55 protein-coding genes (1 of these 55 cut by a window edge) are annotated in these 55,669 nt (G+C 72.6%); 24 read left to right on the top strand and 31 right to left on the bottom strand.

All coding sequences use genetic code 11. The annotated features are described in order from the left end of the window. Together F0L68_RS31710 and F0L68_RS31705 are read left to right on the top strand one after the other, a co-directional pair. A protein-coding gene (locus tag F0L68_RS31710) for a sensor histidine kinase (RefSeq protein ID WP_223199306.1) crosses the window boundary here: on the top strand, positions 1-739 show its 3' portion. Its footprint begins 419 nt before the window's first position; 739 of the gene's 1,158 nt are visible here — the last part of the coding sequence; the start codon falls outside the window, past its left edge; it ends in the stop codon at positions 737-739. After that, entirely contained in the window at positions 736-1,383 is a 648-nt protein-coding gene (locus F0L68_RS31705; RefSeq protein ID WP_149853541.1) for a response regulator, read from the top strand. The genes F0L68_RS31710 and F0L68_RS31705 overlap by 4 nt, the downstream gene beginning before the upstream one ends. Positions 1,384-1,391: 8 nt before the next feature. Here F0L68_RS31705 and F0L68_RS31700 read toward each other — a convergent pair whose 3' ends face one another. Beyond that, positions 1,392-1,853 (bottom strand): VOC family protein, encoded by a 462-nt coding sequence (locus tag F0L68_RS31700; protein WP_149853540.1) that lies wholly within the window; start codon positions 1,851-1,853, stop codon positions 1,392-1,394. Then, positions 1,850-2,437 (bottom strand): DinB family protein, encoded by a 588-nt coding sequence (locus F0L68_RS31695; protein WP_149853539.1) that lies wholly within the window; start codon positions 2,435-2,437, stop codon positions 1,850-1,852. Before F0L68_RS31695 ends, F0L68_RS31700 begins: the two co-directional genes overlap by 4 nt. A gap of 62 nt (positions 2,438-2,499) precedes the next feature. On the opposite strand from F0L68_RS31695, the gene F0L68_RS31690 reads away from it, so the two are divergent. Further along, positions 2,500-3,498: a helix-turn-helix transcriptional regulator gene (locus F0L68_RS31690; RefSeq protein WP_149853538.1), complete on the top strand. Its 999-nt coding sequence runs from the start codon at positions 2,500-2,502 to the stop codon at positions 3,496-3,498. 7 nt (positions 3,499-3,505) lie between these two features. Here the strand turns inward: F0L68_RS31690 and F0L68_RS31685 are convergent, their stop codons facing one another. Continuing rightward, positions 3,506-4,603 (bottom strand): amidohydrolase family protein, encoded by a 1,098-nt coding sequence (locus tag F0L68_RS31685; RefSeq protein WP_149853537.1) that lies wholly within the window; start codon positions 4,601-4,603, stop codon positions 3,506-3,508. 145 nt (positions 4,604-4,748) lie between these two features. On the opposite strand from F0L68_RS31685, the gene F0L68_RS31680 reads away from it, so the two are divergent. Continuing rightward, positions 4,749-5,675, top strand: a complete 927-nt coding sequence (locus F0L68_RS31680) for a VOC family protein (protein WP_149853536.1) — start codon at positions 4,749-4,751, stop codon at positions 5,673-5,675. Here F0L68_RS31680 and F0L68_RS31675 read toward each other — a convergent pair. Then, complete coding sequence (locus F0L68_RS31675) at positions 5,672-6,406, bottom strand: CTP synthase C-terminal region-related (seleno)protein (RefSeq protein ID WP_223199305.1); 735 nt, start codon at positions 6,404-6,406, stop codon at positions 5,672-5,674. The two genes, F0L68_RS31680 and F0L68_RS31675, sit on opposite strands and share 4 nt — an antisense overlap. A 76-nt stretch (positions 6,407-6,482) precedes the next feature. Between F0L68_RS31675 and F0L68_RS31670 the strand changes: the two genes are divergently transcribed. Then, positions 6,483-7,370: a LysR family transcriptional regulator gene (locus tag F0L68_RS31670; protein ID WP_149853535.1), complete on the top strand. Its 888-nt coding sequence runs from the start codon at positions 6,483-6,485 to the stop codon at positions 7,368-7,370. A gap of 105 nt (positions 7,371-7,475) precedes the next feature. Here F0L68_RS31670 and F0L68_RS31665 read toward each other — a convergent pair whose 3' ends face one another. The 6 genes from F0L68_RS31665 to F0L68_RS31640 form a co-directional block, all read right to left on the bottom strand. After that, complete coding sequence (locus F0L68_RS31665; protein WP_223199322.1) at positions 7,476-9,398, bottom strand: ABC transporter ATP-binding protein; 1,923 nt, start codon at positions 9,396-9,398, stop codon at positions 7,476-7,478. A gap of 74 nt (positions 9,399-9,472) precedes the next feature. Further along, positions 9,473-11,206, bottom strand: a complete 1,734-nt coding sequence (locus F0L68_RS31660) for an ABC transporter ATP-binding protein (protein WP_149853534.1) — start codon at positions 11,204-11,206, stop codon at positions 9,473-9,475. Positions 11,207-11,363: 157 nt separating this feature from the next. After that, on the bottom strand, positions 11,364-12,914 hold the full coding sequence (locus F0L68_RS31655) for an FAD-dependent monooxygenase (protein WP_149853533.1): 1,551 nt from the start codon (positions 12,912-12,914) through the stop codon (positions 11,364-11,366). 112 nt (positions 12,915-13,026) lie between these two features. Beyond that, positions 13,027-13,641, bottom strand: coding sequence for an acyl-CoA-like ligand-binding transcription factor (locus F0L68_RS31650; RefSeq protein WP_149853532.1), 615 nt, complete (start codon positions 13,639-13,641; stop codon positions 13,027-13,029). Positions 13,642-13,714: 73 nt separating this feature from the next. Beyond that, the gene (locus F0L68_RS31645) at positions 13,715-14,269 is read right to left on the bottom strand and encodes a GNAT family N-acetyltransferase (protein ID WP_223199304.1); all 555 of its coding nucleotides are present in this window, start codon (positions 14,267-14,269) and stop codon (positions 13,715-13,717) included. After that, positions 14,266-15,159: a helix-turn-helix domain-containing protein gene (locus tag F0L68_RS31640; protein ID WP_149853531.1), complete on the bottom strand. Its 894-nt coding sequence runs from the start codon at positions 15,157-15,159 to the stop codon at positions 14,266-14,268. Before F0L68_RS31640 ends, F0L68_RS31645 begins: the two co-directional genes overlap by 4 nt. A gap of 147 nt (positions 15,160-15,306) precedes the next feature. On the opposite strand from F0L68_RS31640, the gene F0L68_RS31635 reads away from it, so the two are divergent. The 4 genes from F0L68_RS31635 (at position 15,307) to F0L68_RS31620 (ending at position 19,859) form a co-directional block, all read left to right on the top strand. Continuing rightward, entirely contained in the window at positions 15,307-16,728 is a 1,422-nt protein-coding gene (locus tag F0L68_RS31635) for an MFS transporter (protein ID WP_223199303.1), read from the top strand. Positions 16,729-16,801: 73 nt separating this feature from the next. Then, positions 16,802-17,788: an adenosine deaminase gene (gene add / locus F0L68_RS31630; RefSeq protein WP_149853530.1), complete on the top strand. Its 987-nt coding sequence runs from the start codon at positions 16,802-16,804 to the stop codon at positions 17,786-17,788. Positions 17,789-17,831: 43 nt separating this feature from the next. After that, on the top strand, positions 17,832-18,335 hold the full coding sequence (locus F0L68_RS31625; RefSeq protein ID WP_149853529.1) for a MarR family winged helix-turn-helix transcriptional regulator: 504 nt from the start codon (positions 17,832-17,834) through the stop codon (positions 18,333-18,335). Between the two features lie 75 nt (positions 18,336-18,410). Further along, on the top strand, positions 18,411-19,859 hold the full coding sequence (locus tag F0L68_RS31620; RefSeq protein ID WP_223199302.1) for a DHA2 family efflux MFS transporter permease subunit: 1,449 nt from the start codon (positions 18,411-18,413) through the stop codon (positions 19,857-19,859). An 88-nt stretch (positions 19,860-19,947) separates the two neighbouring features. On the opposite strand, the gene F0L68_RS31615 is transcribed toward F0L68_RS31620, so the two are convergent. The 5 genes from F0L68_RS31615 to F0L68_RS31595 all read right to left on the bottom strand — a co-directional run bounded on the left by F0L68_RS31615 (position 19,948) and on the right by F0L68_RS31595 (position 24,896). Further along, positions 19,948-20,808: a helix-turn-helix domain-containing protein gene (locus F0L68_RS31615; RefSeq protein WP_149853528.1), complete on the bottom strand. Its 861-nt coding sequence runs from the start codon at positions 20,806-20,808 to the stop codon at positions 19,948-19,950. A gap of 76 nt (positions 20,809-20,884) precedes the next feature. Then, a complete protein-coding gene (locus tag F0L68_RS31610) occupies positions 20,885-21,829 on the bottom strand; it encodes an alpha/beta hydrolase (protein WP_149853527.1) in 945 nt (314 codons plus the stop codon). A gap of 27 nt (positions 21,830-21,856) precedes the next feature. Further along, complete coding sequence (locus F0L68_RS31605) at positions 21,857-22,336, bottom strand: hypothetical protein (protein ID WP_149853526.1); 480 nt, start codon at positions 22,334-22,336, stop codon at positions 21,857-21,859. A gap of 161 nt (positions 22,337-22,497) precedes the next feature. Continuing rightward, positions 22,498-23,625 (bottom strand): uroporphyrinogen decarboxylase, encoded by a 1,128-nt coding sequence (gene hemE / locus F0L68_RS31600; protein ID WP_223199301.1) that lies wholly within the window; start codon positions 23,623-23,625, stop codon positions 22,498-22,500. A 176-nt stretch (positions 23,626-23,801) separates the two neighbouring features. Further along, positions 23,802-24,896 (bottom strand): coiled-coil domain-containing protein, encoded by a 1,095-nt coding sequence (locus tag F0L68_RS31595; RefSeq protein ID WP_149853525.1) that lies wholly within the window; start codon positions 24,894-24,896, stop codon positions 23,802-23,804. A 147-nt stretch (positions 24,897-25,043) separates the two neighbouring features. Between F0L68_RS31595 and F0L68_RS31590 the strand changes: the two genes are divergently transcribed. After that, positions 25,044-26,285 (top strand): tyrosine-type recombinase/integrase, encoded by a 1,242-nt coding sequence (locus tag F0L68_RS31590; protein ID WP_223199300.1) that lies wholly within the window; start codon positions 25,044-25,046, stop codon positions 26,283-26,285. Between the two features lie 34 nt (positions 26,286-26,319). Here the strand turns inward: F0L68_RS31590 and F0L68_RS31585 are convergent, their stop codons facing one another. Continuing rightward, positions 26,320-26,766, bottom strand: coding sequence for a MarR family winged helix-turn-helix transcriptional regulator (locus F0L68_RS31585; protein ID WP_149853524.1), 447 nt, complete (start codon positions 26,764-26,766; stop codon positions 26,320-26,322). A gap of 126 nt (positions 26,767-26,892) precedes the next feature. Here F0L68_RS31585 and F0L68_RS31580 point away from each other — a divergent pair, with 126 nt between their 5' ends. The 3 genes from F0L68_RS31580 to F0L68_RS31570 all read left to right on the top strand — a co-directional run bounded on the left by F0L68_RS31580 (position 26,893) and on the right by F0L68_RS31570 (position 29,238). Continuing rightward, positions 26,893-27,651 carry an SDR family oxidoreductase gene (locus F0L68_RS31580; protein ID WP_149853523.1) on the top strand — a complete coding sequence of 253 codons (759 nt, stop codon included), beginning with the start codon at positions 26,893-26,895 and terminating at the stop codon, positions 27,649-27,651. A 92-nt stretch (positions 27,652-27,743) separates the two neighbouring features. Continuing rightward, a complete protein-coding gene (locus tag F0L68_RS31575; protein ID WP_149853522.1) occupies positions 27,744-28,733 on the top strand; it encodes a phosphotransferase family protein in 990 nt (329 codons plus the stop codon). Positions 28,734-28,857: 124 nt separating this feature from the next. Next, positions 28,858-29,238 carry an SMI1/KNR4 family protein gene (locus tag F0L68_RS31570; protein WP_223199299.1) on the top strand — a complete coding sequence of 127 codons (381 nt, stop codon included), beginning with the start codon at positions 28,858-28,860 and terminating at the stop codon, positions 29,236-29,238. Positions 29,239-29,246: 8 nt separating this feature from the next. Here F0L68_RS31570 and F0L68_RS31565 read toward each other — a convergent pair whose 3' ends face one another. Then, positions 29,247-30,080, bottom strand: a complete 834-nt coding sequence (locus tag F0L68_RS31565) for an NmrA family NAD(P)-binding protein (RefSeq protein ID WP_149853521.1) — start codon at positions 30,078-30,080, stop codon at positions 29,247-29,249. Positions 30,081-30,191: 111 nt separating this feature from the next. Between F0L68_RS31565 and F0L68_RS31560 the strand changes: the two genes are divergently transcribed. Both F0L68_RS31560 and F0L68_RS31555 read left to right on the top strand, forming a co-directional pair. Beyond that, positions 30,192-31,262, top strand: coding sequence for an ArsR/SmtB family transcription factor (locus tag F0L68_RS31560; protein ID WP_149853520.1), 1,071 nt, complete (start codon positions 30,192-30,194; stop codon positions 31,260-31,262). A gap of 23 nt (positions 31,263-31,285) precedes the next feature. Next, positions 31,286-31,981, top strand: coding sequence for a YoaK family protein (locus F0L68_RS31555; RefSeq protein ID WP_149853519.1), 696 nt, complete (start codon positions 31,286-31,288; stop codon positions 31,979-31,981). A gap of 37 nt (positions 31,982-32,018) precedes the next feature. Here F0L68_RS31555 and F0L68_RS31550 read toward each other — a convergent pair whose 3' ends face one another. After that, the gene (locus tag F0L68_RS31550; protein WP_149853518.1) at positions 32,019-32,891 is read right to left on the bottom strand and encodes a sigma-70 family RNA polymerase sigma factor; all 873 of its coding nucleotides are present in this window, start codon (positions 32,889-32,891) and stop codon (positions 32,019-32,021) included. A gap of 185 nt (positions 32,892-33,076) precedes the next feature. Then, positions 33,077-33,595 carry an anthrone oxygenase family protein gene (locus tag F0L68_RS31545; RefSeq protein ID WP_149853517.1) on the bottom strand — a complete coding sequence of 173 codons (519 nt, stop codon included), beginning with the start codon at positions 33,593-33,595 and terminating at the stop codon, positions 33,077-33,079. 117 nt (positions 33,596-33,712) lie between these two features. Between F0L68_RS31545 and F0L68_RS31540 the strand changes: the two genes are divergently transcribed. Beyond that, positions 33,713-34,648, top strand: a complete 936-nt coding sequence (locus F0L68_RS31540; protein ID WP_149853516.1) for an AraC family transcriptional regulator — start codon at positions 33,713-33,715, stop codon at positions 34,646-34,648. Positions 34,649-34,751: 103 nt separating this feature from the next. Further along, positions 34,752-36,125: an AlkA N-terminal domain-containing protein gene (locus F0L68_RS31535; protein WP_149853515.1), complete on the top strand. Its 1,374-nt coding sequence runs from the start codon at positions 34,752-34,754 to the stop codon at positions 36,123-36,125. A 33-nt stretch (positions 36,126-36,158) separates the two neighbouring features. Here F0L68_RS31535 and F0L68_RS31530 read toward each other — a convergent pair whose 3' ends face one another. Beyond that, positions 36,159-36,455 carry a putative quinol monooxygenase gene (locus F0L68_RS31530; RefSeq protein WP_223199298.1) on the bottom strand — a complete coding sequence of 99 codons (297 nt, stop codon included), beginning with the start codon at positions 36,453-36,455 and terminating at the stop codon, positions 36,159-36,161. Positions 36,456-36,600: 145 nt separating this feature from the next. Further along, entirely contained in the window at positions 36,601-37,383 is a 783-nt protein-coding gene (locus tag F0L68_RS31525) for a TetR/AcrR family transcriptional regulator (RefSeq protein ID WP_223199297.1), read from the bottom strand. Between the two features lie 92 nt (positions 37,384-37,475). Here F0L68_RS31525 and F0L68_RS31520 point away from each other — a divergent pair, with 92 nt between their 5' ends. Further along, positions 37,476-37,862: a VOC family protein gene (locus F0L68_RS31520; protein ID WP_149853513.1), complete on the top strand. Its 387-nt coding sequence runs from the start codon at positions 37,476-37,478 to the stop codon at positions 37,860-37,862. Between the two features lie 81 nt (positions 37,863-37,943). On the opposite strand, the gene F0L68_RS31515 is transcribed toward F0L68_RS31520, so the two are convergent. Then, positions 37,944-38,894 carry an alpha/beta hydrolase gene (locus tag F0L68_RS31515; protein WP_149853512.1) on the bottom strand — a complete coding sequence of 317 codons (951 nt, stop codon included), beginning with the start codon at positions 38,892-38,894 and terminating at the stop codon, positions 37,944-37,946. Between the two features lie 76 nt (positions 38,895-38,970). On the opposite strand from F0L68_RS31515, the gene F0L68_RS31510 reads away from it, so the two are divergent. Beyond that, positions 38,971-39,531 (top strand): TetR/AcrR family transcriptional regulator, encoded by a 561-nt coding sequence (locus F0L68_RS31510; RefSeq protein ID WP_149853511.1) that lies wholly within the window; start codon positions 38,971-38,973, stop codon positions 39,529-39,531. 40 nt (positions 39,532-39,571) lie between these two features. On the opposite strand, the gene F0L68_RS31505 is transcribed toward F0L68_RS31510, so the two are convergent. Then, positions 39,572-40,516, bottom strand: a complete 945-nt coding sequence (locus F0L68_RS31505; protein ID WP_149853510.1) for an aldo/keto reductase — start codon at positions 40,514-40,516, stop codon at positions 39,572-39,574. 87 nt (positions 40,517-40,603) lie between these two features. Between F0L68_RS31505 and F0L68_RS31500 the strand changes: the two genes are divergently transcribed. After that, the gene (locus F0L68_RS31500) at positions 40,604-41,206 is read left to right on the top strand and encodes a TetR/AcrR family transcriptional regulator (protein ID WP_188316932.1); all 603 of its coding nucleotides are present in this window, start codon (positions 40,604-40,606) and stop codon (positions 41,204-41,206) included. Positions 41,207-41,282: 76 nt separating this feature from the next. Here F0L68_RS31500 and F0L68_RS31495 read toward each other — a convergent pair whose 3' ends face one another. Both F0L68_RS31495 and F0L68_RS31490 read right to left on the bottom strand, forming a co-directional pair. Next, positions 41,283-42,566, bottom strand: coding sequence for an APC family permease (locus F0L68_RS31495; protein ID WP_149853508.1), 1,284 nt, complete (start codon positions 42,564-42,566; stop codon positions 41,283-41,285). A 176-nt stretch (positions 42,567-42,742) separates the two neighbouring features. Next, a complete protein-coding gene (locus tag F0L68_RS31490; protein ID WP_149853507.1) occupies positions 42,743-43,393 on the bottom strand; it encodes an NADPH-dependent F420 reductase in 651 nt (216 codons plus the stop codon). Between the two features lie 214 nt (positions 43,394-43,607). On the opposite strand from F0L68_RS31490, the gene F0L68_RS31485 reads away from it, so the two are divergent. Next, positions 43,608-44,696 (top strand): NAD(P)/FAD-dependent oxidoreductase, encoded by a 1,089-nt coding sequence (locus F0L68_RS31485; protein WP_149853506.1) that lies wholly within the window; start codon positions 43,608-43,610, stop codon positions 44,694-44,696. 37 nt (positions 44,697-44,733) lie between these two features. Here the strand turns inward: F0L68_RS31485 and F0L68_RS31480 are convergent, their stop codons facing one another. Continuing rightward, positions 44,734-45,207, bottom strand: coding sequence for a MarR family winged helix-turn-helix transcriptional regulator (locus F0L68_RS31480; RefSeq protein WP_149853505.1), 474 nt, complete (start codon positions 45,205-45,207; stop codon positions 44,734-44,736). A 49-nt stretch (positions 45,208-45,256) separates the two neighbouring features. Here F0L68_RS31480 and F0L68_RS31475 point away from each other — a divergent pair, with 49 nt between their 5' ends. After that, on the top strand, positions 45,257-46,165 hold the full coding sequence (locus F0L68_RS31475) for an LLM class flavin-dependent oxidoreductase (RefSeq protein WP_149853504.1): 909 nt from the start codon (positions 45,257-45,259) through the stop codon (positions 46,163-46,165). Positions 46,166-46,282: 117 nt separating this feature from the next. Further along, positions 46,283-46,597: a winged helix-turn-helix transcriptional regulator gene (locus tag F0L68_RS31470; protein ID WP_149853647.1), complete on the top strand. Its 315-nt coding sequence runs from the start codon at positions 46,283-46,285 to the stop codon at positions 46,595-46,597. Between the two features lie 37 nt (positions 46,598-46,634). Here F0L68_RS31470 and F0L68_RS31465 read toward each other — a convergent pair whose 3' ends face one another. From F0L68_RS31465 to F0L68_RS31445, 5 genes are all read right to left on the bottom strand, one after another. Continuing rightward, entirely contained in the window at positions 46,635-47,495 is an 861-nt protein-coding gene (locus tag F0L68_RS31465; RefSeq protein WP_149853503.1) for an MOSC domain-containing protein, read from the bottom strand. A 111-nt stretch (positions 47,496-47,606) separates the two neighbouring features. Further along, entirely contained in the window at positions 47,607-48,836 is a 1,230-nt protein-coding gene (locus F0L68_RS31460) for an SWIM zinc finger family protein (RefSeq protein ID WP_149853502.1), read from the bottom strand. Further along, entirely contained in the window at positions 48,833-51,655 is a 2,823-nt protein-coding gene (locus F0L68_RS31455; RefSeq protein ID WP_188316931.1) for an SCO1167/SCO6262 family helicase, read from the bottom strand. The genes F0L68_RS31460 and F0L68_RS31455 overlap by 4 nt, the downstream gene beginning before the upstream one ends. A gap of 94 nt (positions 51,656-51,749) precedes the next feature. Further along, positions 51,750-52,634: an NAD(P)-dependent oxidoreductase gene (locus F0L68_RS31450; protein WP_223199296.1), complete on the bottom strand. Its 885-nt coding sequence runs from the start codon at positions 52,632-52,634 to the stop codon at positions 51,750-51,752. A 137-nt stretch (positions 52,635-52,771) separates the two neighbouring features. Next, entirely contained in the window at positions 52,772-54,067 is a 1,296-nt protein-coding gene (locus tag F0L68_RS31445; protein WP_149853501.1) for an MFS transporter, read from the bottom strand. Positions 54,068-54,166: 99 nt separating this feature from the next. Between F0L68_RS31445 and F0L68_RS31440 the strand changes: the two genes are divergently transcribed. Further along, complete coding sequence (locus F0L68_RS31440; protein WP_149853500.1) at positions 54,167-55,252, top strand: DUF5937 family protein; 1,086 nt, start codon at positions 54,167-54,169, stop codon at positions 55,250-55,252. The last annotated feature ends 417 nt before the right edge of the window (positions 55,253-55,669 follow it).

Here is a 55,669-nt window from a genome sequence, read left to right as displayed (position 1 = left end):
CGCGCCGGTGCTGGTCGGCGCCTACCTGAACTCGCAGGCGCAACTGGTCCGCCAGGCCCAGGAACGCGCGGCGGAGGCCAAACGGCAGGCACGGCTGGCCGAGCGGACCTCCATCGCGCGGGAGATCCACGACCTGGTCGCCCACCACGTCGCGTCGATGGTCCTGCGCGTCGGCGTCGCCCAACACGTGCTGCCCGACCTCGAGCCCGAGGTGGCGCGGGTGTTGCAGGACGTGCACACCAGCGGCACGGCCGCGCTGGCCGACCTGCGGCGCCTGATCGGGGTGCTACGCAACCCGTCGGTGGCCCAGGACGACCTCGGGTCGCTGCTGGTGGAGCCCGCGACGCTGCCGGCGTCGCTGCGGGCCGTCGTCGAGCGGGGCCGCGGCGCCGGCGTCGAGGTCGTCGACTCGATCGACCCCGCGGTCGCCGGGCTCGACGCGGTGCGCGGCCTCGCGGTGCTGCGGCTGGTGCAGGAGGGCCTGACCAACGTCGGCAAGCACGCCGGTCCCAGCGCGCGGGCGCGGCTGGTGGTGCGGTTGGGCGAGGACGGCGCGGCCAGCGTGGAGATCCGCGACGAGGGCGGCGCCGAACGCGCGCCAGCGGGCGACCGCGTCGGCCACGGCCTGGTCGGCATGCGGGAGCGGGTGGAGCTGGTCGGCGGCCGGTTCGAGGCGGGCCCGGACGGGTCGGGCTGGCGGCTGGCCGCGACGCTGCCCGCCGTCGCGGGCCGACCGTGATCCGGGTGCTGCTGGTGGACGACCAGCAGCTGGTGCGGGCGGGCCTGCGGATGCTGTGCGACTCGGCGGCGGATCTTGAGGTGGTGGGGGAGGCCGCGAACGGCGTTGACGCGGTCCGGTTGGCCGAGCGGCTGCGCCCCGACGTGGTGCTGATGGACCTGCGGATGCCGGGCATGGACGGGATGACCGCCACCCAGCGGATCATGGCGGCCCGGCCCACGACGCGGGTCGTGGTGCTGACGACCTTCGACGACGACGACCACGTGTACCCGGCGCTGGCCGCGGGCGCGTGCGGGTTCCTGGCCAAGGACATGGCCCCGGCGGAGCTGCTGCGCGCGGTGCGCGGCGTCGTGGACGGGGAGAGCCCGTTCGCGCCTGCGGTGCTGCGGCGCCTGGTGGACCGCGCGGTCGCCGCGCGCGTCGAGCCCGCCGCCGCGACACCGGTGCCCGCCGAGCTGACGGGCCGGGAACGCGAGGTGCTGGCGCTGATCGGCGACGGGCTGTCCAACACCGAGATCGCCGACCGCCTGCACCTGGGGGTGACGACGGTGAAGACGCACGTGTCGAACCTGATGGCCAAGACCGCGAGCCCGAACCGGGTGCGGCTGGCGGTCCTGGCCGTCCGCGCCGGCCTGTGTGGCTAGAGCTAGGTTCAGTCCAGGCAGAACTCGTTGCCCTCGGGGTCGGCCATCACGATGGTGCCGGCGTCCAGCGGGGGAGCGGGCTCGACGCGACGCAGCCGCATCGCCCCCAGCGCGACGAGTCGGTCGCACTCGGCGTCCAGCGCCGCCATCCGCTCCTCGCCCCGCAGCCCGGGCGCCGCGCGGACGTCGAGGTGGACGCGGTTCTTGGCGACCTTGCCCTCCGGCACCTGCTGGAAGAACAGCCGAGGGCCGTGCCCGTCCGGGTCCTCGATGGCGGACCTCGTGTTGCGCTGCTCCGGTGGCACGCCGATCTGGGCGAGGAAGTCGTCCCACGCGGCCAGCGGATCGGCGCCGGCGGGCAGGTCTACCCCTGGCGGGCCGGGGTGGACGTAGCCCAGCACGTCGCGCCAGAAGTACGACAGCGCCCTCGGGTCGTGGGCGTCGAAGGTGACCTGGAGGTGGCGACTCATCGGGTTGCTCCGTTCGTTGCGGGTCTCGTGTGCCGGTAGAGGTCGCGCAGCAGGCAGACCTCGGACAGGTGGTGGATCAGCTCGCGGTGGATGTGCAGCACCAGGTCGGCCATCGGTGCCTCGGGGAAGGGTTCCCGGTCGCCGAGCGGGACCAGGAGCCCGGCCTCGCCGAGGCCGCGCACCCCAGCCAGCCACCTGCCGAGCTGGGTCTCGAGCTGGTCGAGCGCGGTGGCCGCGCAGTCCGCGTACGCCCAGGTCTCGTACGCCGCCGCGGGCGCGCCGAAGTGCGCCGCGTTGCGCGCGGCGAGCACGCCGACGATGACGTGACCGAGCCGCCACGCGATCGTGGTGAACGCAGGCGGGACGGGCGCGGGGACGGCGTGGTCGATCGCGAAGTCCCCCGCACCCAGCTGTGTGGGCGCCGTCGAGTCGCCGCGCGGCCGCACGCTCCAGGCGTCGGGCACCGGCGACCAGAAGTACTCGTCGTCGGTGAGGCCGTCGAGCCGGGCTCGGAGCTGGTGGTTCCAGTGGACCTCCCACTGCTCGCGCAGCGTCCGGTTCCAGTCGAGTGCGTCTGCGTCCATGAACCCACCCTGACGTGACTGGCGGACAGGATCGGTCCGCTATCTCTGGCAGGGTAGGTCACATGGGCGCGGCACGCGGCGACGAGCGGGGTACTACGGAGCGGGTGCTCACCCTGCTCGGGCTGCTCCAGCAACGCCCCGTGTGGACCGGCCCCGAGCTGGCCGACCGGCTCGGGGTCACCTCGCGCACGGTGCGGCGCGACGTCGAGCGGCTGCGCGCGCTCGGCTATCCGGTGCTGGCCGGCCACGGCGTCGGCGGCGGCTACCAGCTCGGCGCCGGGCAGGACCTGCCGCCGCTGCTCCTGGACGACGAGGAGGCCATCGTCACCGCCGTGTCGCTGTTGGTCGGCGCGGGCGGCGCGGTCGCCGGCGCAGGCGACGCGGCGCTCCGGGCCCTGGCCAAGCTCGACCGGGTGCTGCCAGCCAGGTTGCGGCACGAGGTGCGCGCGCTGTCCGGTTCCGTGGAGTCCTTCGACGGGGGCCGCACGCCGGTCGACCCCGAGGTCCTGATGACGCTGGCCAGGGCCTGCCGAGACGAGGTCCAGGCCGGCTTCGACTACCCGTCCGGGGGCGAGGTGCGGCGGCGGCACGTCGAGCCCTACCGCCTGGTCACCTCCGACCGGCGTTGGTACCTGCTCGCCTACGACCTCGACCGCGACGACTGGCGGACCTTCCGCGTCGACCGGATGACCGACGTGTCCGCCCGCACCTGGCGTTTCTCCCCGCGCGCGGCGCCCGACGCGGCGACCTACGTGCAGGAGGGCGTGGCGAGCCGCGTCTACCCGCACCAGGCGCGGTTCCTCGTGCACGCCCCGGCCGACACCGTGCGCGCGCAGCTTCCGGCGTCGGCGGCCGTCGTCCGGCCGAGGGGCGGCGACCGCTGCGAGGTGCTCAGCGGCGCCGACCGCAGCCTCGACGCCGTGGTCATGCACGTGCTCCTGCTGGGACACGACTTCGAGGCACTCGACCCGCCGGAGCTCGGGAGCCGCTGTCGCGCGCTGGCGGAGCGACTGCTGGCGGCCGGCGCGGCGATCCCGGCCGCCGATCCGCCGTCGGGGTGAGACCGGGTCAGGTGGGGGAGTGTTCGACGCCGCCGCACCACACGGTGCGAACGGCGCGGGTGGCGCGGATGTCGGCCAGCGGGTCGCCGTCGACCAGGACCAGGTCGGCGCGCAGGCCCGGCTCGATCGCGCCCCGGTCGTCGAGGCCGAAGTGGCGGGCCGGCAGCACGGTGGCCGCGCGCAGCGCGTCGAGAGTGCTCAGCCCGGCGGCCACCAACAGCTCCAGCTCGTGGTGCAGGCTCTCGCCGTGCGCGACCTGGAAGGGCACCCCTGGCTGCGAGTTGGCGTCGGTGCCGGCCAGGATCGGCACGCCGGCCCGGTGCAGCGCGGCGACACTGCCCGTCGCGGCGGCGAAGGACCGGCCGGTGGCCGCGGCGACACCCTCCATCATGGTCAGGGTGGGGATCACGACGCGTCCCTCCGCCGCGACGGCCGCCGCCTCCTCCGCCGAGAGGGGCCGGTCCAGCGGCGCGTGGGTGATCAGGTCGGCTCCCGCGGCGCGCGCCATCGAGTAGGCGTCCGTGTTGGTGGCGTGCACGACGACCTTCCTGCCGTGCGCGTGCGCGGCGGCGGTCAGGGCGTCCAGCACGGACTGGTCCGGTCCGCCCTGGCCGGGCGCCTCCGCGACGATCTTGAGGTAGTCGGAGCCCTCGGCGACCCTGGTGTCGACGAACCGCCGCGCCTGCTCGGGATCGAGCACGATGGCGTCCGCCGGCACGCCGGGGAACTTCGCGTGCTGGCCGCCGGGGCCGAGCGCCGCCGTGCCCGCGCTGCGGATGTCGGTCAGGCCGGGAATCCCGCGCAGCGACGCCAGCAGCTCGAGGGACCAGGTCGCCATGTCCAGGCCGGTGGTGACGCCGTGGTCGCGCAGCCGGCGCAGCGAGTCGCGGTCGTAGAGGTGGATGTGGGCGTCGATCAGGCCGGGCAGCAGCACCGCGCCGCCCGCCTCGACCACGCGCGCGCCCGAGGCGTCCGTGCCGATGACACCGCCGTCGATCACCACGGTTCGCGGTGGGGACAACTCGCGCCCGTCGAAGACGCGGACGTCGCGCAGCGCGGTCCTACCGGCCTCGGCATCGGACTGCGCGTGGGGTGTGATCGCCATGTGCCCATCCTGCCTGGAATCGCTGCGAGCACACATACTCTCCGCCGGTTGGCCCCCGCGTCGCGACGCCGCGGTGGAGGACACTGGCGTGGTCGGCCGCGACGCGAAGGACCCCGCCGACACGCCACCGAGGTGAGGCACGGACATGGCACTGCACGGACTGGGCAAGGTCACCATCGGCGTCCCCGACGTTGCCGAGAACATCGCCTACTACGCCGAATTCGGCCTGACCCATCTCGGCGGCGGCGCGTTCGCCACCAGCGACGGCGGCGAGCAGCTCGCGATCGTGCACGCCCCGACCCGCCGGCTGGTGGAGCTGTCGGTGGCCGCCGACGACCGGGACGACATCGCGGCCATCGCGCGCCGCCTGCGCCATCGCGAGCTAACCGTCGAGCAGGACGGCGACCGGCTGCGCGTCGTCGAGCCCGTCACCGGCACGGTCGTGCGGGTCGCGGTCCGGCCCCGCATCGTGTTCGCCCCCACCCCAGCCACCCCCTACAACGGGCCTGGCCGGATCGACCGGTGGGGCCGCGCGCCCTTCACGACCCGCACCGAACCGGTCCGTCCCCGCAGGCTCGGCCACGCCGTGTTCGGCAGCACCGACCTGGCGACCAGCATGGCGTTCTTCACCGAGGGCCTTGGTTTCAAGGTCAGCGACCACATCGGTGACCAGGCCGCGTTCCTGCGCTGCTCGACCGACCACCACAACGTGCTGCTGATGGCCGCGCCGGTGAACTTCCTGCACCACACCAGCTGGCAGGTCAACGACATCGACGACATCGGCCGGGCCGCGCAGTCGATGCTCGAGGACCACCCGGAGCGGCACGTCTGGGGCCTCGGCCGGCACTACGCCGGCGCGAACTTCTTCTGGTACCTCAGGGATCCCGCCGGGAACTTCTCCGAGTACTACTCCGACATGGACACCGTGCCCGAGGACGACCTGTGGAGCCCGGAGGTCCTGCACGGCCTGCGGGGCCTGTGCGCGTGGGGACCGCCGCCCCCGCCGTCGTTCCTGGAACCCGAGGATCTCGCGGCGCTGATGGTCGGCGCACACTCAGCGAAGGCCCGCTAACCTGCCACCGCCCCGGTGGCGGGTGACGCGTGCGCGGCCGCCGCCGTTGCGAACGCCCGGATGATGGGGTGCGCGCGGGTCCCGTCGCCGGCCAGCTCCGGCTGGAACAGGGTGGCCAGGTAGAACGGGTGGCCGGGCAGCTCGGCGATGCGGACGTCCCCGTCGTCGTCGGCGCCGGTGAACCGCATCCCGTTGGCGCGCAACGTGTCCAGGTGTCGGGGGTCGGCGCCGTAGGAGCAGCTGTAGCGCTCCACCGTGCGGTCCGTACCCAGCGCCGCCTCGGCCAGCGACCCCGACGCGAGGCGCACCGCGCCCTCGTGACCGCTGAGCGAACAGGCCAACGGCACGATCAGCGGATCCGCGCCGTCGGGGTCGTTCTCGGCGTGCGCGGCGCCGGCCAGGCCGCACACGTTCCTCGCGTACTCCAGCAGCGCGTGCTGGAAACCCGCGCAGGTGCCGAGGAACGGGATGCTGCGCTCCCTGGCGGCGCGCACCGCCGCGACCGCGCCGGCCTCGCTCGCGTAGGGGCTGCCGGGCAGCAGCCACACGCCGTCGAACCCGTCGAGCGCGCCGGGGTCGACGGCGTCGCCGGTCGGGACCCAGTACGCGTCCACGTCGAGGTGATCCCGCGCGCGCAGCGCGTCGAGTAGGACGGGGACGCGCGTGTGCGAGCGGACCTGCGGGGAACGGTCACCGACGAGGGCGACCCTGGCGGCGGGGAAGGTGGTCATGCCGACCATCGTCACCCGCGCCGAGCGTTCAGCGCCAACGATGGTTCCTGCATCCGCGATAAGCAACACTGATGTGGTGGATCCACATCTGCTGCGCACGTTCGTCGCCGTCACCCGTCTCGGCTCGTTCTCCGCCGCCGCGCGGGAACTGGGCTACACGCAGTCCGCGGTGTCCCAGCACATCGCGGCGCTGGAGGCCGACCTGCGCGCCCCGCTGCTGCACCGGCGGCCGGTCGGCCCGACCGAGGCCGGCGCGCGGCTGCTCGACCACGCCGCCCCGATCCTGCTGCGCCTGGACGCGGCCCGCGCCGACGTCGCCAGGGTCCTCGGCGAGCCGCCGGGCCGGCTCACGGTCGGCGCCTCGCCGCTGGCCGCGCCGGACCGGTTGGCCACCGCGCTGGCCCGGCTTCGACGGTCGCTGCCCGGCCTGGAGGTGACGCTGCGGGTCGCCGGCCGTGCCGCGACCGTCGCCGCCGTCGCGGCGGGCGACCTGACGCTGGGGCTGGTCGACGGGGTAGCCGCGCCGAGCGACCCGCTGCGGCTGGCCGACCCTGGCCCGCTGACCACGGTCGCCGTCGCCGAGGAAACCCTCGTGGTGCTGCTGCCGCCCGGCCACCCGCTCGGCGGCCGCGCCGGGCTGCGGCTGGGTGACCTGGTGAGCGCGCGGTGGATCGACGCCCCCGAGACCGCCGCGCCGCTGGCCGACCTGCGCGCGGCCACCGAGTCCGACGGCGTCCGCGCCGGCATCCGGTACGAGGGCACGGACACCGCGACGCTGCTCGCGCTGGTGGCGGGCGGCCACGGCCTTGCGGTGCTGCCCGCGTCGGCGGCGCGCGAGTCCGCCGGGGTCGTAGCCGTCGCCGTGCTCGCGCCGCGCCTGGTGCACCGCACCGAACTCGTGCACGGCCACCTCGCCGGCCCGGCCGCGACGGCACTGGCCGACGCCCTGCGCCACGGGACCTGAACCCCGCGACCGCCGATCCGGCGCCACGGGACCTGAACCCGCCGGGAAAACGACGGTGGGGTGGTCCGTCCACACGGGACGAACCACCCCACCGGCACACGGAGGTCAGTCGACCTCGGCCACCGCCTGCGCGAACTGCGCCGCGTACAGCCGCGCGTACGCGCCTTCGGCGGCCAACAGCTCGTCGTGCGTGCCCTGCTCCACGATCCGGCCCGACTCCATCACCAGGATCAGGTCCGCGTCGCGGATCGTGGACAGCCGGTGCGCGATCACGAAGCTCGTCCTGCCCTGCCGCAACGAGTTCATCGCCCGCTGGATCAACACCTCGGTGCGGGTGTCCACCGAGCTGGTGGCCTCGTCCAGGATCAGGATCGCCGGCTCGGCCAGGAACGCGCGGGCGATCGTGATCAGCTGCTTCTCGCCCGCGCTGACCCCGGCGCCCTCGTCGTCGAGGACCGTGTCGTACCCGTCGGGCAGCGTCCGCACCAACCGGTCAACGTGCGTGGCGCGCGCCGCCTGCACGATCCGGTCCTGGTCGGCGTCGGCCGCGCCGTAGGCGATGTTCTCCGCGATCGTGCCGCCGAACAGCCACACGTCCTGCAACACCATGCCGGTCATCGACCGCAGGTCCTCGCGGGTCATCGACGCGATGTCCACGCCGTCGACGGTGATCCGACCCGAGGTCACCTCGTAGAACCGCATCAACAGGTTGACCAGCGTCGTCTTGCCCGCACCCGTCGGTCCGACGATCGCGACCGTCTGACCGGGCTGCACGCTCAGCGACAGGTCCTCGATCAACGGCGTGTCCGGCAGGTACCGGAACGACACGTCCTCGAACTCCACCCGGCCCTTCACCTCGGCGGGTCGCGCCGGGGTGCCGGGCTCGGCCGACTGCTCCTCCGCGTCGAGCAGCGCGAACACCCGCTCCGCGGAGGCGACCCCGGACTGGAGCAGGTTGGCCATGCTCGCCACCTGCGTCAGCGGCTGGCTGAACTGCCGCGAGTACTGGATGAACGCCTGCACGTCGCCGAGTGTCAGCGACCCCGACGCGACTCGCAGCGCGCCGACCACCGCGACCAGCACGTAGTTGAGGTTGCCGATGAACATCATCGCTGGCTGGATCATCCCGGAGATGAACTGCGCCCGGAAGCTCGCCTGGTACAGGGTGTCGTTGTGCTCGGCGAAGGTCCGCTCCGCCTCGTCGCGCCGCCCGAAGACCTTCACCAGCGAGTGCCCGGTGTACATCTCCTCGATGTGGCCGTTGAGGCGACCGGTGGTGGACCACTGCTTGATGAACTGCGGCTGCGCGCGCTTGCCGATCCGCGCGGCCACCACCACCGACACCGGCACCGTCACCAGCGCGATGATCGCCAGCAGCGGCGAGATCACGAACATCATCGCCAGCACCCCGACGATGGTCAGCAGCGCGTTGAGCATCTGGCTCAGCGTCTGCTGGAGCGTCGTGGACAGGTTGTCGATGTCGTTGGTGACGCGGCTGAGGACCTCGCCGTGCGGCTGGCCGTCGAAGTAGCTCAGCGGGAGCCTGGTCAGCTTCGCCTGGGCCTCGTCGCGCAGCCGGAACATCGACCGCTGCACGATCGCCGTGGTCAACCGGCCCTGCACCAGCATGAACACCGAGGCCGCGACGTAGATGCCCAGCACGATCAGCAGGACGTGGCCGACCTGGGTGAAGTCGATGCGCTGGCCGGGCACGACGTCCATCGAGTTGAGCATGTTGGCGAAGGTGTCGTGGCCGTCCTTCCGCGCCTGCGCGACCAGGTCGGCCTTGGGCACTCCGGCGGGCAGCAGCTTGCCGATCACGCCGGCGAAGATCAGGTCCGTGGCGTGGCCGAGGATCTTGGGGCCGAGCACCGACAGCGCCACCGTCGTCGCCGCCGTGACCAGTGCGATCACGATCAGCGTCCGCTCGGGGCGCAGCAGGGCCAGCAGGCGCTTGCTGGAACCCTTGAAGTCCAACGACTTCTCGGTGGGCATGCCGCTCATGAACGCGGCGGGCCCACGGCCCATGCCGCCGGGTGCGGGACCGGGACCCCGGCGTGGCGTCGGCCGCTCGCCGACGCCGTTCTGCGTTGCCTGGGACGTCACGCCGCCTCCTGCTCGGTGAGCTGGGACAGCACGATTTCCCGATAGGTCTCGTTGCCGTCCATCAGCTCGCTGTGGGTTCCGGTGCCCACCACGCGGCCCTCGTCCAGGACGACGATCCGGTCGGCGTGGCGGATGGTGCTGACGCGCTGGGCCACGATGACGACGGTCGACTCGGCGGTCTCCCGCGCCAGCGCCGCCCGCAGGGCCGCGTCGGTGGCGTAGTCCAGTGCCGAGAACGAGTCGTCGAACAGGTACACCTCGGGGCGGCGCACCAGCGCGCGGGCGATGGCCAGGCGCTGCCGCTGGCCGCCGGAGACGTTCGTGCCGCCCTGGGCGATCGCCGAGTCCAGCCCGTCGGGCATCGCCTCGACGAACGTGCGGGCCTGCGCGGTGTCCAGCGCGTGCCACAGTTCCTCGTCGGTCGCGTCGGGCTTGCCGTAGCGCAGGTTCGACGCGATGGTGCCGGAGAACAGGTACGGCTTCTGCGGCACGAACGCGACCGCGTCGGACAGGGCGGTCGGGTCGAGCTGGCGGACGTCGACGCCGTCGACCAGCACCGTGCCGCCGGTCGCGTCCATCAGCCTCGGCACGAGGTTGAGCAGCGTCGTCTTGCCGCTGCCGGTGCTGCCGATGACCGCGGTGATCTCGCCCGGCTTGGCGACCAGGTCGATGCCGCGCAGCACGGGCTGCTCGGCGCCCGGGTACCGGAACTCCGCGTTGCGCAGCTCGAGGTGGCCGTGCACGGCCGTGGTGCGCACCGGGTTGGCCGGCGGGACGACGCTGGAGTCGGTGTCGAGCACCTCGGTGATGCGCTCGGCGCTGACCGCGGCGCGCGGCACCATCATGAACATGAAGGTCGCCATCATCACCGACATGAGGATCTGCATCAGGTAGCTCAGGAACGCCGTCAGCGCGCCGACCTGCATCGCGCCGCTGTCGATGCGCTGCCCGCCGAACCACATCACGGCCACGCTGGAGATGTTGAACACCAGCATCACCGAGGGGAACATCAGCGCCATCAGCCGGCCGACGCCGATGGAGGACTCCAGCAGCTCGTTGCTGGCCGAGCCGAACCTGGCGCGCTCGCGGTTGTCGCGGACGAACGCGCGGATCACCCGGACGCCGGTGATCTGCTCGCGCAGCACCCGGTTGATCTGGTCGATGCGGGTCTGCATCTGCCGGAACAGCGGCGTCATCCTGGCGATGATCATGCCGACGATGCCGGCTAGCAGCGGCACGATGACCAGCAGCAACACCGACAGCGGCAGGTCCTGGTTGAGCGCCATCAGGATGCCGCCGACGCCCATGATCGGGGCCGAGACCATCATCGTGAACGTCATCAACGCGAGCATCTGGATCTGCTGCACGTCGTTGGTGGTGCGGGTGATCAGCGACGGTGTGCCGAACTTGCCGACCTCGCGTGCGGAGAAGTCCTGCACGCGCGTGAACACCGCCTTGCGGATGTCCCGCCCGACCGCCATGGCCGTGCGGGCGCCGAAGTAGACGGCGCCGGCCGAGCAGACGATCTGCACCAGTGTCACCGCGAGCATGACGCCGCCGGTGCTCATGATGTAGCCGGTGTCGCCCTTGACCACGCCGTTGTCGATGATGTCCGCGTTGAGCGTCGGTAGGTAGAGGGTGGCGATGGTCTGCACGAGCTGGAGCAGCACGACCAGCGCCATGGGTTTGCGGTACGGGGCCAGCTGCGCCCGCAGGAGTCGGATCAGCACACGGATTCTCTCTCATTTGTCGACGGCTAGCCGCTACCGTGGAACGCCCCGCGCCGGTCGGGGCACGCCCGAGCACCAGGCAGCCAGACTGCCAGCGTCTGGCTGTCGAGGTGCGTTCAGGAGACCTTGAACGGTACCGAGATGGCGGGAATCTCGCTCACGCTTTTCCTGTTTCCGCCGGTTCGCCGAACCACTCGGTCAGCGCGTGCCGCAGCGCGTCCGCCGCGTCGGGGGTGTCGGCGTCGGCGGCGAACGCGACGTACCCGTCCGGGCGGACCAGCACCGCGTCCGCGGGGCGGTCGGCGCTGGTCGCGGCGGCGACGTCGACCCGGTCGGCCCAGTCGCGGGCGGCCTTGACCAGGTCGTCGCGGCCGGCAAGGTCGAGCAGGACCGGTCGGGCGGTGCGCATCAGCGCGGCGACGCTGCTCGGCCCGGTCTCGGTGTCCAGGGCGAGGTCGGGCATCCAGCCGCCGGTCAGCGGGTGCGCGGGCCCCGTGGCGCGCATGTCGTAGCGGACGTCCGAGCCGGCCATCAGGTGCGAGATCCTGGCGACGGCGGTGGCGTCGCCGAGCAGTTCGTGCAGCACCCCGCGCAGTGCGGTGACGTTCGGGCCGGGGGACAGCAGCGCGGTCTGCGCGCGGCTGGACATGATGACGCGTTCGCCGACGGGACGCCGTTCGGACTGGTAGGTGTCGAGCAGGCCGGCCGGGGCCCAGCCGCGCACCTCGGCGGCGAGCTTCCAGCCCAGGTTGATCGCGTCCTGCATGCCCAGGTTCAGGCCGGGGCCGCCGATGCCGGACTGCACGTGCGCGGCGTCGCCGAGCAGCAGCACCCTGCCGTGGCGGTACTGGTCGGCCAGCCGGGAGTTGGTGCCGCTGCCGTTGCGGGTCAGCGGCGCGCCTGTCGAGGTCATGCCGAGGTCGCTGCCCAGGACGCGGCGCGCGGCCTCGCGCAGCTCCTCGATCGGCAGGTCCGCGCTGTCCTGCTGGGGCGGCTGGCCCCACTCCGACAGCGACACGCGGAACACGCCGGGCTGGAACATGCCGAACGCGAACATGCCGTGCTCGGTGCGGGTGAACGTCGCCGGCCGCAGCAGGCCGTGGCCGGGCACGGTCAGCTCGCCGTTCTGGGCCGCCACGGGCGGTCCGATGTGGACCTGCCCGCTGCGCACCACGAACGAGTCGTCGGTGATGCCGGGGAACCCGATGCCCAATGTCTTGCGGATGGCGCTGCGGCCGCCGTCGGCGCCGACCAGGTACCGCGCCGAGAGCTCGTGGACGCCCTCGGGTCCGCGCGCCTCGACGGTGACCGTGTCGGCGTCCTGGCGCACCGCGAGCACCTCGTGGTCGCGGCGGATCTCGACGCCGAGCTCGGTGGTCCGCTGCGCCAGTAACTCCTCCATGCGGCGCTGCGGCACGGGAACCGCGTAGAGCAGGTTTCCCTCCATTGTGGACATGTCAAGGGGGAGGCCGCCGAACTGGAAGTACGGCACCGGGTTCGGCGGTGTGGTGTTGCCGGTGAACAGCTCGTAGAGGCCGCGGTGGTGCAGGGCCTGCACGACGCGGCCGACCAGGCCGTTGGCCTTGGGCAGCGAGGTCGGTTCGGACAGTCGCTCCAGCACGACGGGTCGGACGCCGGCCAGGGCGAGTTCGCAGGCCAGCAGTAGGCCGTTGGGGCCGCCGCCGACGATCAGGACGTCGTTGGGCACAGGAGTCTCCTCAAAGGTTGGCGGCGGCCGGTCGAGGGCGCGCCGAAGACAGGCCCGGAGCCGGGCCTTGGGAGGTGCTGTGGAAGCAGAGGTGCTGTGGGAAGGAGGGTTGTTACGCCGACGGGTCGGGCAGGCCGGCGCTGAACTGGTCGAGGGCCTCGCGCAGCAGCGGCGCGAGGGGGATCGGCGGATCCGCGGCCAGCCACTGTTCGGTGGCGACCTGGTTGGCGGCGCCGACGGCGGCGGCCACCAGCCGGGGGTAGAGGTCGCGGTCGACGTCGGTGCCGGTGCGGGCGGCGACGGCGACGGCGAGCTCGCGCCCCGAGACGATGGCGGCCTCGACGAACGCACTCTGTAGGGCGCGCTCGGCGATCATGAGCTTGACCCCGGTGAGCCACTTCGGGTCGGGTGGGCCGTGGCCGATGCCGGCCTGTTCGACGACGGCGGCGGTGAGGGCCTGCCACAGCGGCTCGGTGGCGGGCCGCGCCTGGAACAGCACGGTGATCTGGCGGACGCGGGCGAGGTGGCGGGCGGCGATGGCCTCCGCCTTGCTGGAGAAGTAGTTGTTGAAGGTGCGGGGGGAGACGCCGGCCTCGGCGGCGATGTCCTCGACGGAGACGTTGTCCATGCCGCGCTCGACCACCAACCGCACCGTGGCCCAGCCCAGCGCCTCGCGAGTCTCCAGCTTCTTGCGCTCCCGCAGGCCCAGCTTCTCGCCCTCGCTCACACCGGCAACACTACACACGATCTTGCGTGGCGCGCAAACTTTCTGGCCAAGCAATTTTGCGCACCACGCATGTTTACTCGGAGACGGCGTCCCCGACCAGGCGCGCGTGCAGGTGCTCGTCGTGCCGCAGGCCGTCGCCGTAGCTGGTCGACTCCCGCAGCGTGCCCTCCCACCGGTACCCCGCCACCGTCGCGACCCGGCACGACGCCGGATTGGCCACCGCGTGGAACAGCTGGATCCGGTGCAGCCCGAGGCCGCCGAACGCCCAGTCGGACACCGCGCGCACCGCCGCCGTGCCCACCCCGCGCCCGCGGGCCCACGGCGCGACCCGGTAGCCGATCTCGGCCGTGCCCTGCTCGCGGTCCACGTTGTGCACGGACACGTTGCCCAGCAGGCGTTCCGTGGCCGCGTCCAGCACCGAGAACGTGGCGTGGTCCCCGGGACCCCAGTCGCCGAGCGACGCGCACCACGCCGCCGCGGTCGCCTCGTCCACCACCCGCGACGCGGGATTCCACAGCGCCGTCAACGGATCCCGCAGCATCGCCAGCGCGTCGGCCGCCTCCGCCACCGAGGGCGGGCGCAGCAGCAGCGACCCGACGGACAGCTCGACCGACTCGACCGCCGTCACCGCCGCGCCGCCGGCATCGCGGCGACACCGGACGGGACGCGCCCGCCGGTGAGGGTGGCCAGCAACCGCAGCGCGGCCTCCGACGCGGAACCGGGCTCCGCGCCGTAGAGCAGCACCCGCTGCCCGGAGTCGTCCGGCAGCGCCATCGCCTCGAACGACAGCTCCATCGCGCCGACCAACGGGTGGTGAAAGTGCTTGGTGCCAAAGGCACACTTGTGCACCGGGTGCCGCGACCACAGCGCCGCGAACTCCGGGCTCTTCATGGACAGCTCGCCGATCTGCTCGGCCAACAACCGGTCGTCCGGGACACCGCCTGCCACCACCCGCAGCGACGCCACCGCCCGCCTGGCCTCCTCGTCCCACCTCGGGTACAGCTCGCGCGTGTGCGGGTCGAGGAACAGCATCCGCGACAGGTTGGGGCGCTCGCCCGGCCGGTCGGGGCCGTCGAAGTCCAGGTGCCCGGCCAGCAGCGCGTGGCCGAGCGGGTTCCACGCCAGCACGTCGTTGCGGCGGTCCAACGCCACCGCCGCGACACCCTCCACCGCCGCGATCAGCGCCCGGGTGGCCGGCCGCGCGCACTCCGGCCTCGGCGCCGCACGACGCTTGGTCCTGGCCGGGCGCGCCAGGTTGCGCAGGTGCGCCTGCTCGTCCTCGCTCAACCTCAGCGCCCGCGCGATCGCGTCGAGCACCCCGTCCGAGGCGTTGCCGCTCTGCCCCTGCTCCAACCGCGTGTAGTAGGCGACGCTGACGCCGGCCAGCTGCGCGAGCTCCTCCCGGCGCAGCCCCGGCACGCGGCGGCGCGCGCCGAAGGCGACCAGGCCGACGTCCTCCGGCTGCAACCTGGCCCGCCGGGTCCGCAGGAAGTCGCCGAGCTGCGCGGGGGTGTCCATGCCGGCCAGTCTGCCTGATGCCCCACCCGCGAGCCTGACCCTGCCATTGGCAGGACCCGCAGGCGTACGCGGCGCAGGGGACTGGGTAGGGCCGGCCGCCGCGCCGAGGCTTCTCCCCGTCAACGACGGTGAGGGAAGGACGAGGAGATGTCGACGATTCCGGACGCGCGGGTCGGTCCCGACAAGGACACGATGACCGCGCGGCAACGGCTGGTCCTGGTGGTGCTGCTGGTCGCGCAGTTCATGCTGGCCGTGGACTTCTCGATCCTGGGGGTCGCCCTGCCGGTGATCGGCAGGGGACTGGGGTTCTCCCTGGCGAACCTCCAGTGGATCGTGACGGCGTTCGCGCTGTGCGCGGCGGGGTTCACCCTGCTGTTCGGTCGCGTCGCCGACCTGGTCGGGCGGCGCAGGATGTTCCTGGTCGGCATGGCGGTGCTCGGCGCGTCCTCGCTGGCCGGCGGCCTGGCGACCTCGCCGCAGCTGCTGCTGGCTGCCCGCGTCGCGCAGGGCCTGGCCACCGCCGTGGTCACGCCGGCCGGACTGTCGCTGCTGACCACCTCCTTCCCCGAGGGTCCGCTGCGGGCCAGGGCGCTCGGCCTCAACGGCGCGCTGATGTCGGCCGGGTTCACCTCGGGCGCGATCCTCGGCGGCCTGCTCACCGACCTGCTGAGCTGGCGGTGGGCGTTCTTCGTGAACGTGCCCGTCGCCGCTGCCGTGCTGCTGGTCGCCCCGACGCTGCTGCGGGAGAGCCGGCCGGCCGCGCGGGCGAGGCTCGACGTGCCCGGCGCGGTCGCGGTCACCGGCGGCCTGCTCGCCCTGGTCTACGGCCTCACCACCGCGGGCGAGCGCGGCTGGGGCGACCCCGTCGCGGTGGCCGCGCTCGCCGTGGGAGTGCTGGCGCTGGTGGCGTTCTGGTTCATCGAGGCGCGCGCCGCCGCGCCGCTCGTCCCGGTCGGGATCCTCAAGCGCCGCAGCGTGGTCTGGGGCAACCTGGCCGGGCTGATCGCGTTCCTGACCGAGACGTCCCTGGTCTTCCTCATGACGCTCTACCTGCAACGCGTCCTTGGCTACTCGGCCCTGTCCACCGGGCTGGCGTTCGGGGTGCTCGGCGCGGGCACCGTCGTCGGCGGGGTGCTGGGCGCGCGGGTGATCGCGCGGATCGGCACCAGGGCGGCGCTGGTCGCCGGCCTGAGCACCCAGGCTGTCGCGACGGCGTCGCTGGCGCTGCTGGGTGCCGACGGCCGCTGGCTGGCGTTGCTGCTGGTGGCCACCGCCGTCGGCGGCGTCGGCAACATGATCGCGATCGTCGGCTTCATGATCACCGCGACCTCGGGCCTGCCCGACGAGGACCAGGGCCTGGCCACCGGCCTGGCGACGATGACCCAGCAGGTCGGCATCACCATGGGCATCCCCGTGCTGAGCGCCGTGGTGACCGCGCGAACCGGCGGCGACACCGGCGGAGGAGCGGTGCTCGGCGGCGTCGGCACGGCGGTCCTGGTCAACGCGGGGCTCGTGCTGCTCGGCGCGCTGCTGGCCGGGACGTTCCTGCGCGAGCGCCGCCGCGCGTGACCCCGCGTCGCGGCGGCGGCACCGGCGGAAACTCCGGTGCCGCCGCCGCGCACGGTGCCTATGCTCCCGGCACGTGCGAGACCTCACCCTGCTGCCCAAGGCCCATCTGCACGTGCACCTGGAGAGCACCGTGCGGTGGTCCACGCTGCGGGAGATCGGCGCGGCCAACGGCGTCGCGGTCCCCGAGCGGGACGGGCCGCCGGCGTTCGCGGGATTCGCCGAGTTCGCCGACCACAACGCGCTCGTCCGCGACTGCCTGCGCCGACCGGCGGACTTCACGCGCGTGGCCAGGGAGTTCTGCGCCGACGAGGCCGCGCAGGGCACCCGCTACGTCGAGGTCACCTTCACCGCGGCCGCGCACGGCGAACGGCTCGGCGACCAGGACATGCCGCTGGAGGCGGTGCTGGACGGACTCGCGCAGGGGCAGGCCGACCACGACATCGAGTGCCGGGTGCTGCTGGACCACTCCCGGCGTCGGTCTGTCGACCGGGCCTGGCAGACGCTTCGCCTGGCCACCCGGCACGCCGAGGCCGGCGTGGTCGGCATCGGGCTCGCGGGGGAGGAGCGTCACCCGCTCGCGCCGTTCGCGCAGGTGCTCGACGTGGCGCGGGACGCGGGGCTGCGGCTGGTGCACCACGCCGGGGAGAGCTGCGGCGCGCCGAGCGTGCGCGAGGCGATCGACCTCGGCCACCCGCACCGGCTCGGCCACGGCATCCGCGTGCTGGAGGACCCCGAGCTGGCCGCCGAGGTCCGCGACCGCGCGATCTCGCTCGAGGTCTGCCCTTCCTCCAACCTCGCGTTGGGGTTCGTGGACTCGATCGCCGCCCACCCGCTGCCCCGGCTGCGCGACGCCGGGCTGACGGTCACCCTGAACACCGACATCCCCGCGATCGTCGGCACCACGTTGACCCGGGAGTACGCCCTGGTCCGCGACGCGTTCGGCTGGGGCGACCCGGTGCTCGCCGAGATCGCCTCGGCCGGCGTCGACGCGTCCTTCGCGCCCCCGGCGACCAAGGCGCGGCTGCGCGCCGGGATCGACCGGTGGCTCGCCGATAGTTGATTACAAAACGATCCCGTAACGGATCGGTTGGTAGCATCGCGGGGTGAGCACCACGACGCCCCGGCGGACCGCGCCCCAGCAGGCGACCCTCGACCTGACGGGCCTGTTGGTCCACGCCAGCCACGTGCTGGCCACGCAGCTCGCCGCCGCGCTCGGTGAGATCGGCATGACGCAGCGGGGGCACTGCGTGCTGTTCCACGCCATGCGGGGCGAGCTGACCCAGATCCAGCTCGCCGAGATCGGCCAGATGGACAAGACCACCATGGTCGTGACCATGGACGAGCTGGAGCGCGCCGGATACGCCGAGCGTCGGCCCTCGCCCACCGACCGGCGGGCCCGCATCGTTGCCGTCACCCCGGCCGGCGCGGAGATGGCCCTGCGCGGGCAGGAGATCGTCGACCGCGTGCACGCCGCCGCCCTCGACGCGCTGCCCGAGGACGTGCGCGAGGTCTTCGTGACCGCCCTCCAGGGCCTGGTCGAGGGCCACCTGTCCACGCCGGTGGAGTCCGACCGGCCGGTGCGCCGCGCCCGCCAGATCAAAAAGTGAGTCCGAACCAGATCGTCTAGAAACAAACTATCTGCTACGGTCTCTCTTGTGGCTCGCACCCCAGGAGATGACCTCGTGACCGACACGCCCTCCCACATCGCCGGCAACCGCGCACTCGCCCTCGCCGTGCTCTGCGCGATGCAACTGATGATCATTCTCGACGGCGCCATCGTCACGGTGGCCCTGCCGACCATCCAGTCCAGCCTCGGCTTCAGCCAGTCCGGCCTGGCCTGGGTGGTGAACTCCTACCTGCTCGCCTTCGCGGGACTGCTGCTGCTCGCCGGCCGCCTCGGCGACCTCATCGGCACCAGGCGCGTCTTCCTCGCCGGCCTCGCGGTGTTCACCGCGGCCTCCCTGCTGTGCGGGGTCGCTGGCAACCAGGAACTGCTGCTGGCCGGGCGGTTCGCCCAGGGCGTCGGCGGCGCGCTGGCCTCCGCCGTCATCCTCGGCATGATCGTCCGGCTCTATCCCCAGCCCGGCGAACAGGCCAGGGCCATCGGCATCTACAGCTTCGTCTCCGCCGGCGGCGCGTCCATCGGCCTGATCGGCGGCGGCGTCATCACCCAGGCCCTTGGCTGGCACTGGAACTTCCTGGTCAACGTGCCCATCGGTGTCCTCGCGCTCGTGGTCGCCACCCGCCTGCTCGACCGCGACCGGGGACTCGGCCTGCGCGGGGGCGCCGACCTCGCCGGCGCCGTGCTGGGCACCGCGGGCCTGTCGCTCGGCGTCTACACCATCGTCCGCGCCGCCGACCTCGGCTGGACCGCGGGCCAGACCATCGGCGGCGGCGCGGTCGCGCTGATCCTGCTCGCCGCGTTCGTGCTGCGCCAAGCCACTGCGGCCCGGCCGATGCTGCCGCTGCGGATCTTCCGAGCACGCCAGGTCACCGGAGCCAACATCGTCGCCGTGTTCGTCTACGCCGCGGGGTTCGGCTTCCAGTTCCTCGCCGCCCTGTACCTGCAACGAGTCCTCGGCTACGACGCCATGCAGACCTCGCTGGCGTTCCTGCCCGGCCCCATCGTGATCGGTGCCATCTCACTGGGCCTGTCCGCGAAGCTCACCGCGCGCCTTGGCACCCGCGCCGTGCTGCTCACCGGCCTCGCCGCCATCGCCGCCGGCCTGCTGCTGCTCAGCCGCGCGCCCCAGCACGGCGACTACGTCCTCGACGTCATGCCCGCCCTGATCGTCATGGGCACCGGCATGGGCATGGCGCTGCCGGCGCTGATGATGCTCGCCATGTCCGGCATCGACCCCGCCGACACCGGGCTCGCCTCCGGCCTGGTCAACACCACCCAGCAGGCCGGTGCCGCCGTCGGCCTCGCCGTCCTGGCCACCCTCGCGACCTCACGCACCACCGGCCTCCTCGGCCACGGCGCCGAACCCACCCTGGCGCTGTGGGAGGGCTACCACCTGGCGTTCCTCGCCGCCGCGGGCTTCGTGCTCGTCGGCCTGGTCGTCGCGTTCCGCACGCTGCGGACAGCGCCGAAGACGCAGCACCAGCCGCAACCCGTCCCCGCGGCCTGACCCCTGACTCCGTGGTGTCCGAGCGGCCGCGAGCCGCTCGGACACCACGGAGTCGTAGCGGAGTCGTTGCGAGTCAAGGAAAACACCCTCAGCCGTCGAGAGCGGAGGGTGCCGACGAGTTCCTGCCCTCGACCGGCGCGGCGGCCAGGCTGCCCAGCAGCGCCAGCGCGCCCTCGGACGAACTGCCCGGCTCGGCCTGGTAGACGACCAGCTGCTGCCCAGGGGCGCTGTTGACCGTGAACGCCTCGTACCGCAACGTCAGCTCGCCCACCAACGGATGGCGGAACCGCTTGGCCTCGGTGGTCTTGGTCCGCACGTCATGCCGAGCCCACAGCCTGGCGAACTCCGGGCTCTTCAGCGTCAGCTCGCCGACCAGGTCGGTCAGCGCGGGATCGTCCACGTCGCCGGACGCGCGCAGCGCGGCCAGGCAGTTCGACGCGACCGTCTCCCACGCGCCGTAGAACTCCCGCGCGTCCGGCCGCAGGAACAGCGCGCGGACCAGGTTGCGCTCCTCGCCGAGCCAACCGAACAACGCCGCGCCAAGCTCGTTGCACGCCAACAGGTCCAGGCGTCGACCCAGCACCAGCGCCGGCGTGTCCCGCCAGCGCCCCAGCAACGCGACCAGGCCCGGACCGGCCTGCTCGGGCCGCGCCGACCGGCGCCGACGCCGAGGAGCGGGCCCGGCCAGCCCGTGCAGGTGCGCGACCGCCTCCGCGTCCAACCCGAACGCGCCGGCCAACGCGTCGAGCACCTGCGCCGACGGATGCCGCTCCCTGCCCTGCTCGAGGCGGACGTAGTAGTCGGTGCTGACGCCGGCGAGCATCGCGACCTCCTCCCGCCGCAGACCAGGCACCCGCCGCCGACCGGGCGCGGGCATCGCGTGGTTCTCGGGCCGCACGAGCTCCCGTCGGGCCCTGAGGTACTCGCCGAGACGGTTGTCGCTGTGCATGACACCGACAGTAGGTGCGTCCGACGCGCCCATGGTGGCCCTGTCGCACCCACGCTCCCCGGCGCGGCCCGCGCGGTCACGACCTCGCCAAGACCGACCTGGACGCCGCGGAGAAGCGGTCCGCAAGCCAACACTCGATGTCGCGCAGCGCGGCCTTGGCCATGCCGGTCGAACGGGAGGTGAAGCCGTGCCGTGCTTCCGGGTAGATCCGGAGGTCGACGTCGCCGCCGGCTGCTGAGAGTCGGGCCGCCATGGCCAGGTTGTCCTCCAGCAGGACATCCAGGCTGCCGACGACCATCAGAAGCGGAGGCAGGCCGCGCAGGTCGCCATAGACCGGAGAGATGTCCGGAGCGGTGCGGTCGGTCACCTGACCGGCATAGGCCTGGATGAAGAACTCATCAGCGATCAGCCGGCCCGCCGGAGTCAGACCACTCATGTCGTACGTGCCGAACTGTAGGGCGGCACCGACGAACGAGTCGACGGCATCGCGATCGCGCAGGCGCAGCAGTGTCGTCATGGCAAGCGTGGCTCCCGCCGAAAAGCCGCCGATCGCCAGCCGCGTCGTGCCAAAGCCAGCCTCGGCCTGCTCCAGGAGCCACAGTGCCGCTGTTTCGCAGTCGTCGGGCGCGGCCGGCCATGGATGTTCGGGAGCGAGCCGGTAGTCCACGCTCACAACGGCGATTCCGAGAGCATCCGCGAGCTGCTGGTTGCGCGCGTCCCCCTGCGCCGCCGACCCCATGTAGAAGCCACCACCATGGATGTCCAGATAGACGCCGCGCGGCGCGGTGTCACGGGGAGCGAGGATTCGCACGGGCACTCGCCGACCAGCGGCTTCGACTACCTGCTCAACAGCCGCCGAGTCGGAGTGAGACGAGACCGCATCCTGCTTGGCTCGTGCCTCCCGCAGCTCGTCCAAGGTGCTCGGGCCCTTCCCGCCCACCGACACGGCATTGGCCGCTCGACACTCTTCGACGTGCGCCGCGAGCTCCGGGTTGATGAGACTCTTCAACCCCACCTGCATGACCGTCCCCCAACCACCGCGTCTTGATCAGCTTGTGGACGAAAGCCAGTCTTCCGTGTCGCGGTGCCGGCCGAGACCAACCGCGTCAAACTCGTCCTGGTGGTCGCCCTTGGTGACTCCGAGCCGCCGCAGTGCCCGAGAGATGGGTGTGTCGACGGCTGGAACCGAGGTCTTCTCGACCAGGTGGAGATAGCTGAGGACAACTTGGCCGACGTCCCAGACCATGGCCGACTGCTCGCCTGCACCGCCGAAGTATTCGGCCTCGACGTAGGCGACCGGACCGTTCGCCGAGCAATCGGCCAGGGTGCGGCCGAAGCCTGCGGGTGCCTTCCAGAAGCCGTCGAGCTGGGGCGCACCGACGACGGTGACCGCATCAAAGAGCGCGTCGGTCATGGGCAGCAGCGACAGGTGTTGACCGAGTGGGACGATGCGCACGTCCTCCGCGGGGTCTGCCAAGGCGCGGAGCACGGTCTCGGTGGCGATGGCCGCTTGCAGGCGATATCCCATGTCCTGATTCTCGCGTGGTCACCCGGGCAGGCGGGCATCCGGCATGCCGAGGTCAATTGGCGCGACAGCGAACTACGGGCTCACCGCGTCACCTGCGGTGACCGTGCCACGTTGCGGCTCGGCGCACGCTGGGGAGCGGAAGGCCCGTAGTTCGCGCGTGACTATCCCAGCCGGTCCGGCGATACGGACGCAGGCCAGGCGCGTACCTGCCTGACCAGGGCAGCGACATGCTCCGGGGGCGTGGTCTTGACGATGCCGTGTCCCAGGTTGAACACGAACGGCCCTCCGCTCAGAGCGCGCAGGATGCGGTCTGCCTCGGCATGGAGCGCGGAGCCGCCGGCGACCAGGAGTTGAGGGTCGAGGTTGCCCTGCACGCAACGTCCCAGGCCGCGTTGCATTTTCTGCACGGCCCATTCGAGGGGAACTGTGCCGTCCAGGCCGATGCAGTCCGCTCCGGTGGCCTCGGCGAAGCCGTCGTAGGCCAGCCCGGCGCCCCGAGGGAAGGCGATCACCGGAATGCCCGGGTGCTTGTCCTTCAGTGCTGCGATGATCGCGGCGGCGGGCTTGACGCACCAGCGTTCGAAGAGAACGTCCGGGAGTATCCCGGCCCAGCTGTCGAACAGTTGGACCGCTTCCGCGCCTGCCTGGATCTGGCGGTCCAGGAACTCGGTGATGGCGGTCGTGAGCAGGTCGATCAGGGGCTGGAATCCGTCGGGGTCGCTCAGCGCCCACTGCTTGATGATGGAGTGCTCTGACGGGCCGCCGCCGCGTCCTTCGACCATGTAGGTGGCGATGGTCCACGGTGCGCCGGCGTAGCCGATCAGGGCCGTCTCAGGGGGCAGGGCCCGTGTCAGCTGCCTGACCGTCTCGTAGATAGGGGCCAGTTCCTCGTGGAGACGGGAGACGCTGAGGAAGCCGGCGATGTCCGCTGCCGACCGGACGGGAGGCGTCAGGATCGGCCCGTCGCCGGGACGGTAGTCCAGGGTCTGGCCCAGTGCGGCGGCGACCTGGGGAAGGTCCGCGAAGACGATGGCGGCGTCAAGCGGGAACCGGCGGATCGGCTGGAGGGTGACCTCGACCGCGTGCTCGGGCGAATTACACAGCCCCACCATGCCCCCGGCGGCCTCACGGACCTGGTGATATTCGGGCAGGTACCGTCCGGCCTGCCGCATGAGCCAGATCGGCGGCCGCTCGGTGCGTTCTCCCGCGAGCGCACGCAGGAGCAGTTTCTTGGGCTGGATGTTGCCAGGCACCGGGTCCAGACCGACTACTTGCCGTGTTCCGTTCACGATCTTCAGTATTCCGGACGGCCCCATCACCGGAGGTGCCTCCATTACCGGAGGTGCCCCCGTCATCGGACCGGCCAGCGTCGGCCCTCATGGACAAGAGGCAGCTGGGCACCGCGGGTGAACCCGGTCGCCGCCCGGATCGCAACGCCCGCAGCGCGTTCCGGCGGCGCGTCCGCTCAGTTCTCCTCTCGTGTCGCCTCAGGCTTAGGGGAACTGGTCTGCAACAGCGCCGCCATATCGTGGCGCAGCTGCTCGTCGGTTGGGTGCGCCAAGGCACGGGTGATGCCCGCCTGCAGGGCGTCGAGCTGGGCGCGCAGGGCAGTACCTGCGGTGGTCTGCGCGCCCAGCTCGACGCGTGCGGCACTGAGTTGCTGGTGGAACTGGCCGAGGGAGCCGGCGTAGGACCGGGTCGCCTCAGCGAGTTCGGCGGCCCGTTGGTCGGCGGCGGCGCGCAGCAGCCGGGTCTGTCGGTCGAATTCCTCGGCGCGGTCCCGCAGCCGCTGCTCGTGTTCGGTGGTCAGCCTGGCGCGGAGGTCCGCCTGTACCTGGTGATCCTGTCGGCGGACCTGGTCTAGCTGTGCCAGGGCGGCGGCGCGTTCGGCGGCCAGCGTCGTCTGTAGCCCGGTGATCTGTTCGTGGGCGGCGGCGAGTTGGTCGACCGCGCGCTGCCGGTCGGTCTCGGCCTTGTCCTTGGCGCACTCGGCTTCTCGACGCGCGGCGATGGCCTCGTCGCGGTCCTTGCGGGCCTGGACTGTCTGTTCCTGGGCGGCACGCTGCTCGGTCCGGGCGTTGTCGGCCTGGTGGTCAGCGAGGTCGGCGGCGGCGCGGGCGGTCTCGGCGTCGGTGTCGGCCTGGGTGGCGCGCTGGTCGGTCTGTTCCCGCAGCCCGCGTTCCCGGGTGGCGGCGTCCTCGCTCTCCTGGACCCGGGCGGCAGCCGCGGTCAGTTCGGCGGCGGTGGTCGTCCTGATGGTTTCCAGGGCGGCCAGCACGTCCGCGAGCGGGGCGTGGATTCGGGCGCCGGCCTCGGCCAGCTCGGCGGCCGCCGCGGTGAGCGCGGGAGCGTCGGCGGGTTCGCCGAGCGCCTGGGCGAGCGCGTCCTGAGCCGCAGCGAGCTGTTTGCAGGTCTTTCCGCCGGGCCAGGTGCGGTCCGGGCAGTACTCGACCGGACGGCCGCCCTTCGGTCCTGGCGCCGGTAGGTGAGCCCGGCATCGGCTGAAGCCACACAGTCCCACCGATTGCGTCGAAGGCGCGTCGATCCCAGGTTCAGACATGAGCAAAGCCTAGTAGATGGTTTCAGAACCTCAAATCTAGGGTTTTGGTATCGAGAAGTGCAATATAGGTTAGCTACAGAATGGACCTTTTGTAGCTAAGCTAGGAGGCGGCAGGAGCAGTCGACAGGAAGCGACGCAACGGTGACGGTGAGTGAGATTCAGGCGGTCGAGCGGGCCGCGGGACTGGCCGCGAGAACTGGGGGGCCCGCCGCGCCGGACGACCAGCGCTGGCCCGGGGTCGCCGATCCGGCGCCGCTGCTGACCGAGATCGTCGAGTGGCTGGCCGGCTACGGCAACCGTGGCACCCGACGCACCTACGCCCAGGGACTCGGCCTGCCCGTGAGCCCGACCGACCTGCACGCCTGGAGCACGCCCGGTGACCCGGACACCGCGTGGACGCGGGCGGTCGCCGGATACTGGGCGGTGATCCGACCCGCCACGGGACCGGGGGAGGGACACCGGCCGCCGGCCGCCGCACCGGGACGACTGCGCTCACTGCACTGGCTGCGGTGGTGCGCGGCCCGCGGAGTCGACCCGCTGGCCGCACGGTCGACCCACGTCAAGGCGTGGCTGTCGGACCTGGCCGACGCGGGCGCGGCCGTGGCCACCCGCGACCGGATGCTCGCCACCGTCAAGGCGCTCTACACCCATCTGGCCGATGTCGGGCTCGCGCAGGGCAATCCAGCCGCGCTGGACCGCCGCAGGCTCGGCCTGGTGGCGCCTACCGGCAACACCACCAGCGCGCTGATTCTCACCATCGACCAGGTCCGCGCGCTGCTGGACGCCGCGGCGACACCCCGGCAGGGCGCGGGCCCGCTGGACACCGCGCGCGCCGTTGCCGTGGTCGCCCTGTTCACCCTGGGGTTGCGCGTCACCGAACTGTGCGACCTGGACCGCGCCGACCTGCACGTGACCAGGGGCAGGCGCGCCCTGCGGGTGCGCGGCAAGGGCGGCAAGACCCGCGTCGTGTACCTGCACACCCACGCCGACCAGGCCGTCCGCGCCTACCTGACGCTGCGCGACACCGCGAACGCCGACCTCAGCACCCCCGCAGTCCGGGGAACGGTGGCCGCGTCCAGCTCACCGCTGCTGGTCACCAGGAACGGTCGCCGGTACCAGCGGCAGGCGATCTGGCAGCTGCTGCGCAGGCTCGCCGCCACGGCCGACGGCCCGCTGGCTGACGTCGCCGATGCGCTGCACCCGCACGCGTTGCGCCACTTCTACGTGACCACCGCCGTGGAGGCCGGGGCCCAACTCGTCCATATCCAGGCCGATGTCGGACACAGCAGCATCGACACCACCGAGCAGGTCTACAACAACGCCGCCCGCGACCCGTCCCGCAGCGCCGTCGACCTCGTCGGCCAGGCGCTGAGCGAGTCGCCCAGCTGAGCGCATCGACCCCATCCCCTGGCCGACGACGCGGTCAGGCCCGGCTTGCGTTGATCTCGGCGAACACCTCGGAGCAGCGGGCGAGGTAGGCCAGGAACTGGTCGGTCTCAGCTTTGTCGAAGGCCGAGCCGAGTCGTTCCTCGACCGCGCTCGCGTCGGCGTCGGCCTTGGCCAGCAGCGCCTCGCCGGTCTTGGTGAGGCGGGTTTCCAGGACGTGCTCGTGCAGGGGGTGCGGGCGGCGCTCGACGAGGCCGCGCGCCTCCAGGGCAACGAGCAGCGAGGACACCGCCTGTGGGGTGACCAGGCAGCGCCGAGCCAGCCCCGCACCGGAGAGTCCGGGCTCCTGGCTGAGTGCGAGAAGCGCGGTGTACTGCGCCGGGTTGAGGCCGTGCGGCTTGAGCACGGCGGTCTTCTGGCAGATCAGCTCCTGTTCCACCCGCTTCACGTGGTGACCAAGGCGCTGGGCGATGGGCAAGCTCATGTAGTGGATCGTATCAGCGATGTGAAGCAGTGCCTTGCCTCACATTAGTTGCTGGATGATCATCAAGCGCTTTATGGTCCTCATGTTCGCAACGAACATCCGAGATTGAGTACTCAGGAGAACGACATGAACCAGCCCCTGTCCGGCCGCGTCGCAGTCGTCACCGGCGCCTCCAGTGGCATCGGGGCCGCCACCGCCACCCTGCTGGCAGAGCGCGGCGCCTCAGTCGCCCTGCTTGCCCGGCGTGTCGACCGGCTCGACGAGTTGGCGCAGCGGATCAAGGACAACGGTGGTCAGGCGCTCGCCGTCGAGGCGGACGCCACCAGCCTCGGGTCGGTCACCGAGGCGGCAGCCGCCGTCCGGAACACCTTCGGCCCGGCCGACCTGGTGGTCAACAACGCCGGCGTGATGCTGCCCAACCCGATCGAGGAGCGACGCTTCGAGGAGTGGGAGCGCCAGATCGACCTCAATGTCACCGGCGTGCTGCGCACGATCCACGCGTTCCTGCCCGACCTGCTCGAGGTCGCCAAGGACGGCAAGCCGGCCGACCTGATCAACGTCTCCTCGGTCGCCGCCGACGCGATCTTCCCCAGCTTCGCCGCGTACTGCGCCTCGAAGGCGGCAGTGAGTCACATGTCCGCGAACCTGCGGGTCGAGCTGGGCCCCAAGGGCGTGCGGGTCACCGCCCTCGAGCCCGGCGTGGTCGTCAGCGAACTACAGAGCCACGTCACCGACGCGGGTGTCACCGAGTGGCTGGACAACATGATCGGCAGCATCGACGTGCTGCAATCGGCCGACATCGCCGAGATCATCGCCTTCACCGCGACGCAGCCCAAGCATGTGAACCTGTCCCGAATCACCGTCTACCCCACCCAGCAGGCATGATTCCCATGGTCGCCATCACGGGGACGCTCGTGGTGGCGACCACCCCAACCTGCGGGGAGTAGGCGGTATGGAGTTCAGGGGGAGTAGGCGGTATGGAGTTCAGCTCGATCGAACGCGCCCCGGGCGCGTTCCAGGAACCGGTGTCCGCCGAGCAGGTCGCGGCGATGTGCGAACGGGCGTTCGGCGGCGGGGCCGCGGTGGTCTCGGCCGTGGAGTTGGGCGGCGGCCTGTACAACAACACCCTGCGGGTGGACATCGCCGGACGCGATCCGGTGATCCTGCGGGTCGCCCCGCGACCCGACCGGCAGGCCCGCATCGAGCGCGCCCTGATGCGCAACGAGCACGCGAGCCTGCCGCACTTCGCGCCGATCGCGGCGATGATGCCGCGCACCCTGTTCGCGGACTGGACGCACGAGGTCCTCGGCCGGGACTACGTGGTGCAGACGATGCTCGACGGGGTGTCCGCGTCGGTTGGCCTGCGGGCCTATCCGCGGCCCAGCTGGGCCGGGTTCTACCGTCAGCTCGGCACGATCGCGCGGCGGGTGCACGAGGTGTCCGGCGAGCGGTTCGGGCCGGTGGCCGGGCCGACGTTCGCGACCTGGGGCGAGGCGCTGGTCTCCGCGCTCGAGGACACCGAGGCCGACCTGGTGGACGCCGGCCTCGACGCGAGCGATGTGCGTGAGGTCGTCGCCGCGGCCGCGAAGGGCAGCGCGGTCCTGGACGAGATCGACCGGCCGAGGCTGCTGCACGGCGACCTGTGGGTGCCCAACGTGATGCTCGACCCCGACGCGCCTGAGCCGACGATCACCGGCGTCCTGGACCACGACCGGGCCTCCTGGGGCGACCCGGCGGCCGACTGGGTCGTGCACATCGCGGGCCTGCGGGCGGAGCGCGACCCGTTCTGGGAGACCTACGGTCGGCGGGACGAGGCGGACGGCTCCGCCGCGTGGCGGGCGCTGATCTACCGCGCCCGGCACATCGGGGCCATCCGCCTCGAACGCCACCGGCTGGGAGAGCACGCGAGGATTCCGGACACCTACCAGGAGATGCGCGAGGTGCTCGGTTTGCTCGCCGACCACTGATCTCCTTGGGAGCAATGAAGTCCCGCCGATCCTGCCGTCACTGTGACGAAAGTAGCTGGGGTCCCGGGACCATGGATGATCACGGCTGTGTGTGCCGAAAGGCCGTAGTTGGAGGATGTGGGCCATGACCGGATCCAGCCCCGCGCCGACCGGCGCGGCGGCGGCGGACATCGCCGTCGCGCGCGCCGAGCTTCGGATCGAGCTGCCACAGCCGCTGATCGCGTTCTGGATGGTATCGGACGGCCTGCTCACCGCCGCCGGGACCGCCGTGTACGAGACCGGCGCCATCGCCGAACGCAACACCACCTACGAGGTCGCCGAGTACGCCCCTGGCTTCGTCCTCATCGGTGACGACAGCGGCGGACGGGGATTTCTCGTCAGGGCGGGAGACGCCGCGACCGCGGTGTTCTCCTCCGACCTCGGCGACCTGGACCCGGCGGACTTCCAGGTCGAGGCCGCCGACCTCGCCGGATGGCTCGACTCGGTGCTGGCACAGGACGACTGACCGGCCACCTAGCGGAAGTCGTTCGCGTGGTCCCGCGCCCAGGATTGGAACGTCCGCGCAGGCTGGCCCAGCAGCCGCGACACGGTGTCGGTGACCCGCTCGGGCGAGTCGACGAACGACCCCCACGCCGCCAGCCTGGCCTCGACGAACGCCGCGTTGCCCCAGGCCGCCGTCAGCTGCTCGCGCGCCGCCTGCACCGGCAGGTCCTCCCACCGCACCTCGCGGCCGATCGCCTCGCCGATGATCCGCACCTGCTCGGCGTGGGTGACCGACTCGGGACCCGTGATCACGTACTTCGCGCCGTCGTGCCCCGCCGAGGTGAGCACGTGCACTGCCACGTCGGCGATGTCGCGCTCGTGGATCAGCGACCTGGCCGCCCCGCCGTGCGGCCATCGCACCACGCCCCGCCTGATCTGGTCGGCCCAGCCCAGCGTGTTGGTGGCGAAGTCGATGGGCCGCAGGAACGTCCAGGCCAGCCCGGAGTTCCTGATCTGCCGCTCGATCTCCTGGTGGTAGGACGTGGCCGGCTCGCCGTCCGGCAGGTCGGACACGTCGGTCGACAGGTACACGACGCGCTCGGCGTGCTGGGCGATCAGCTCCACGACCCTCGGCTGCACCGGAATGCCCGGCCACATCAGGTAGACGCTGTGCACACCGCGCAGTGCGGGCTCCAGCGTCTCGGGGTCCGAGAGGTCGCCGGTCGCGGCCTCGACCCCGTCGGGCAGCGCGGCGGCGCCCGGGTCGCGGACCAGTGCCCGCACGTCAAGGCCGGCGTCGGCCAGTTCGGCGACGACGAGCCTGCCGATCGTGCCGGTTGCACCGGTCACCAGAATCCTGTTCACCAGCCGACCGTAGAAGATCCACTTAGGTGGAGGTCAACCGTGCCGCCCGTCACATGAGGACGGTCGTCAACCGTGCCGTTGATCCCGACCCTGGCCTGCGACGATGCCCCGGTGACACTCACCATCGAACTGGGTCCCGCGCCCGAGGTCGCCTTCGGGCCGTCGCCGCTTGGCGAGCTGGTCAGCGCGCTGCACCTGCTGAGCGCGGCGGCGCACCACCCGGCGCAGCACGCCTGGATCACCTCGGTGACCGCGGCGCTGCCCGCCGACCTGGCCGATCGCATCCAGTCGGCCGACGTCCTCTGGCAGGTGGGCAGGGCCGACTTCCTGGTGCCGAGCCGGGTGCGGGCCACCCTGGCCGAGGACCTCGACGACCTGGATGGCATCGACGACGAGGCGTTCCTGCACGCCGCGTTCATCCCGGCCTGCGGCGCGGACCGCCGCCGCCGCCCGGCCGCGTCCGACGCGAACAACCGCACGCTGACCATGGACCGGGCCAGGGAGCTGGCGAACGCGCGTGGTCCGAGGCAGGCGGAGTTCGTCGACCGGCTGATCGCGGACCTGCCCGGAGTGCGGGCCTGGCTGCGCAGGCTGTTCACCGACTGCGACCAGGCGTTCTTCGCCGACGCCTGGCGGCGCGTCCGGGTCGGTCTGGTCACCGAGGCGCGCAACGCGGCCGAGCTGCACAGGACGAAGGGGCTCGCCGCCGCCGTGCGGTCGATGTCGCCAGCCCTGGCTGTGGCCGACGGCAGGTTGCTGATCGACAAGCTGCGGGAGAGCACCGCCAGCGCGACCGCGCGCGGCATCACCTTCTCGCCGACCGCGTTCGGCTGGCCGCACGTCGTCGTGGCGGACGAGCCGGGCAGGCGGCCGGTCGTGCAGTACCCGGTGGAGCACGCGGGCGCGACCACGCCGCTCGACGTGCTGACCCGGCGGCTGGAGGCGCTGTCGAACCCGGCGAGGCTGCGGCTGTGCTGGCAGTTGGCACGCGGCGCGCAGACCACGGGGGAACTCGCGGCGGCCTGGCAGCTCAGCCTGCCGGAGGTGTCGCGACACCTGGCCGTCCTGCACCGCGCCGGGTTGCTGAGCAAGAACAAGCGGGGCCGCTACACCCTGCACCGGATGGACCTGGTCGCCGTCAGCAGGCTGGGTACCGACCTGGTGGACGCCATGCTTCGCTAGCGCTAGCCGCCTACGATGCGGCCGTGCGTGCGCAGGATCAGTCGACCCCGGCCCGGTCGCCGAAGCCGACCACCAACTCGCTGCGGCTCGGCGTGCTGCTGTCGCTGGCCGGCGGCTACCTCGACGCGTTCACCTTCGTCGGCCACCACGGGGTGTTCGCCAACTCCCAGACCGGCAACATGGTCGTGCTCGGCGTGTCCGTCGCCGGCGGGCAGTGGCTGACGGCGATGCGGCACGTGCCGCCGCTGGTGGCGTTCGTCCTCGGGGTGGTCACGGCGGAGGCCATGCAGCTGCCCGCGATCGCCCGCGCGGTGCGCAGGCCGATGCGGGTCGCCCTGGTGGTCGAGGTCGTGGTGCTGGCGATCGTCGGCGCGCTGCCGGCCGGCTTCAACGACACCGTCATCGTGCTGACGGTCGCGTTCGTCGCCGCGGTGCAGAGCACCACCTTCCGCACGCTTCGCCAATGGTCGTTCAACAGCGTGATCACGACGGGGAACCTCCGCACGGCCACCAGCGCCGCGTTCCGCGCGGTGGCCCGCCGCGACGCCGGCGCGGCCGAGCAGGCGGCCGCGTTCGGAGTCATCTGCCTCGGCTTCCTCGGCGGCGCGGCGGTGGGCGCGCTGCTGACGACCTGGTGGGGCAACCCGGCCGCGTGGCCGGCCGCCGCGGTGCTGGCCGTCGGGGTCGGCGTGTTCTTCCTCGACGAGCTCCGCGGCTGACCCGGTCCACCACGGGCGTGGTGGACCGGGCGCGGCACTACGCGAGAACCGTCACGTCCAGCTCGGTGAGACGGTCCGGGTCGGCGAGCATGTCGATCGCGACGATCCTGCCGTCGGTGACGGTGAAGCTGAACACCACGCGCGGCTTTCCGCCCGGTGCCCAGACCGCGCCTGCCGCGCCGTCGACGAGGGCCGGCAGCGCCGCCTTGGCCCGACCGGAGAACGTGCCGGCGACCTCCCGCGCCCCGCGCACCTCTGCCATCGAGCCGGCCAGCACGCCGACGCCGTCGGACCGCAGCACCACCTCGGGGTCCAGCACCGAGAGCAGCGCGTCGAAGTCGCCGCCGCGCGAGGCCGCCAGGAACGCGTCCACGATCTTGCGCTGGCGGGCGACGTCGGCCTCCCGGTCCGGCGCTGCGCCCTGCACCCTGCGGCGGGCCCGGCTGGCGAGCTGCCTGGTCGCGGCGGGGGAGCGCCCGACGATGGCGGCGATCTCGTCGAAGGGCACCGCGAACAGGTCGTGCAGCACGAACGCGAGCCGTTCGGCCGGGGCGAGCGTGTCCAGGACGACCAGCAGCGCGGGGCCGACCGAGTCGGCCAGCAGCGCCTGGTGCTCGGGGTCGATGGCGTCCTCGGTGCCGACCACGGGGTCCGGGGCGCTCTCGTCGAGCGGGTCCTCGCGGCGCGACGCCCGCGAACGCAGCATGTCCATGGACACGCGGGCCACGACCGTCGTCAGCCACCCACCCAGGTTCGCCACGTCGCTGGTGTCGGAGCGGCTGAGCCGCAGCCAGGCCTCCTGCACCGCGTCCTCGGCCTCGTTGGTCGAGCCGAGCATCCGGTAGGCCACGGCCCGCAGGTGGGTGCGGCTCTCCTCGAATCGCTCGGCCAGCCAGTCGCTGTCGTCCATCGGTCACAGTCCTTCGTCGGGTTCCCTCACTGCTCTGACGAACCGGACGCGGCCGATGTGACAGCGGCCGCCCGGTTCCGCAGAGGGCGACAGTCTCCCAGGCCACGCGCCGGTCCCGTGGCGATACGGCGGTGTGGGGTGGTTCGGCGACCGTCGCCGAACCACCCCACACCGCCGCCGAACCGTCAGGCCCTGCCCACCGCGGCCGCGAGGCGGCCGTGCACCACCAGCGCCCAGGTGAGGCAGCCGAACGCGAGCGTCGAGGTCACCGCGCGCACCAGGTTCCACTGCACCCAGGTGGACTCGAACTGGGCGCGGACCGCGGCCAGGTCGGGGATACCACCGGGATCGCCCGCCGCGGCGAGCGTGTCGTTGAGCGGCACGTTGATCGCGCCGGTCACGATGAACGTCACGAGGTACAGCACGACCGCCGCGATGGTCCAGGGCAGCACCGCGCGCAGGTCGCCGCGCAGGTGCAGCACCACCGCGAGGATGCTCAGCAGCAGCGCGCCCACGAAGCTGGCCATGAACCAGCCGTTGAGGATCGCCACGTTGATCTTCTGCATGGCGGTCACGAACGTGCGGTCGTCGCTCTGGCGCAGGCCGAGCATGACCGCGCACGAGAACGCGTAGAACAGGCCCGCGACCAGACCCATGGCAATCGTCGCCGCGACCAGCACGGGCCCCCGAAGCATGTCCACCATGGTTGCCCTCCTGGCAGTTACCGATCCGTTGATCACATGACCATTCAAGGTGGTGGCACTGCTACAGGCCATGGTCGAGAGGCTCCGTTCCATGCGCGGCCGTCTACACTCGCGCCGGTGGACGCACTCGCCGGGCTGCTGGACGGACTTCGGGCCAGGGGAGCGTTCCTGCTCCGGACGATCGTCGAACCGCCGTGGTGCCTGCGGATCCAGGACGAGGCCCCGCTGACCGTCGTCGCCCTGGTGCGCGGCCACGTGTGGATCGTGCCCGACGACGGGGCCCCGGTGCTGTTGGGGCCCGGTGACGTCGCCGTCGTCCGCGGGCCGGAGCCGTACCTGGTCGCCGACGACCCGGCCACCGCACCGCAGGCCGTCATCCACCCCGGACAGGTGTGCCGCACGCCCAGCGGCGAGCACCTCGCGGACGTGATGAGCCTCGGCGTGCGCACCTGGGGCAGCAGCGCCGACGGCTCGACCGTGCTGCTCACCGGCACCTACCAGTTCGAGAGCGAGGTCGGCCAGCGGCTGCTCGCCGCGTTGCCGGGGTTGCTGGTCCAGCCCGTGGACAGCTGGGACTGCTCGTTGGTCAGCATGCTCGCCGAGGAGATCGTCAAGGACGAGCCAGGCCAGGAGGCCGTGCTCGACCGGCTGCTAGACCTGCTGCTGATCGCGATCCTGCGCACCTGGTTCGCCCGCCCGGAGACCACCGCCCCCGCCTGGTACCGCGCGCACATCGACCCGACGGTGGGCCAGGCACTGCGCCTGCTGCACAACAACCCTGCGCACCCGTGGACCGTGGCGACCCTCGCGGACGCCGTCGGCGTGTCCCGCGCCGCCCTGGCGCGCCGGTTCACCGCGCTGGTCGGCGAGCCGCCGATGACCTTCCTGACCGGTTGGCGGCTGGCCATGGCCGCCGACCTGCTGCGGGAGCCGGACACCACGATCGGCGCGGTGGCGCGGCGGGTCGGCTACGGCAGTTCGTTCGCGCTCAGCGCGGCCTTCAAACGCGAGCGGGGCGTCAGCCCGCAGGAGTACCGGGCCGGCGCGGCCTGAGCGGCGCGGGTCGGTTGGCCGTTCCGGCCGGGCCGAACCGCTCGGCCGCCATCGTGTCCGAATCCGGCTGGACTCGACCCTTCGCGCGCGCGAACCTGGTGTGGTGACGACGTATTCGGCCGTGCGGACGACGGGGATCTACTGCCGACCGGGCTGCGGGGCCAAACCGCTCGCCGAGAACGTCCGGACCTTCGAGCTGGCCGCGGCGGCGGAGGCCGCAGGCTACCGGGCGTGCCTGCGCTGCCGGCCGTACCGGGTGGCCGGCACGGCCGGGGACGAGGCCCCCGAACTGGTCTGCCGAGCGGTCCAGCTGATCATCGGCGGGGCGTTGGACGAGGCGACCGAGGCGGCGCTCGGCGCGCGGCTCGGCGTGTCCGCGCGGCACCTGCGGCGCATGTTCAACGACCACCTCGGCGTGACGCCGGACCAGTTCGCCCGCTCGCGCCGCGCGCACTTCGCGCGGCGCCTGCTCGACGACTCCGACCTGTCGATCGCGGAGGTGGCCTTCGCGTCCGGGTTCGGCAGCCTCCGCCAGTTCAACCGCGCGATGCGGGAGGTGTTCCGGTCCGCTCCTCGGGAGCTGCGCGATCGGCGCAGGCGGGCCGATCGGCTCGCCGCCGACGGCGGCCTGGTGCTCCGGCTGCCGTTCACGGCCCCCTACGACTGGGACGCCACCGTCGCCTTCCTCGCCAAGCGGGCCGTTCCCGGCGTCGAGTCGGTCGAGGCCGGCGTGTATCGCAGGACCATCGCGCTGGACGGCTCGCCGGGCGTGCTGGAACTGGGGCCCGGCGGCGCCGACCACCTCCAACTGCGCGCGCACCTGCCGTACTGGGAGGGCGTCATCCACGTCGTGGAACGGGCGGCCCGGCTCGCCGGCATCGACGCGGACCCGGTGCTCGCCTCCGCGCAGCTGGCCTCGGACGCGACGCTCGGTCCGCTGCTCGCCGCCCGATCTGGCGTGCGGGTCCCCGGCGTGTGGGGGCCGTTCGAGGTCGCCGTGCACGCCGTCGTCTCCGCCAGGCTGCCCGCTGCCGAGGCGAGGAGCGCGCTGGGCCGGCTCGTCGCCGCGAACGGGCCGGCCGTCGCCGGGCTTGGCCAGGGCCTCACGCACGCCTTTCCCGCCGCGAGCAGTCTCGCCCTGGTGCCCGCCGACGAACTCGGCCTGCCCGACGGGCTCGGTGAGACGGTCCGCGCGCTGGCGCGGGCGGTCGCGTCCGGATCGGTGCGGCTCGACGGCGGCGAGCCGCTGGCCGACCTCGTCGGCTCGCTGGTCGCCGTGCCGGGGGTCGACGAGGCCGCCGCGCAGCACCTCGCCCTGCGACTGGGCGCGCGCGACGCGTTCCCCGCGACGGACCCGGCCGTGCAGCACGCGTTGCGGCGCAACGGGATCCGGCCAGAGGACGTCGACTCGGCGTCCGAGTCGTGGCGTCCATGGCGGGCGCTCGCCACGGTCCACCTGCTCCTGAGTGGACAGTGACGCCGAGACGTCACTGTCCACTCAGGACGACTGTCAGACGCTGGCGATCAGCTCGTGGTCGATCTCCACGAACTCCATGATCAGCTCGGCGAACTGACCCGCGATGAGCTCCCGGTACACGTCCGAGCCCGTGTGCGCGTCGTAGGCGGCCTGGTCGGCGAAGTGCTCGACGAACAGCAGGTAGTCGACGTTGTTCGGGTCGCGGTAGACGCGGAACGACAGCGTGCCGTCCTCCGTGCCGGGCCCCTTGGGCGCGAAGGCAGCCACGATGGCCTCCGCCTTCGCCTGGTTGCCGTCCTTGAGCTTGATGGGGAACACCTTTGCGAGCACGTGCTGATTCCTCCTGGGTTGCGCGCCGGGGCGCGGTGAGGAGGCAAGACTGTCCTGGGTGGCCGCTCGCGGTCTGGCCATATCCGGTCATGGTCGACATCCCGTCCGGATCTGGCCAGAACGCCCCGCCGCGACGTCGAGGAGGTCAGTCGCCGACGCGCGACTCGATCAACGCGCCGAGGCCGTCGAGCACGCGCCGCAGGCCGAAGGCGTAGGCGTAGTCCGGGCTGTAGGGGCCGCCGTGCGTCTCGCCCGCCGCCGTGCCGACCCGCGACGCCGTCGGGTACTTCGTCGCGTCGGAGGCCTTGGCGAGCAGCGGCCCGTTGGCGGCCCACCACTCCTCGTCGTTCATCGCGCTGTCGTGCTGGGAGGCGCGCACCTCGGCGGCGGCGCGCGCGGCGGCCTGCACGAAGCTGAGCAGGTAGGTGAGGGCGGCGTCCATCTCCACGTCGTCGAGCCCGAGGGCGTTGAACGCGCGCAGCTCGTGCTCGTACTTGCCCATCAGGCCGGGGCCGAGCGGCGGGCGGACGGTCGACACGGCGGCGACCCAGGGGTGCCGCTCGAACAGCGCGCGGTTCTCCTCGGCGATCGCCTCGACCCGCGCGCGCCACGGCCGGTCCGCGTGGTCGGCGCGCGGCATCTGGGCGTAGACGGTGTCGAGCATGAGGTCGAGCAGCTCGGCCTTGCCTGGCACGTAGGTGTAGAGCGACATGGGGGCGACGTCGAGGGCCTGGGCCACCCTGCGCATGGTCACCGCCTCCAGCCCCGCGGTGTCGGCGAGTTCGACGGCGGTGTTGACGACCTCGTCGATCGTGCGGCCCTGCTTGGGGCCCCGGCCGGACGCGCCGTGGCCCGGCTCCCGCCACAGGAGGGCCAAGGTCCTTGCCGGGTCACCTGCGCTGCTGCGATCCGTGGGCACAGTCGTCATTCTCCCGCACCGTGGAGTAACTCACACACAACACCGTACTGTGTATCCTGTACGGTGTACAGAGTAACGATCGCGACAGCCCGGGAGTCCGCTTGCAGATCACCAGGTCCACCGTCTCGTTGAACGTCGAGGACGTCGCCGCCTCCAGTCGGTTCCTCGTCGACCACTTCGGCTTCCGGGAGGAAATGGCCGCCGAGGGCTTCACCTCGCTCGGCCGCGAGGACGCCATGAACATCGTGCTGCTCAAGCGCGGCCTCGAGGTGCTGCCCGAGGGGCTCCGCGACCAGCACGCCGCCGGCGTGATCGTCGCGTTCGTCGTCGAGGACCTCGCCGGCGAGGAGCGCAGGCTCCGGGAGGAGGGCGTCACGATCTCCATGCCGCTGCGCGAGGAACCGTGGGGCGAGCGACTGTTCCAGGTCACCGACCCCAACGGCCTCGTGCTCGAACTGGTCGAATGGGCGGAGCCGGCCGGTAAGTGACCGCGCGGCGCGTCGTCTCCAGTCTCATGCGACGACGCGCCGCCCCGTTGCCGGTCGATCAGTTGGAAGCCTCCTACGCCGTCACGCGGCCAGGGCGCCTCGGAGGAACTCGGTGATCTCCGCCCGTGCGGCCTCGGCCTGCGGCGCCACGCCCGGCAGGCTCAGGAACGCGTGTCCCGCTCCGGGATATTCGGTGAGCCGGGTGGGCGTCCCGGCCTCATGGAGTCGTTCGGCGTAGCGGCGGCCGTGATCGGCCACCGGGTCGTGCGTCGGCACCACCACCAGCGCCGGGGGCAGCCCGGCCAGGTCGTCGGCGCACAGCGGCGACAGCGCACGCGCATCGGCGCCCGGCGGAACGGCCAACTGGTGGAACAGCAGCAGCTGCGGCATTGCGAGGGTCGGGCTGTCGGCGTACTGGGTGACCGAGGCGTGGTCGAACATCGTCTCGGTCACCTCGGTCACGGGGTTGACCAGCACCTGCGCCCGCAGGGACAGGCCGGCCTGCCTGGCCCGGATCGCGGTCACGGCACTGATGAACCCGCCGCAGCTCTCGCCGAACACGGCGGTCCGCGCGGGGTCGACGCCCCACTGGTCGGCGTGCCGCACCAGGTGTCGGAGCACGTCCCAGCCGTCGTCGACGGCCGCCGACAGCGGACTGTCCGGGTGCAGGAGGCGGTGCTCGACCGAGACGACGACGGCGGGCAGGTGGGCGGCGAGGTGGCTGTTCACCCAGTCGCTCTGCGCCGCCGTGCCAACGAATCCGCCTCCGTGCACGTGCAGCACGAGCGGCAGGCCGGTTGGGTCGTCGGCCTCTGCGGTTGGCCGGTACACCCGGACCGGGAGTTCACGGTCGGGCAGCGCCACCTCCTGCCAGACGATCGCGGCGCCGGGATCCGGCTGCCCGGTCAGCGCCCGCGCCGCGTCGGACGCCCGGAAGCGGTTCTCCGCGTCGCGGTAGGCGACCAGTTCCTCGGTCGTCATCGTCGACCAGTTCGGCGCCGGCGGCCGCACCGTGGCGGTGACCTCGTTCATGACTTCTCCTTGCCGACAGAGTTTCGCGACTTCAGGTATCGATACCCAAGGTAGCGAAAAAAGGTATCGTGCGGGTATGTCCTCGACCACATCCGCCAGGCCGCCCGGCCGCCCGCGCGCCGGCGTCAACGCCGTGGTCTTCGCCGCGACGCTGCGCACGGTCCGCGAGCTGGGCTACGCGCGCGCCACCGTGGACCGCATCGCCGCGGCGGCTGGTGTCGCGAAGACGACGGTCTACCGGCGCTGGCCGTCGAAGGGCGCGCTGATCGTGGACTGCCTGCTGGACGCGTTCGGCCCAGCGCCGCTGGAGGGCGCGGGCCAGGCCGAACTCATGTCCTCGACCATCCACTGGATCGCGGCGAAGATCAGCGAGCCTGGGGTGGGCGATGCGTTCGCGGGCGTGTTCAGCGACGCGGTCAGCGATCCGGCCCTGCGCGAGATCCTGTCCACGCGACTACAGGACCCCTACCGGATCGCACTCCAGGACGCACTCGACGAGCCGGAGAACCGGGTCCTGTTCTTCATCGACGTCGTCGTCGGCACGTTGCTCCACCGGATGGGCATGACCGGCGAGCCGATGGTCGACGCCGACGTCGCCGCGCTGGTCGAGATGGTGCTGCCGCACTTCGCCGGCTGAGCGGGCCCGCAGGGACACGGGCGCGCCAGCCGACGAGGGCTCAGTCGAGTGCGAGGTCGACGGGCTGCGACTCGGTGGCGTCCAGCGCGGCTAGCGTGGCGTCGTCGAGCTCGATCGTTCCGGCGGCGATGTTCGCCTCCAGGTGGCCGGCATCCGCCGTGCCAGGGATGAGCAGCATGTTCGGCGTGTGGTGGAGCAGCCAGGCGAGGCCCACCTGCGACGGGGTGCGGCCGAGGGATCGCGCGGCGGCGGTGACGGCCGGGGCGTCGACCACCTTCGGCATGCCGGGGAAGGCGCTGCCGAGCGGGAAGAACGGGACCCAGGCGATCCGTTCGTCGACGCAGAGCCGCAGCATCTCCTCGTCGCCGCGCGCCACCAGGCTGTAGAGGTTCTGGACGCAGACGATCCCGGCGGGGAGGGCCCGGCGCAGTCCGTCGAGGGTGACGGCGCTCAGGCCGATCGCGCCGATCTTGCCCTCGTCCCGCAGCGCGGTCAGCACCGCGAGCTGGTCGTCGAGATCGACCACCTGGTCGCCTTCGGCCCGCAGGCCCGGCCTGGTGTCCAGGCGGCGAAGGTTCACCACCGGGATCCGCTCGAGGCCGAGGGACTTGAGGTTGTCCTCGACGCTGGCCCGCAGCTGCTCGGGTCGCTGGGCGGGACGCAGCGGAACGGGGCCGCCAGGACTGGGGTCGGCGCCGACCTTGCTGACGACCACGACGCCGTCCTCGGGGCGGAACGCGTCGCGGATGAGGCCGTTGACGAACCCGTCGGCGTAGAACTGGGCGGTGTCGACGTGGTCGACGCCGAGCTCGACCGCGCGGCGCAGGAGGGCGATCGCGGCGGCGCGGTCGCCGCTCAGGCGCCTGAGCTGCATGGCGCCGTAGCCGATGCGGGAAACCGGGTGATCTCCGATCTTCCCGCCTCCGCCGGCGCGCGGGGCGCCGGCGGCCGTGAGTTCAGGGGAGGGAGTGGCGGTCGTGGTCATGGGCGATTCCGTCCTTATGAGACGATGAGGGAATCGGAGGAAGCTCCGCTTATCTCGACCGTAGCACTTACCGGAGGTTCCTCCGCTATGAGTTCCGTCGACCCACCCTCAGGGACCGGAAAGAAGCCGCGCACCCCGCGCGCCGACGCACTGCGCAACCGGGACAGGCTCGTGCAGGCCGCGCGAGCCGCGTACGCGGCCTCGAACGGCACCATTCCGCTGGAGGACATCGCCCGCGAGGCCGGCGTCGGCATCGGCACGCTGTACCGACACTTCCCGACCCGCGAGGCGTTGGTGGAGGCCGTGTACGCCGCCGAACTCGACGACGTCACCGGCAGCGTTCCCGCCCTGCTCAGGGAGCTTCCGCCGGACGCGGCACTGCGGGCCTGGATGCGGCGCTACGCCGCCTTCGTCGCGACGAAACGCGGCATGGCCGACACACTCCGCGCGGGTTGGGCCTCGGGACGGATCTCCACCCCGGCCACCAGGGAACGCGTCACCAATGCCGTCGCCACGATCCTCGCCGACGGAGTGGCAGCTGGGACGCTTCGCGCCGACGTCGATCCGCAGGACATCACCGTGATGCTGGTGGGGATGTTCGTCGCCAGCGGCGACGGCGACACCGCGGCGCAGATCGAACGACTGATCGGCCTGGTCATGGACGCGCTGCGGCCGACAACGACGAGCTGACGCACGTCGCCCGCAACGCCGTCGAGCTGATGCCCTCGCCGCTCAGCTCGACGAGCGTGCCGTGTCCCGTCACGGACTACGTGGCGCGCGCGAGCCGGCGGCGGCGGATGACGTCCCGGCCGCCGGCCCAGGCCACCAGCGCCGCGGGGTAGAGCAGCAGCCAGCCGAACCCGGCCAACAGCGCCAGCACCGGCACCCCGGCCAGCACGGCCAACAGGCGCTGGCCCGGCTTGGCGGTCAGCTTGGCGTAGCTGGCCACCGCGATTCCGTAGCCGACCACGAAGTTCACCGCGGCCAGCCGGAACACCAGTGCCAGGCTCAGCGCGCCGAGTGAGTAGGCGACCACCACCGCGCCGAACATCAGGCCCGACACCACGATCGCGGGCCGGGGCGCGCCGGACCCGTCGTGCACCCTGGCCAACACCGGCGGCAGCAGCCGTTCCCGCGCCGTCGCGAAGACGATCCGCGAGGTCGCCCACGTGCCGCCCATCAGGGTGGCGAAGATGATCAGCGCGCCGAGCACGGCGGCGACCTGCCCGCTGGCCCCGCCGACCACCTGGCTCAGCACGGCGACCAGCGGCGCGTGCGCGAGCTGCGGATCGCCCTGCGACAGCGTCGCCTGCACGGCCACCGCGATCCCCACGTACACCGCGACGACCACGACGAAGGTGATGCCGATGACCAGCGGGAAGTCCCGCCGTGGGTTCCGGTACTCCTCCGCGGTGGAGGACACCAACTCCCAGCCGTTGTAGGCGAAGAAGATCAGCCCGATGGCCGGCAGCGACTCCGCCCAGTGGCTCGGCGGGGCGATCTCGCCGTGCAGCTGGGCGCCCGACGCGAACACGGGCACGAACGCCACCAATGCGAGCAGTACCAGCAACACCATCGCTACCACCGTCTGGACGCCGCCGGCCAGCCGCGACCCCGCCGACTGCAACAGGCAGATCAGCACGAGATACCCGCCGGCCGCCCAGCCGGCCAGCCCCGGCCGGTCGAACACTGCGACCACGTAGTTCCCGCCGGTGACGGCCATCGCGGCGCCGCCGAACGCGCACGCGCCGAGCAGGATCATCGACGTGACCGCCGAGCCGGTCGCGCCGAAGGCCGCCTGCGCGAAGCCCTGCACTCCGCCCGCCGTGGGGTAGCGCGCGCCGAGGTGAGCGAAGATCAGCAGCAGCGGCAGCACGACCAGCGCGGCGATCAGCCACGCGTAGATCGCGCTCGGCCCGACCGTGGCGTAGGCGAGGCCGGGGAGCACGAGCAGGCCGCTGCCGATGATCATGCTGAGGGCGACGCCGACGCCCTTGGTCACGGTCAGCGTCTTGTGCAGCTCCGAGCCGGCCTTTGATGCGTCGGTCAACGCGGACACCTCGCCTTGGCACGCTCACGCACGACAGAAACCGAGCTGCCCCAAGGGAGTCAACCGGTTGCACGTTTCGTCCCAGGGGCAGTCGGTCCACCCTAGGGGTGCCCTCGCGCCACGGGCAACGCGACCGTTCGGGTGGGCGGTGGACCCGCCGCCCACCCGAACGCGGGTCAGGCCGCCGCGCCGAAGGCCAGGTCGAACGGCGGCAGCGCGGCCCTGGGGTCCTGGCCGCTGAACAACAGGCCGATCACGAAGGCCGCCATGCCCTCCAGGTAGGCGGCGCGCGCCAGGCCGCCGCCGTCCATCGGCGCGCACCCGAGGTCGCGGACCAGGGTCCGCACCACGTCGAGAGCCGCCGGGTCGTCGCCGCACAGCGGCACCCCGAGCGGCCTGCCGTCGAAGGCGGGCGGCGACATCGCCCAGACCTCGCTGGCGGCGAGGTTGAACGCCTTCACCACGTGCGCCCCGGTCGCCACCTCGGCGATCCGCAGCGCCATCCCCTCTGGGGCCAGTGTCATGCCGGGGTGCGCGATCGCGTTGGTGCAGTCGACGAGCGCGCGCCCGGTGAGCGTGCCCTCGGCCGCTCCCGCCGCGCGCAGGGTGTCGAGGACACCCTCGGCGCGCACCGCGACGAGCGTCGCGTCGCCGAACCCGGCCGCGTCGGGGAGCCCGCCCGAGGCGGCTCCCCGGCCGATCCGTTCGGCCAGCGCGTCGGCGTTCTGCCTGCTGCGCCCGCTGATCAGCACCTCGTGGCCGGCCTGTGCCCAGCCCGTGCCCAGCGCCTCGGCCATGCCGCCCGTGCCGATGATCCCAATCCGCATACCGGTTTCTCCCGTTCGATCGGCGACCGAGTCGATCAGTCGCTGCCCGGCCGACAGTAGGAGGCCCGATAGGCACCGATCGGTGCCTATCGGCCGCGCGGTCCCGTTCCACGGATGGTCGCCTGTGTGATTACCCATGTTTGCGGTTCGTGTCACGAACTACTATCGTTCGTAGCACGAACTTCAAGTTTCACAACACTGGGGAGAGAACACAATGAGTCGTATTGTCGCGGTCATCGGCGGGGGATACGGGGGCGCCTCGGTCGCCAAGGCGCTCGACGAGGACACCGAGGTAGTCCTGATCGAGCCGAAGGACGCGTTCGTGCACGCGGCGGGATCGCTACGCGCGCTGGTCAAGCCCGACTGGGCGGACAACATCTTCTTCTCCTACGACCGGCTCCTCAAGCGCGGCAGGGTCGTTCGCGACAGGGCCGTCTCCGTGGATCCCGGCGGCGTCACCCTCGCCTCCGGCGAGCGCGTGGACGCCGACTACCTCGTCCTCGCCTCCGGCTCCGGCTATCCCTTCCCCGCCAAGCCGGACACCGACTCCGCGAGCGAGGCGCTGGCGCGGATCCGCGCCGCCCACGCGGAGCTGGCGACCGCCGAGCGGGTGCTGATCGTCGGCGCGGGGCCGGTCGGTCTGGAGCTGTCCGGCGAGATCAAGGCCGTCTGGCCGGACAAGCGGGTGACCATCCTCGACCCGGCCGAACAGCTGGTCCCCGGGTTCGCGCCCGAGCTGCGCGAGGACCTGCGCCGCCAGCTCGACGCGCTGGGTGTCGAACTGCGACTGGGCGCCTCGCTCACCGCGGAGCCGCCGACCGAACCCGGCAGGGCGGCTCCGTTCACCGTCGACACCACCGGCGGCGCGCTCTCCGCCGACATCTGGTTCCGCTGCCACGGCGTGACCGTCAACGGCGACTACCTCGCCGACGGCCTGGTCACGATTCGCACGCCGCAGGGCCAGGTCCGCGTGACCGAGACGCTCACCGTCGAGGGACACGAGCACATCTACGCGCTGGGCGACATCACCGACCTCGACGAGGCGAAGATGGCCGGCTACGCGATGCAGCACGCCGAGGTCGTGGCGAGCAACATCCTCGCCTCGGTGCGGGGCGATCAGCCGACGGCCAGCTACCGGCCGTCCCCGATCCCGTCGGTGCTGCTCCCACTCGGCCCCAGCGGCGGCGTCGGCCAGGTGCCCTCCGACGACGGCCCCGCCGTCCTGCCGGCGGCGGCCGTCGCGGAGTACAAGGGCGCCGACCTGTTCGTCGGCCGGTTCGTGGAGCTGTTCGGCGTCGCGTGACCAGGCGGCGAACCCGGGCACACGAGCCGCCGCGCGGTCAGTGCCCCGCCGCGGCCTCGTCCGGGGTCATGAAGACCACGGGCACCTTGTTGTCCCGCACCACCTGGCCGACCAGGTCGACGAGCGCGTCGCGGTCGGCACTGGCGAGGCCGTCCGCGAGCGCCTCGACCCGGCGGCAGGTGTCGGTGTAGAAGTCCTCCGCCAGCTCGCGGCCGGCCGCGGTCAACTCCACGCTGACCGCGCGCGCGTCATCCGGGCACGACCCGCGCCGCACCAGCCCGCGCCGGGCGCTCCGGTCAACCAGGCCGGTCAGGCTCGACTTCGCCAGCCCCAGCACCGTGCCCAACTCGCTCATGCCGTACGGCTGCGGCATCAGCACGCAGAGCAGCTGTCCCTGCTGCGGGGTCAGCCCGTAGTTCCTGGCCGCCTCGGCGTAGACGGCATTCACCAGGAATGCGGAGCGCACCAGCGCGGTTGCCACATCCAGCTGCTCGCCAGCGACCTTCCCCATTCGACCAGAATACGCCGAGTCACGATTTCAGGAAAAGGTGGACACCACAATGCCGGAACGCGCGCCGCTGTTCGGGATCGGCGGCTCGACCGCCGTCGCCGAGGTGACCGACACCCTGCGACTGGCCGAGCAGGCCGACTGCGACGGGCTCGATCTGTTCACCGTCTCCGACCATCCCTACTTCGGCGACCGCCTCGACTCCTACGCGATGATCGGGGTCGTGCTCGGTCGGACCGCGCGCATCGCCGGCCTGGTCAGCGTCACCAACCTGCCGAGCAGGCCGGCGCCCATGCTGGCCCGCACCGTCACCTCGCTGGCCGCCCTGTCCGGCGGCCGGATCGTGCTGGGCATGGGCGCGGGCGGCCTGTGGGACGACATCGCCAGGCTCGGCGCGGCCAGGCTCGGTCCCGCTGCGGCGGTCCGCGCGCTCGAGGAGGGCATCACGCTGGTCAGGGCACTGTCCGGCGGTGGGGCGCCGGTGACCTTCGACGGCGAGTTCTACCGGGTCACCGAGTTGACGCCTGCCCCGGTGCCGGCCGTGCCGGTGTGGACCGGGTCGGGCGGGCCGAAGTCCCTCGCCGTCACCGGCCGGGTGGCCGACGGGTGGATGCCCGGGCACGCCGCCGACTGGCTCAGCGGGCGGTACCGGGACTCCCGGCCGGTCATCGACGAGGCGGCGGCTGCCGTCGGCCGGGATCCCGGCGACATCGTCACGGTCTACAACCTGCCCGGCCGCATCACGGCGGAACCGCTCGCCGCCACGCGCGACGAGGAGGGCCGCTGGCTGGGCGGCTCGGCGCGGCAGTGGGTGGACGAACTCACCGGTGCGGTGCTCGAGCACAACGCGGCGGGCTTCGTGTACTTCCCGGTCGGCGACACCCCGACGGCCGTCGCGGCCGGGCGGTGGGCCAACGAGATCGCCCCCGCGGTCCGCGAGGCGGTCGCCGCGCGGACCTGAGGTCGCGTGGCGACGGGTGATCACCGTGGCCGGGGCGCGCTGGACGATACTGGTGCGGTGTCGACCGGATCGCGGGACGTGTTCATCGCCGACTGCCAGGCGCGGCTGGCCGCCGACATGTTCGGCAACACCTGGACGATGGTCGTCGTGTACGCGCTGCGCGAGGGGCCGAGCCGGCCCGGCCTGCTCCGCGCCGCCATCGGCGGCATCAGCCAGAAGGTGCTGACCGAGACGTTGCGGCGGCTGGAGGGCGACGGGTTGGTGTCGCGCCGCCGCTACGCGGAGGCACCGCCACGGGTCGAGTACGAGCTGACCGAGGCCGGGCGTGACCTGCTGGTGCCGATCGAGGCGCTGGGGGAGTGGACCGACCGGCACGCCGACACCGTGCTGACGGCCCGGTACGGGACCGACGACCAGCCGGCGTCCGGCTGACGCCGCGGCCGCGCCGCCCGCCGGACCCGCGCCGGGGCTACTCGACGGTGACGGCGTCGCCGACGCGGACCGGTCCCGGCTCGACCACCTGGAGGTAGACGCCGAGGCAGCTCAGGTCGCCGAGGTCGAACACCGGGACCCGGTGCTCGCGGGCGATCGTGCGCAGCACGGCGGGATCGGCCGGCAGCCCGCCGTGCGCCAGGGTGGGCACGACGCAGCGCGGGCTGGCCACCACGACCCGGCAGCGGACCGTCGCGCCGATGCGCAGCGTCCGGCCGACCCAGTCGTCCTCGGGGAAGCCTTCGTGGTCCGGGACGTCCACGACGAGGTTGGGGCGGAAGCGCAGCGGGTCGAAGTCGCTGTCGGGGTTGGCCCTGCGCAGCCGCGCGAGGCTGGCGGTGGTGACCAGGTGCAGGGGCGCGAAGTCGAAGAACGTGCCGGGCGCCGAGGCGGCGGCCAGCGTGTTCGAGGTGATCCTTGTGCCGGTCTCGTCCACGACGACGGTGCCGAGCGTCCGCTGCGGGACGGTGCCGGGGACGCCGGGGTCGGCGCGTTCCAGGATCGGGTCGGCAGGCGGGCTGGCCAGCACCGACACCGGACGGCCCAGCAGCGTCGACAGCCGCTCGTCCAGCTCGGCGGAGCCGGCGGCCAGTTCGACGCCGTCGGGCAGCACGACCCCGGCCGCGGTGTCGTCGTGGTCGAGGATCCGGCCGCGGCAGGCCAGCAGCGGGCCCCACTTGCGCGGGTGTTTGACGCTGCCGATGCGGCCGGACTCCTCGACGACGGCGAACACGCGGTCGCCGGTCAGGCCGCGCTCGGTCAGCTGACCGGCGTCGACGGGTTCGCCCTGCATCGACTTGACCGGATAGCGGTGCAGGCCCGCGACTGTGCCGTTCATGGTGATCATCGTCGGTGATCGAGGCGCGGCGGCGGACCGAAATCACCCAACTCGTTAGCAGCGGTAACTGAACGTGGCTGACCCTCGTCGTCCGGNNCCGGACGACGAGGGTCAGCCACCGAGGAGTTCGGCGAGCGCGGCGGCCGGGTCGCGGCCCGGCATGCCGGCAGGCCACCACTCGCCGTCCTCCTGCCGATAGGGATACCAGCGGCCGTCCCGGCCGTAACGCAGTTGCAGCGCCAGGTCCTCGGCGGTCCACCGGTTGCGCCACGCGGTGAACTCCGGCGATCCGGCGCCGGGCCAGTCGTCCCCGGCCGCCGCGAGCGCGGCCCCGGCGCGGGCCAGGTCGGCCTTTGCCGGATGCCACGGCTGCTCCAGCGTGTCCAGACCGGCCGACCCGCCGCACTCCCAGGCCCGCGCGGCGCGGTCCAGCTCGGCCGGCCGACCGCTCGCCTCCCGCAGCCGTTCGTACAGCGACGCGTCGTGGTGGGTCGCGGCCAGCCGCACGGTGTCCCGCCAGACATCCAGTCGCGGCAACGGTTCCGCGCCGGCCAACAGGTCGCGGGCGCGCAGCGCGGCGTCGGCGACCAGCCACCGCACGGCGTCCGGCGCCAACCCCGGCGCCGACGCGACGGACGGCGCAGGGCCTGCCGCCTCCGGCGCCGGCGGGGGAGCGGGCAGCGGCGCGACCGCCGCCGCGTAGGCCCGCGCCGCCGGCACGCCGACCGGGCCGGCCGGCCGCTGCTCGGTGGCGCGGTCGAGGCGCCCGCCGTTGCGGCGCTGCAACTCCGCCAACAGCTCGTCCTGGCCGCGACCGCGCATCAGCAGCAGCACGAACGGATCCGCGTCCAACAGCCAGGACGCCTGATAGCACAGCGCGGCGGCGTGCTTGCACGGGTGCTCCCACCCGGGACACCCGCACTCGGGCACCAGGTCGCCGATGCCGGGCAGCAGCCGCACCCCCGCGTCCTCGGCGGCGGCCACCAGATCGTGCGGCATGTCCTTGTCCAGCAACGCCGCGATGTGCCCCGCGTTGCCGGCGACCTGGTCGAGCAGCCGCTCCCACTCCGCGTCGGTCAGCTCCTCCACCAACACCAGCGTCCGGTAGGGCACGTCGTCGGTGCCGTCGTGCACGGTCGCCTCGATCCGGCCGGGGCTGACCGTGATCGTGCCGACCAGCCCGGTGTGGGCGTAGCGGCGGCCGACCGCCAGCGGCGCGGCGTCCAGGGAGGTGTCCTCCAGCGCCTTGATCCACGCGTTGCCCCACCACGTCCGCGCGAACTGCCCGCGTGGACGTGCCCCCGGCGGGAACGCCGGGAAACCCTTGATCCGCTCGGTCATCGCGCCCTCCGCAGTTCCACCAGGTCGGCCAGTTCCGTGTCGGACAGCTCGGTCAACGCGGCCTCGCCGGTGCCGAGCACGGCGTCGGCGAGCTCGCGCTTGGCGGCGAGCATGTCGGCGATGCGGTCCTCGATGGTTCCCTCGGTGATCAGCCGGTGCACCTGCACCGGGCGGGTCTGGCCGATCCGGTACGCGCGGTCGGTGGCCTGCTCCTCCACGGCCGGGTTCCACCAGCGGTCGAAGTGCACGACGTGGTCGGCCCTGGTGAGGTTCAGGCCGGTGCCGGCCGCCTTGAGCGACAACAGGAACACCGGCACGGAGCCGTCCTGGAAGCGCCGGACCAGCTCGTCGCGCTTGGCTACCGGCGTGCCGCCGTGCAGCAGCTGCGTCGGCTGGCCCCGGTTGGCCAGGTGCCGCTCGATCAGCCGCGCCATCGCCACGTACTGGGTGAACACCAGCACCGCGCCGTCCTCGGCGGTGATCGTGTCGATCAGCTCGTCGAGCAGTTCGAGCTTGCCCGACCTGCCGGCCAGCCGGTCCGGCGGCTCCTTGAGGTATTGCGCGGGATGGTTGCAGATCTGCTTGAGCCCGGTGAGCAGCTTGACCACCAGGCCGCGGCGCGCCATGCCGCTGCTCTGCCGGATCTGCGTCATCGTCTCGCGCACCACCGCCTCGTACAGCCCGGCCTGTTCCACGGTCAGCGCGACCGGCTGGTCGGTCTCGGTCTTGGGTGGCAGCTCCGGCGCGATGCCGGGGTCGGACTTGCGGCGCCGCAACAGGAACGGCCGCACCAGCCGGGACAGCCGCTCGGCGGTCGCGGCGTCGTGGTCGGCCTCGATCGGCTTGGCCCAGCGGGCCCGGAACGCCGTCAGCGTGCCGAGCAGCCCCGGGGTGGTCCAGTCCAGGATCGCCCACAGCTCGGAGAGGTTGTTCTCCACGGGCGTGCCGGTCAACGCCACGCGGGCGCCGGTGCGGATGCCGCGCAGCGCCTTTGCCGTGCCGGACAACGGGTTCTTCACGTGCTGTGCCTCGTCGGCGACGAGCAGGCCCCAGTGGTGCGCGCCGAGCCGCGCGGTGTCCAGCCGCATGGTGCCGTAGGTGGTGAGCACGAAACCCTCGGTCGCGTCGTCCAGGGTGCGGCCGGTGCCGTGGAAGCGGCGGACCGGGGTGCCCGGCGCGAACCGGCCGATCTCGCGCTCCCAGTTGCCCAGCAGCGACGCCGGGCAGACCACCAGCGTCGGTCCCGCCGTGTCCTCGGCGGTCTGCCGGTGCAGGTGCAGCGCGATGAGCGTGATGGTCTTGCCAAGCCCCATGTCGTCGGCGAGGCAGCCGCCGAGGCCGAGCGAGGTCATCCGGTCCAGCCAGCGCAGCCCGCGCAGCTGGTAGTCGCGCAGCGTCGCGGCCAGCCCCGTCGGCTGCCGCACCGGTTCGCCGCCGCCGTCGGGGTCGGCGATCCGCTCCCGCAGCGCGTCCAGCCACGCGGTCGGCGCGACCTCGACGCGCTCCCCGTCCACCTCGGCGGTGCCGGTCAGCGCGGCGCCGAGCGCGTCGATCGCGGTCAACGGCTTGAGCGTGCGTTCGCGGGCCTTGCGGGCCAGCTCGGGGTCGACCAGCACCCACTGGTCGCGCAGCCGGACGACCGGCCGATGCGACTCGGCCAGCCGGTCCAGCTCGGCGGCGGTCAGCGGTTGGCCGCCGAGCGCGAGCTGCCAGTCGAAGGACAGCAGCGCGCCGTCGCCGAGCACGGACCGCAGGTTCGACGGCGGCGCGTCAGCCTGGCCGATCGCGGCGCGCGCGGTCAGGGCCCGCACGAGTTCTCGTGGCCAGTGCACGTCGACGCCGGCGGCGGCCAGCCGGGGCGCGGCCCAGCCGAGCAGGTCGGCGACCTCGTCGTCGCCGAGGGAGATCTCGTCGGGCACGGCGGCGGACAGCAGCGGCTCCAGCGGCGGCTCCAGCGGCGGCCACACGTGCGCGGCGCGGCGCACGGCGAGCATCGCGTCGATGCGGGCGCGCGGCCCGAACCGCCGGTCGTCGCCGGCCCACAGCTCCGCCGCGTCGGTGACCAGCGTCGGGTCGGCGAGGCTGTGCAGCTGCACCACGGCCCGGAATGCGCCGTTGTCGAAGTCGCCGCCGGACACGTCAAGGCGCAGCGAGGCCCGCACGCCGGCGTCCCTGCCAGCGGCGACCTCGTCGGCCCAGCCGCGCAGCGCGGGAACCTTCTGGGGCCTGGCGGCGGCGAAGGGCAGCCCGCCCGTCACCCTGGTGGCCGCCGAGGTGCGCGGCATGCCGTCGGCGACGGCGTCGAGGAAGCCGCGCAGCAGCGGCTCCGCGTCGGGCAGCGTCGGCGCCGGCCCGTCGGCCACGGGGACCGCGCGGGCGTGCGCCGGCATGGCGGCGGCCAGTTCCCGGATGCGGTCGATGTCCGCCGGTTCCAGCGGACCGACCCGCCAGGCGTCGAAGTCGCCGGCCGACACGCCGGGCAGCATCCGGCCTCGGGCGACCAGGTGCAGCGCCACCAGAGTCGCCGCGCCCCAGAACGCCGCGGCCGGGTGCGCGTCGGTGGCGCGCCGCGCGGCGGTCAGCACCGGTACCGCGTCGGCGACCGACAGCCGCAGCGCGGGGACCGGCGTGGTCCCCGCGTCGCCCGGCGGTGCCGCGATGGTCAGTTCGCCGCGCTCCCCGACGTCCTCGGGCAGCGCGCCTCCGTCCGGATCCCAGAAGGCCATCCGCCCGGCGCGGGGCGGATCACCCGCCTCGAACACGACCGCACACCGTGCCAGCCGCCCCAGTTGTTCGCTCGAAACCCGAGCCACGCGCATTCGTCTCCAAAACAACGTACGCAGTACGGAATAGACTCCGTACAGCATACGGCATCCCGGGCGACCACTGGGCCGGTCGCCCGGGATGGCCAGGTCACGCCCCGGCCGGCCGCCTGATCAGCTCGATCAGGCTGGCGATGGCGTGCTCGCCGTGGCCCTCGGCCACACCCCGCGCGTACAGGTCGCGCAGCGGGGCCGGCACCTCGACGCCGATGCCCTGTTCCGCGCTGGTGCGCACCAGCAAGTCCAGCCCGTCGGCATTCAGCGACAGCCGGGACACGTCGGTAGTGAAGTCGCCCGACGCGACCGCGGCGGCGAACCCCGGCAGGAACGTCCCAACGGCCCCGAGCCACTCCACCGCCTGCCGCGTGAACGCCTTCGGCTCGATGCCGGCCGTGCCGACCAGCGCGGTGCCGTGCAGGAAACCGCTCAGCGTCGACCACATGATGCCCAGCAGGGCGAGGTCGTACAGCGCCGCGATGCCGGCGTCCTCGCCGAGGTGCACGGCGGTGCCGATCGCCGCCAGCGTCGGCTCCAGCGCCGTCAGCGTGGCTTTGTCGCCGCCGAACAACACCCGCGCCCCGGGCCGCCCGATGCCCTGCGGAACGGCCATGATCGCGCCATCCAGATAATCGACCCCGCGCTCGGCGGCCCATTCGGCCGTGGCGCGCGCCTGCCCCGGCGTGCCAGAGGTGAGATTCACCAGAACCCGACCCGACAATGCGTCTCCGACCGAATCCAGAATGGCGTGCGCCGCGTCGTAGTCCACCACGCAGAGCACGATCACCTCGCTCGCCGACACCGCGTCGGCGACCGTCTCCGCGCGGCTCGCACCGCGCGCCACCAGGGCGTCCGCCCTGGCGGCCGACCGGTTCCAGACCGTGGTCGGGTGACCCCGGTCGACGAACGCGCCGGCTAGCGCCGCGCCCATCATGCCGAGGCCGATGACCGTGACCGCCGCAGGCTCCACGCTCGCCACGTCTGCCGCCCCGGAATTACGCGTGCGCAATTGACACTCCCATGCAGATTGTTCTCGACACCCCAGTGCGCCGGTTTCGGCGCGCTGCCGTCAATAGTCGAATCAATCGCGCGGACCGGCAAGTAGGCACAAAATTGTCAGGTACCCACCTTCTGGTCAGCATTGGCTCGACCAGGCGCGCCGTGCCCGACCCGGCCGGTCCGCTCGTCGACCGGTCCCCACCGGCGGATCGCCCCGGCGGCGAGCAGCGTCGCGCCGGCCAACCCGCCCCACAGCGCACCGGGACCGACGACCAGCAGCGCAGTCAGCGCGGCGGGCGCGACGGCCTGCCCGATCCCGGTGGACAGTTGCCAGCGCGCCAGGGCCCTGCCGAGCTGGCGCGGCGGCGCGGTCGCGATCACCAGGGCGGTGCCGCTGCCGGTGTAGAGGATCTCGCCCATCGTGTAGAGCACCGACACCACCGCGATCGCCACCGGACCAAGGCCGTCGCCGGCCCAGAAACCCAGGTACGACACGGCAAGCAGCACGCCGGCTCCGGCCAGCACCGAGCGGCGCGAGTGACGGCCGAGCCACACCACCACGACGACCTGCGTCGCGATCACCAGCACGGTGTTCGCCACGAAGATGCCGGCCGACCAGGCCGGCGCGGCATGCAGGTGGGTCACCAGCAACGCGGGCAGCGCCACCTCGAGCACGTCGAAACAGAACGCATAGGGCAGGTTTGCGACGCCGAGCAGCAGACCATCGGCACCCCGGAAGAACCCGCGCGGCGACCGCGTCTCCGACCCCTCCTCGGCCGGCACGTCGGTCGGCACGTCGGCCCGCACCCGAGCCTCGGGACGGACCCGAATCCGCATCCGGCCCACCAACACCGCGGCCGCCAGGTAGCCGACCGCGGTGGCCACCGCCACCAGCCGCAGCGCGTCGGCTCCGCCCGCTACCGCCACCGTGGCGATCAGCGCGCCCGCACCGAGCCCCGCGTTGCGCAGCGACCGCGCGGCGGCCAACGCGGCGTCCCGATCGCGGCCGGCGGCGAGGGTGGCCACGACGGCGGCGTGCGTCGCCGGCCACGCCTGGTTGCCCAACCCCAGCAGCACCGCCCCGGCGAAGTACCCCGGCGCGCCGCCGACCAGCAGCAGCACCCCGACACCGGCGGCCCGCGCGAGCAGCGTCGCCATCTCCGGCGTGGACCGGCCACCTCGGTCGATCCACCGGCCGACCACCGGCAGCGCGCCCAGCCCGGCCAGCCAGCCGAGCGACAGCGCCAACCCGGCCACGCCAGGGCCCATGCCCAGCACCGTGACCCCGTACAGCAGGAGAAACGGGCGCAGCAGGCCCGCGCCGAGGGCGTCCACCGCCAGCGCCACCGCGTACCGGCGACCGCCGGAGATCCGCAGCAGCCCGAGGAGCGTGAGGTTTCTGGTGAGCGTCATGCGCCCACCGTGGGCGGCGGGTGGCGGCAAAGTCCCGTCGATTGACGATCACCGTCAATCGGGGCCGGTGACTCGCCCACCACCTGCGACGATGTCGAGGTGAGCGTGACCATCGACATCGCCGGGCTGCCCAGCGACCGGTACCTGTTCGCGGCCTCGCCGCTCGGGGAGCTGTCCGCGATGCTGCACGCGCTCGCCGAGCCCGCGCACCACCCCGAGCTTCAGGGCTGGATCACCACGACCCTCGCGTCGCTGAGCCGAGGATTCGCCGATCGACTGCTGGCGGCGGAGTTCCTGTGGCGGTCCTCCCGCCCCGACTTCCTGTTGCCCAGTCACCCCGCCGGCACCCTCGCCGAGGATTTGGACGCGGTGGACCGGATCGACGACGAGTCCTATGTGGCGACCGCGCTGGTCACCAACTGCGGCTCGTCCCGCCTTAGCTTCCGCACCCCGTCGCCGCTGACCGACCCGGCCGCCAAGGACCGGGCCCGCGAACTCGCCCTGGCGCGCGGCCCCCGCCAGGCCGCGTTCGCCGACCGACTCATCGCCGACCCGCCGGCCGCGCGCGCCGAGGTGCGCCGCCTGCTGGATGACTGTGAGCAGGAGTTCTTCGCCGACGCCTGGGGAAGCGTCCGGCAGTGCCTCGCGACCGATGCTCGCCGCAAAGCCGACCTGCTCGTGCGCCGCGGCCTCGCCGACACTCTCGCGGCCGTGTCGCCGACCATCCGCGTCGACGCCGACCGGCAGCTGATCGTGCTGGACAAGTTGCAGGACGACACCACCAGCGCGGCGGGCGATGGGATCACGTTCATCCCGACCGTGTTCGGCCGTCCCCATGTGGTGCACGCGCACGCCCGCCGCAGCCGTCCGGTGATCCAGTACCCCGTGCCGGAGCCCGAACCGCCGCACCGGGTCGCGCTCGACGTGGTGCAGCAGCGCCTCGAGGCGCTGGCCCACCCGGTGCGGCTCCGGCTGTGTCGGACCCTGGCGCGCGGGCCGCACACGACCGGCGAGCTGGCCGATGCCTGGCAGCTGACCGCGCCCGAGGTCTCCCGACACCTCGCCGTGCTGCGCAGGGCCGGCCTGCTGAGCACGCGCCGCCGAGGCCGGTACGTCCTGTACGAGCTTGATCTGGTGGCGGGCGCCCGGCTCGGCTCCGATCTGCTGGAAGCCATGCTGCGCTAGGTGTCGTGACCTGGGACGTGGTTGACGGTGTCAGCGACGAGTCGCCGTGATCACGAAGAAGACCTCTCTGTGTGGTGGAGCTGTCTAGGAACACACCACACACAAAGGTTTTCGTGGCCCCCGCTAACGCCCGCACCACCGTCTACGCCCGCCACTTGATCGTGCAGCGCCACCGCGCCAGCTGGCCGGCAGCCCGCGTCGCCGAACAACTCGGGATCTCTCGCGCCACGGTCTCCCCAATGGATCCGCCGATACCGCGACGAGAGCCGCCCCGGACTGGCAGACCGATCCTCACGCCCGCGCCACCGACCCGATCACCGGCCTGCCCCTACGCCGCCGGCGCTCCGGCATTCGCTACCAACGCCACGCCCCCGGCGACCTGCTGCACATCGACGGGGTCCGTAACACGAACGGTGT

This window comes from Solihabitans fulvus (assembly GCF_008386585.1).
Lineage (GTDB): Bacteria > Actinomycetota > Actinomycetes > Mycobacteriales > Pseudonocardiaceae > Solihabitans > Solihabitans fulvus.
The sequence above is the reverse complement of the archived record's forward strand: the minus strand, read 5'-3'. Positions and strand labels throughout refer to the sequence as shown.

Bases quoted from the DNA above. Each gene is read 5' to 3' on its own strand.
- F0L68_RS31700 (WP_149853540.1), bottom strand. From the start codon at position 1,853: ATGAGTCGCCACCTCCAGGTCACCTTCGACGCCCACGACCCGAGGGCG.
- F0L68_RS31695 (WP_149853539.1), bottom strand. From the start codon at position 2,437: ATGGACGCAGACGCACTCGACTGGAACCGGACGCTGCGCGAGCAGTGG.
- F0L68_RS31690 (WP_149853538.1), top strand. From the start codon at position 2,500: ATGGGCGCGGCACGCGGCGACGAGCGGGGTACTACGGAGCGGGTGCTC.
- F0L68_RS31685 (WP_149853537.1), bottom strand. From the start codon at position 4,603: ATGGCGATCACACCCCACGCGCAGTCCGATGCCGAGGCCGGTAGGACC.
- F0L68_RS31680 (WP_149853536.1), top strand. From the start codon at position 4,749: ATGGCACTGCACGGACTGGGCAAGGTCACCATCGGCGTCCCCGACGTT.
- F0L68_RS31675 (WP_223199305.1), bottom strand. From the start codon at position 6,406: ATGACCACCTTCCCCGCCGCCAGGGTCGCCCTCGTCGGTGACCGTTCC.
- F0L68_RS31665 (WP_223199322.1), bottom strand. From the start codon at position 9,398: ATGGGCCGTGGGCCCGCCGCGTTCATGAGCGGCATGCCCACCGAGAAG.
- F0L68_RS31640 (WP_149853531.1), bottom strand. From the start codon at position 15,159: ATGGACACCCCCGCGCAGCTCGGCGACTTCCTGCGGACCCGGCGGGCC.
- F0L68_RS31635 (WP_223199303.1), top strand. From the start codon at position 15,307: ATGTCGACGATTCCGGACGCGCGGGTCGGTCCCGACAAGGACACGATG.
- F0L68_RS31615 (WP_149853528.1), bottom strand. From the start codon at position 20,808: ATGCACAGCGACAACCGTCTCGGCGAGTACCTCAGGGCCCGACGGGAG.
- F0L68_RS31610 (WP_149853527.1), bottom strand. From the start codon at position 21,829: ATGCAGGTGGGGTTGAAGAGTCTCATCAACCCGGAGCTCGCGGCGCAC.
- F0L68_RS31605 (WP_149853526.1), bottom strand. From the start codon at position 22,336: ATGGGATATCGCCTGCAAGCGGCCATCGCCACCGAGACCGTGCTCCGC.
- F0L68_RS31595 (WP_149853525.1), bottom strand. From the start codon at position 24,896: ATGTCTGAACCTGGGATCGACGCGCCTTCGACGCAATCGGTGGGACTG.
- F0L68_RS31585 (WP_149853524.1), bottom strand. From the start codon at position 26,766: ATGAGCTTGCCCATCGCCCAGCGCCTTGGTCACCACGTGAAGCGGGTG.
- F0L68_RS31580 (WP_149853523.1), top strand. From the start codon at position 26,893: ATGAACCAGCCCCTGTCCGGCCGCGTCGCAGTCGTCACCGGCGCCTCC.
- F0L68_RS31575 (WP_149853522.1), top strand. From the start codon at position 27,744: ATGGAGTTCAGCTCGATCGAACGCGCCCCGGGCGCGTTCCAGGAACCG.
- F0L68_RS31570 (WP_223199299.1), top strand. From the start codon at position 28,858: ATGACCGGATCCAGCCCCGCGCCGACCGGCGCGGCGGCGGCGGACATC.
- F0L68_RS31550 (WP_149853518.1), bottom strand. From the start codon at position 32,891: ATGGACGACAGCGACTGGCTGGCCGAGCGATTCGAGGAGAGCCGCACC.
- F0L68_RS31545 (WP_149853517.1), bottom strand. From the start codon at position 33,595: ATGGTGGACATGCTTCGGGGGCCCGTGCTGGTCGCGGCGACGATTGCC.
- F0L68_RS31525 (WP_223199297.1), bottom strand. From the start codon at position 37,383: ATGACGACTGTGCCCACGGATCGCAGCAGCGCAGGTGACCCGGCAAGG.
- F0L68_RS31515 (WP_149853512.1), bottom strand. From the start codon at position 38,894: ATGAACGAGGTCACCGCCACGGTGCGGCCGCCGGCGCCGAACTGGTCG.
- F0L68_RS31510 (WP_149853511.1), top strand. From the start codon at position 38,971: ATGTCCTCGACCACATCCGCCAGGCCGCCCGGCCGCCCGCGCGCCGGC.
- F0L68_RS31505 (WP_149853510.1), bottom strand. From the start codon at position 40,516: ATGACCACGACCGCCACTCCCTCCCCTGAACTCACGGCCGCCGGCGCC.
- F0L68_RS31500 (WP_188316932.1), top strand. From the start codon at position 40,604: ATGAGTTCCGTCGACCCACCCTCAGGGACCGGAAAGAAGCCGCGCACC.
- F0L68_RS31490 (WP_149853507.1), bottom strand. From the start codon at position 43,393: ATGCGGATTGGGATCATCGGCACGGGCGGCATGGCCGAGGCGCTGGGC.
- F0L68_RS31485 (WP_149853506.1), top strand. From the start codon at position 43,608: ATGAGTCGTATTGTCGCGGTCATCGGCGGGGGATACGGGGGCGCCTCG.
- F0L68_RS31480 (WP_149853505.1), bottom strand. From the start codon at position 45,207: ATGGGGAAGGTCGCTGGCGAGCAGCTGGATGTGGCAACCGCGCTGGTG.
- F0L68_RS31475 (WP_149853504.1), top strand. From the start codon at position 45,257: ATGCCGGAACGCGCGCCGCTGTTCGGGATCGGCGGCTCGACCGCCGTC.
- F0L68_RS31470 (WP_149853647.1), top strand. From the start codon at position 46,283: ATGTTCGGCAACACCTGGACGATGGTCGTCGTGTACGCGCTGCGCGAG.
- F0L68_RS31465 (WP_149853503.1), bottom strand. From the start codon at position 47,495: ATGAACGGCACAGTCGCGGGCCTGCACCGCTATCCGGTCAAGTCGATG.
- F0L68_RS31460 (WP_149853502.1), bottom strand. From the start codon at position 48,836: ATGACCGAGCGGATCAAGGGTTTCCCGGCGTTCCCGCCGGGGGCACGT.
- F0L68_RS31455 (WP_188316931.1), bottom strand. From the start codon at position 51,655: ATGCGCGTGGCTCGGGTTTCGAGCGAACAACTGGGGCGGCTGGCACGG.
- F0L68_RS31445 (WP_149853501.1), bottom strand. From the start codon at position 54,067: ATGACGCTCACCAGAAACCTCACGCTCCTCGGGCTGCTGCGGATCTCC.